The sequence below is a fragment of the Pseudomonas sp. NPDC089408 genome (assembly GCF_044749445.1).
Lineage (GTDB): Bacteria > Pseudomonadota > Gammaproteobacteria > Pseudomonadales > Pseudomonadaceae > Aquipseudomonas.
In genome coordinates this window covers 1-57,132 of the sequence record NZ_JBIVHY010000015.1, presented here as the reverse complement: position 1 = coordinate 57,132, position 57,132 = coordinate 1, and the positions used below count along the sequence as shown (strand labels likewise).

At 63.6% G+C, this 57,132-nt stretch carries 45 protein-coding genes, 4 tRNA genes and 1 pseudogene (1 of these 50 only partly in view); 27 read left to right on the top strand and 23 right to left on the bottom strand.

All coding sequences use genetic code 11. From position 1 onward, the window contains the following. Positions 1–954, bottom strand: the 5' portion of a protein-coding gene (locus ACIP02_RS21280; protein ID WP_400620170.1) for an NAD(P)H-quinone oxidoreductase. It extends 9 nt beyond the left edge of the window; 954 of the gene's 963 nt are visible here — the first part of the coding sequence; it begins with the start codon at positions 952–954; its stop codon lies off the left edge, out of view. A 144-nt stretch (positions 955–1,098) separates the two neighbouring features. On the opposite strand from ACIP02_RS21280, the gene ACIP02_RS21275 reads away from it, so the two are divergent. Next, positions 1,099–3,180, top strand: coding sequence for a carboxy terminal-processing peptidase (locus tag ACIP02_RS21275; RefSeq protein WP_400620167.1), 2,082 nt, complete (start codon positions 1,099–1,101; stop codon positions 3,178–3,180). 374 nt (positions 3,181–3,554) lie between these two features. On the opposite strand, the gene ACIP02_RS21270 is transcribed toward ACIP02_RS21275, so the two are convergent. The 4 genes from ACIP02_RS21270 to ACIP02_RS21255 all read right to left on the bottom strand — a co-directional run bounded on the left by ACIP02_RS21270 (position 3,555) and on the right by ACIP02_RS21255 (position 5,851). Next, positions 3,555–3,923 carry a hypothetical protein gene (locus tag ACIP02_RS21270; RefSeq protein ID WP_013971408.1) on the bottom strand — a complete coding sequence of 123 codons (369 nt, stop codon included), beginning with the start codon at positions 3,921–3,923 and terminating at the stop codon, positions 3,555–3,557. Further along, positions 3,920–4,258: a multiprotein-bridging factor 1 family protein gene (locus ACIP02_RS21265; RefSeq protein WP_400620163.1), complete on the bottom strand. Its 339-nt coding sequence runs from the start codon at positions 4,256–4,258 to the stop codon at positions 3,920–3,922. The genes ACIP02_RS21270 and ACIP02_RS21265 overlap by 4 nt, the downstream gene beginning before the upstream one ends. Positions 4,259–4,369: 111 nt before the next feature. Beyond that, positions 4,370–4,810 carry a YkvA family protein gene (locus tag ACIP02_RS21260; protein WP_400620160.1) on the bottom strand — a complete coding sequence of 147 codons (441 nt, stop codon included), beginning with the start codon at positions 4,808–4,810 and terminating at the stop codon, positions 4,370–4,372. A 288-nt stretch (positions 4,811–5,098) separates the two neighbouring features. Further along, positions 5,099–5,851, bottom strand: a complete 753-nt coding sequence (locus ACIP02_RS21255) for an FKBP-type peptidyl-prolyl cis-trans isomerase (protein ID WP_201205990.1) — start codon at positions 5,849–5,851, stop codon at positions 5,099–5,101. A gap of 270 nt (positions 5,852–6,121) precedes the next feature. Between ACIP02_RS21255 and ACIP02_RS21250 the strand changes: the two genes are divergently transcribed. The 11 genes from ACIP02_RS21250 to ACIP02_RS21200 all read left to right on the top strand — a co-directional run bounded on the left by ACIP02_RS21250 (position 6,122) and on the right by ACIP02_RS21200 (position 17,674). Then, complete coding sequence (locus ACIP02_RS21250; RefSeq protein ID WP_400620157.1) at positions 6,122–6,859, top strand: helix-turn-helix domain-containing protein; 738 nt, start codon at positions 6,122–6,124, stop codon at positions 6,857–6,859. 200 nt (positions 6,860–7,059) lie between these two features. Further along, on the top strand, positions 7,060–8,133 hold the full coding sequence (locus tag ACIP02_RS21245; RefSeq protein ID WP_400620154.1) for an SDR family oxidoreductase: 1,074 nt from the start codon (positions 7,060–7,062) through the stop codon (positions 8,131–8,133). A 4-nt stretch (positions 8,134–8,137) separates the two neighbouring features. After that, positions 8,138–9,394: an aspartate aminotransferase family protein gene (locus ACIP02_RS21240; protein ID WP_400620151.1), complete on the top strand. Its 1,257-nt coding sequence runs from the start codon at positions 8,138–8,140 to the stop codon at positions 9,392–9,394. Positions 9,395–9,403: 9 nt separating this feature from the next. Beyond that, on the top strand, positions 9,404–9,847 hold the full coding sequence (locus ACIP02_RS21235; protein ID WP_400620148.1) for a type II toxin-antitoxin system RatA family toxin: 444 nt from the start codon (positions 9,404–9,406) through the stop codon (positions 9,845–9,847). A 4-nt stretch (positions 9,848–9,851) separates the two neighbouring features. Next, entirely contained in the window at positions 9,852–10,997 is a 1,146-nt protein-coding gene (locus tag ACIP02_RS21230; protein WP_400620145.1) for an acyl-CoA dehydrogenase, read from the top strand. Further along, on the top strand, positions 10,994–11,821 hold the full coding sequence (locus ACIP02_RS21225) for an SDR family NAD(P)-dependent oxidoreductase (protein ID WP_400620142.1): 828 nt from the start codon (positions 10,994–10,996) through the stop codon (positions 11,819–11,821). Before ACIP02_RS21230 ends, ACIP02_RS21225 begins: the two co-directional genes overlap by 4 nt. 10 nt (positions 11,822–11,831) lie before the next feature. Beyond that, complete coding sequence (locus ACIP02_RS21220) at positions 11,832–12,803, top strand: fatty acid desaturase (protein WP_400620139.1); 972 nt, start codon at positions 11,832–11,834, stop codon at positions 12,801–12,803. A 41-nt stretch (positions 12,804–12,844) separates the two neighbouring features. Next, positions 12,845–13,645, top strand: coding sequence for a DUF3050 domain-containing protein (locus tag ACIP02_RS21215; RefSeq protein ID WP_400620136.1), 801 nt, complete (start codon positions 12,845–12,847; stop codon positions 13,643–13,645). 80 nt (positions 13,646–13,725) lie between these two features. Then, positions 13,726–14,790, top strand: coding sequence for an HlyD family secretion protein (locus ACIP02_RS21210; RefSeq protein ID WP_400620134.1), 1,065 nt, complete (start codon positions 13,726–13,728; stop codon positions 14,788–14,790). After that, a complete protein-coding gene (locus tag ACIP02_RS21205; protein WP_400620131.1) occupies positions 14,787–16,358 on the top strand; it encodes a DHA2 family efflux MFS transporter permease subunit in 1,572 nt (523 codons plus the stop codon). Before ACIP02_RS21210 ends, ACIP02_RS21205 begins: the two co-directional genes overlap by 4 nt. Beyond that, positions 16,328–17,674: a TolC family outer membrane protein gene (locus ACIP02_RS21200; RefSeq protein ID WP_400620128.1), complete on the top strand. Its 1,347-nt coding sequence runs from the start codon at positions 16,328–16,330 to the stop codon at positions 17,672–17,674. Before ACIP02_RS21205 ends, ACIP02_RS21200 begins: the two co-directional genes overlap by 31 nt. Here the strand turns inward: ACIP02_RS21200 and pcaQ are convergent. Beyond that, positions 17,665–18,597, bottom strand: coding sequence for a pca operon transcription factor PcaQ (pcaQ, locus tag ACIP02_RS21195; RefSeq protein WP_400620125.1), 933 nt, complete (start codon positions 18,595–18,597; stop codon positions 17,665–17,667). The two genes, ACIP02_RS21200 and pcaQ, sit on opposite strands and share 10 nt — an antisense overlap. 10 nt (positions 18,598–18,607) lie before the next feature. Then, positions 18,608–19,537 carry a helix-turn-helix transcriptional regulator gene (locus ACIP02_RS21190; protein WP_400620122.1) on the bottom strand — a complete coding sequence of 310 codons (930 nt, stop codon included), beginning with the start codon at positions 19,535–19,537 and terminating at the stop codon, positions 18,608–18,610. Between the two features lie 416 nt (positions 19,538–19,953). Between ACIP02_RS21190 and ACIP02_RS21185 the strand changes: the two genes are divergently transcribed. The 4 genes from ACIP02_RS21185 to ACIP02_RS21170 all read left to right on the top strand — a co-directional run bounded on the left by ACIP02_RS21185 (position 19,954) and on the right by ACIP02_RS21170 (position 24,009). After that, complete coding sequence (locus ACIP02_RS21185) at positions 19,954–21,294, top strand: MFS transporter (protein ID WP_400620119.1); 1,341 nt, start codon at positions 19,954–19,956, stop codon at positions 21,292–21,294. A 220-nt stretch (positions 21,295–21,514) separates the two neighbouring features. Then, a complete protein-coding gene (locus tag ACIP02_RS21180) occupies positions 21,515–22,225 on the top strand; it encodes a fumarylacetoacetate hydrolase family protein (protein ID WP_400620118.1) in 711 nt (236 codons plus the stop codon). A gap of 18 nt (positions 22,226–22,243) precedes the next feature. Beyond that, a complete protein-coding gene (locus tag ACIP02_RS21175; protein WP_400620115.1) occupies positions 22,244–23,002 on the top strand; it encodes an SDR family oxidoreductase in 759 nt (252 codons plus the stop codon). Between the two features lie 56 nt (positions 23,003–23,058). Then, positions 23,059–24,009: a 2-hydroxyacid dehydrogenase gene (locus ACIP02_RS21170; protein WP_400620113.1), complete on the top strand. Its 951-nt coding sequence runs from the start codon at positions 23,059–23,061 to the stop codon at positions 24,007–24,009. Between the two features lie 160 nt (positions 24,010–24,169). Here the strand turns inward: ACIP02_RS21170 and ACIP02_RS21165 are convergent, their stop codons facing one another. The 4 genes from ACIP02_RS21165 to ACIP02_RS21150 form a co-directional block, all read right to left on the bottom strand. Continuing rightward, positions 24,170–25,126, bottom strand: a complete 957-nt coding sequence (locus ACIP02_RS21165; RefSeq protein ID WP_400620111.1) for an RHS repeat-associated core domain-containing protein — start codon at positions 25,124–25,126, stop codon at positions 24,170–24,172. 412 nt (positions 25,127–25,538) lie between these two features. Further along, a complete protein-coding gene (nirD, locus tag ACIP02_RS21160; RefSeq protein WP_400620108.1) occupies positions 25,539–25,901 on the bottom strand; it encodes a nitrite reductase small subunit NirD in 363 nt (120 codons plus the stop codon). Next, complete coding sequence (nirB, locus tag ACIP02_RS21155) at positions 25,901–28,453, bottom strand: nitrite reductase large subunit NirB (RefSeq protein WP_400620105.1); 2,553 nt, start codon at positions 28,451–28,453, stop codon at positions 25,901–25,903. The genes nirD and nirB overlap by 1 nt, the downstream gene beginning before the upstream one ends. Positions 28,454–28,746: 293 nt before the next feature. Beyond that, entirely contained in the window at positions 28,747–32,772 is a 4,026-nt protein-coding gene (locus ACIP02_RS21150) for a molybdopterin-dependent oxidoreductase (RefSeq protein ID WP_400620102.1), read from the bottom strand. 338 nt (positions 32,773–33,110) lie between these two features. Between ACIP02_RS21150 and map the strand changes: the two are divergent. Beyond that, a pseudogene (gene map, locus ACIP02_RS21145) lies at positions 33,111–33,886 on the top strand (type I methionyl aminopeptidase). A gap of 219 nt (positions 33,887–34,105) precedes the next feature. Here the strand turns inward: map and ACIP02_RS21140 are convergent. The 4 genes from ACIP02_RS21140 to ACIP02_RS21125 all read right to left on the bottom strand — a co-directional run bounded on the left by ACIP02_RS21140 (position 34,106) and on the right by ACIP02_RS21125 (position 34,607). Next, positions 34,106–34,182 (bottom strand) — tRNA-Asp (locus tag ACIP02_RS21140). Between the two features lie 13 nt (positions 34,183–34,195). After that, positions 34,196–34,271, bottom strand: a tRNA-Val gene (locus ACIP02_RS21135). 170 nt (positions 34,272–34,441) lie between these two features. Next, positions 34,442–34,518, bottom strand: a tRNA-Asp gene (locus tag ACIP02_RS21130). Between the two features lie 13 nt (positions 34,519–34,531). After that, positions 34,532–34,607 (bottom strand) — tRNA-Val (locus tag ACIP02_RS21125). Positions 34,608–34,823: 216 nt separating this feature from the next. Here ACIP02_RS21125 and rdgC point away from each other — a divergent pair. From rdgC to sugE, 3 genes are all read left to right on the top strand, one after another. Next, on the top strand, positions 34,824–35,744 hold the full coding sequence (gene rdgC, locus ACIP02_RS21120; protein ID WP_201206984.1) for a recombination-associated protein RdgC: 921 nt from the start codon (positions 34,824–34,826) through the stop codon (positions 35,742–35,744). A gap of 185 nt (positions 35,745–35,929) precedes the next feature. After that, positions 35,930–36,895 (top strand): bile acid:sodium symporter family protein, encoded by a 966-nt coding sequence (locus ACIP02_RS21115; RefSeq protein WP_400620099.1) that lies wholly within the window; start codon positions 35,930–35,932, stop codon positions 36,893–36,895. Positions 36,896–37,124: 229 nt separating this feature from the next. After that, positions 37,125–37,442, top strand: a complete 318-nt coding sequence (gene sugE, locus ACIP02_RS21110) for a quaternary ammonium compound efflux SMR transporter SugE (RefSeq protein ID WP_201206982.1) — start codon at positions 37,125–37,127, stop codon at positions 37,440–37,442. A 9-nt stretch (positions 37,443–37,451) separates the two neighbouring features. Here the strand turns inward: sugE and ACIP02_RS21105 are convergent, their stop codons facing one another. Then, on the bottom strand, positions 37,452–39,329 hold the full coding sequence (locus tag ACIP02_RS21105; RefSeq protein ID WP_400620096.1) for an MFS transporter: 1,878 nt from the start codon (positions 39,327–39,329) through the stop codon (positions 37,452–37,454). A 188-nt stretch (positions 39,330–39,517) separates the two neighbouring features. Between ACIP02_RS21105 and bglX the strand changes: the two genes are divergently transcribed. Further along, positions 39,518–41,788, top strand: coding sequence for a beta-glucosidase BglX (gene bglX, locus ACIP02_RS21100; RefSeq protein ID WP_400620307.1), 2,271 nt, complete (start codon positions 39,518–39,520; stop codon positions 41,786–41,788). Between the two features lie 180 nt (positions 41,789–41,968). On the opposite strand, the gene ACIP02_RS21095 is transcribed toward bglX, so the two are convergent. The 3 genes from ACIP02_RS21095 to ACIP02_RS21085 form a co-directional block, all read right to left on the bottom strand. Beyond that, on the bottom strand, positions 41,969–42,802 hold the full coding sequence (locus ACIP02_RS21095; RefSeq protein ID WP_400620093.1) for an amidohydrolase family protein: 834 nt from the start codon (positions 42,800–42,802) through the stop codon (positions 41,969–41,971). A gap of 24 nt (positions 42,803–42,826) precedes the next feature. Next, the gene (locus ACIP02_RS21090; protein ID WP_400620090.1) at positions 42,827–44,101 is read right to left on the bottom strand and encodes an MFS transporter; all 1,275 of its coding nucleotides are present in this window, start codon (positions 44,099–44,101) and stop codon (positions 42,827–42,829) included. Between the two features lie 132 nt (positions 44,102–44,233). Then, positions 44,234–44,965 carry a GntR family transcriptional regulator gene (locus ACIP02_RS21085; RefSeq protein WP_400620088.1) on the bottom strand — a complete coding sequence of 244 codons (732 nt, stop codon included), beginning with the start codon at positions 44,963–44,965 and terminating at the stop codon, positions 44,234–44,236. A gap of 265 nt (positions 44,966–45,230) precedes the next feature. Between ACIP02_RS21085 and ACIP02_RS21080 the strand changes: the two genes are divergently transcribed. Together ACIP02_RS21080 and ACIP02_RS21075 are read left to right on the top strand one after the other, a co-directional pair. After that, a complete protein-coding gene (locus tag ACIP02_RS21080; RefSeq protein ID WP_400620085.1) occupies positions 45,231–46,406 on the top strand; it encodes an MFS transporter in 1,176 nt (391 codons plus the stop codon). 216 nt (positions 46,407–46,622) lie between these two features. Continuing rightward, on the top strand, positions 46,623–50,099 hold the full coding sequence (locus tag ACIP02_RS21075) for a NahK/ErcS family hybrid sensor histidine kinase/response regulator (RefSeq protein ID WP_400620082.1): 3,477 nt from the start codon (positions 46,623–46,625) through the stop codon (positions 50,097–50,099). Here the strand turns inward: ACIP02_RS21075 and rmuC are convergent. Both rmuC and ACIP02_RS21065 read right to left on the bottom strand, forming a co-directional pair. Continuing rightward, entirely contained in the window at positions 50,071–51,444 is a 1,374-nt protein-coding gene (gene rmuC / locus ACIP02_RS21070; protein ID WP_400620304.1) for a DNA recombination protein RmuC, read from the bottom strand. The genes ACIP02_RS21075 and rmuC overlap by 29 nt on opposite strands. A 489-nt stretch (positions 51,445–51,933) precedes the next feature. Beyond that, the gene (locus tag ACIP02_RS21065) at positions 51,934–52,353 is read right to left on the bottom strand and encodes a tetratricopeptide repeat protein (protein ID WP_400620079.1); all 420 of its coding nucleotides are present in this window, start codon (positions 52,351–52,353) and stop codon (positions 51,934–51,936) included. A gap of 950 nt (positions 52,354–53,303) precedes the next feature. Here ACIP02_RS21065 and ACIP02_RS21060 point away from each other — a divergent pair. The 3 genes from ACIP02_RS21060 to ACIP02_RS21050 all read left to right on the top strand — a co-directional run bounded on the left by ACIP02_RS21060 (position 53,304) and on the right by ACIP02_RS21050 (position 55,673). Continuing rightward, the gene (locus ACIP02_RS21060; protein WP_201206973.1) at positions 53,304–53,528 is read left to right on the top strand and encodes a hypothetical protein; all 225 of its coding nucleotides are present in this window, start codon (positions 53,304–53,306) and stop codon (positions 53,526–53,528) included. Positions 53,529–53,777: 249 nt separating this feature from the next. Beyond that, entirely contained in the window at positions 53,778–54,260 is a 483-nt protein-coding gene (locus ACIP02_RS21055) for a hypothetical protein (protein ID WP_400620076.1), read from the top strand. Positions 54,261–54,407: 147 nt separating this feature from the next. Continuing rightward, the gene (locus ACIP02_RS21050; protein WP_400620073.1) at positions 54,408–55,673 is read left to right on the top strand and encodes an OmpP1/FadL family transporter; all 1,266 of its coding nucleotides are present in this window, start codon (positions 54,408–54,410) and stop codon (positions 55,671–55,673) included. A gap of 43 nt (positions 55,674–55,716) precedes the next feature. Here ACIP02_RS21050 and ACIP02_RS21045 read toward each other — a convergent pair whose 3' ends face one another. Continuing rightward, complete coding sequence (locus tag ACIP02_RS21045) at positions 55,717–56,646, bottom strand: LysR family transcriptional regulator (RefSeq protein ID WP_400620070.1); 930 nt, start codon at positions 56,644–56,646, stop codon at positions 55,717–55,719. A 116-nt stretch (positions 56,647–56,762) separates the two neighbouring features. Here ACIP02_RS21045 and ACIP02_RS21040 point away from each other — a divergent pair, with 116 nt between their 5' ends. Next, on the top strand, positions 56,763–57,023 hold the full coding sequence (locus ACIP02_RS21040; protein WP_400620068.1) for a DUF2798 domain-containing protein: 261 nt from the start codon (positions 56,763–56,765) through the stop codon (positions 57,021–57,023). On the opposite strand, the gene ACIP02_RS21035 is transcribed toward ACIP02_RS21040, so the two are convergent. Further along, on the bottom strand, positions 56,930–57,132 hold a 203-nt coding region (locus tag ACIP02_RS21035; protein WP_400620065.1), incomplete at its 5' end, for a hypothetical protein. The genes ACIP02_RS21040 and ACIP02_RS21035 overlap by 94 nt on opposite strands.

The following is a 57,132-nucleotide window of genomic DNA, read 5'->3' as shown; positions in this document are numbered from 1 at the left end:
GCTTGGGTCAATCACCATCACCAGCTTGCCGGACACCTGGTTGGTCTCCAGCTCGGCATACGCCGCCTGGGCAAACTCCACCGGGTAGGTATCGACCAACTGCGGTGACAAGCGCCCTTCGGCAAACAGCGGCCACACCTGCTGCTGCAACTCGCGCAGCAGTTCGGCCTTGAAGCTGTCATCGCGGTTACGCAATGTCGAGCCGGTAATCTCCAGGCGCTTGCCCAGCACCTGTGCCAGGTCCAGCTCGAACTTGCGCCCGCCCATCAGGCCGATGATCACCCAGCGCCCGTCACGGGCCAGCAGCTTGAGGTTGAGCTCGCCATAACTGGCACCCACCGGGTCGAGGATCACGTCGAACGGCCCGAAGCCTTCCAGCGCGTCCAGGTTCTGGTTACGCACCACGCCACCAGCGGCCCCCAGCGCCTCGCAATAGGCCAGGCGGTCCGCCGAGCCAACGCTGACCCACACCGGGCTGCCAAACGCCTTGCACAGTTGAATGGCCGCCGAACCCACACCACTGGCCCCTGCGTGTACCAGCACCTTCTCGCCGGCCTTCAGCGCACCCAGCTGGAAGATGTTCAGCCAGGCGGTGGCATACACCTCCGGCAGTGCGGCGGCCTCATGCAGGCTCAGGCCCTCGGGTACCGGCAGCACGTGGCGAGCATCGACCACCACTTCCTCGGCCATGGCGCCGCTGGCCAGCAGCGCACACACGCGGTCACCCACGCGCCAGTCGGCACCGGCACCCACCTCGGCAACCACCCCGGAACACTCCAGGCCCATGTACGGGCTGGCACCTGGCGGTGGTGGGTACAAACCTTTCATCTGCAGCAGATCGGCGCGGTTCAGCCCCGCTGCAGCCACGCGAATGCGCACTTGGCCCGCGTCACAGGCCGGGTGTTCGGCCTCGACCCAGGCCACATGTCCGTCAACGCCTTGCAATGCCTTCACAGTGCCTCCATAGTTGAATCATATGACCGAGCCTGGGCAAGCACGTGCCCAGGCTTTTTGCAGTATGCGCCCGGCTCTCTTGGAACCGGCGAACGGAATAGACGGCCTACTATGCGTGATCAAATGCCCCCACGTAAAATCAGCATGAAGCATTTCCTCCCAAGCACCGCCCTGGCCCTGATGGTTGGCCTGGGTAGCCTCACGCTCGGCGGCAATGCGGCGGCCGCCAACAAATGGGACAGCCTGCAGCCGGACCGCGACGAGATCGTCGCCAGCCTCAACGTGGTGGAATTGCTCAAGCGCCATCATTACAGCAAGCCGCCTCTGGATGACGCCCGTTCGGTCATCATCTACGACAGCTACATCAAGCTGCTGGACCCGGCGCGCAGCTACTTCACCGCGGCCGACATTGCCGAGTTCGACAAATGGAAAACGCAATTCGACGATTTCCTCAAGAGCGGCAACCTCGACCCGGGCTTCACCATCTACAAACGCTACCTGGACCGCGTCAAGCAACGCCTGGACTTCGCCTTGGCCGAGCTGAACAAGGGCGTCGACAAGATCGACTTCACCACCAAGGAAACCTTGCTGATCGACCGCAAGGACGCACCGTGGCTGAAGAGCCAGGCCGAACTCGACGACCTGTGGCGCAAGCGCGTGAAAGACGAAGTCCTGCGCCAGAAGATCGCCGGCAAGGAACCCAAGCAGATCCAGGAAACCCTGACCAAGCGCTACAAGAACCAGCTGGCGCGCCTGGACCAGACCCGTGCTGAGGATATCTTCCAGGCCTACATCAACACCTTCGCCCAGTCCTACGACCCGCACACCAACTACCTGTCGCCGGACAACGCAGAAAACTTCGACATCAACATGAGCCTGTCGCTGGAAGGCATCGGCGCCGTGCTGCAAAGCGACAACGACCAGGTCAAGATCGTGCGCCTCGTGCCGGCAGGCCCGGCAGCCAAGACCAAGCAGGTGGCCCCGGCCGACAAGATCATCGGCGTGGCCCAGGGCAACAAGGAAATGGTCGACGTGGTCGGCTGGCGCCTGGACGAAGTGGTCAAGCTGATCCGAGGCCCGAAAGGCTCCGTGGTGCGCCTGGAGATCATCCCGGCCAGCAACGCGCCTAGCGACCAGACCAGCAAGATCGTCTCGATCACCCGAGAAGCGGTGAAGCTGGAAGAGCAGGCAGCGAAGAAGTCGGTACTCAAGCTCAAGCAGGACGGGCGTGACTACAAGCTGGGCATCATCGAGATCCCGGCCTTCTACCTCGACTTCAAGGCCTACCGCGCGGGCGACCCGGAGTACAAGAGCACCACGCGTGACGTGAAGAAACTGCTCACCGAACTGCAAAAAGAAAAAGTCGACGGCGTGGTCATCGACTTGCGCAACAACGGTGGCGGCTCGCTGCAGGAAGCCACCGAACTGACCAGCCTGTTCATCGAGAAAGGCCCGACCGTGCTGGTGCGTAACAGCGACGGCCGTGTCGACGTGCTGGAAGATGAAAACCCCGGCGCCTTCTACAAGGGCCCGCTGGCGTTGCTGGTCAACCGGTTGTCAGCCTCGGCTTCGGAGATTTTCGCCGGTGCCATGCAGGACTACCACCGCGCGCTGATCATCGGCGGCCAGACCTTCGGCAAAGGCACCGTGCAGACCATCCAGCCGCTTAACCATGGCGAGCTGAAGCTGACCCTGGCCAAGTTCTACCGGGTTTCCGGGCAGAGCACCCAGCACCAGGGCGTGTTGCCGGACATCGACTACCCGTCGATCATCGACACCAAGGAAATCGGCGAGAGCGCACTGCCAGAAGCCATGCCGTGGGACACCATTCGCCCGGTGGTCAAGCCGGCGGCCGACCCGTTCAAACCGTTCCTGGCCCAGCTCAAGGCGCAGCATGAAGCACGCAGCGACAAGGATGCCGAGTTCACCTACATCCGCGACCGCCTGGCCCTGACCCAGAAGTTGATGAACGAGAAAACTGTCAGCCTCAACGAGCAGGACCGTCGCGCCCGTCACGACGATATCGAGGCCAAGCAGCTGGCACTGGAAAACATCCGCCGCAAGGCCAAGGGTGAAGAGCCGCTGAAAGAGCTTAAGAAGGAAGACGAAGACACGCTGCCGGCCGAGGATGAAAACACCAAGCCGGAAGACGACGCTTACCTGTCGGAGACCGGTCGCATCCTGATCGACTACCTCAGTGCCAGCACCAAGGTGGCTAAGAAGTAAGGCGTTGCGGCAATGATGGCAGATTAATGTGAAAACATTCATCGCGCTGTCGTGAAATATGGGGGCCGGGCATGCAGATGCCCGGCCTTTTCATTTTCAGGAATTCGTCATGACCGTTGCCGAACCGCTCATGCGTTGCCTATGCCGGCCATTCGCGGGTAAACCCGCTCCTACACAGGCAACACAGCCCTTGAGCCTTGCGCGGTCCCTTGTAGGAGCGGCCTTGCCGGGGCGCCGGACCGGTCGGATGGGGCGCGAAGCGGCCCCGGCAATTTTGCATGATGCGCAAATCCTAGGGCAGCTGCGCGCCCCATCCGACCGGTCCGGCGCCCCGGCAAGGCCGCTCCTACAGGGGATCTCGACTGGGCTGGCAATCAGGCCGTTTCGGGATAGCTGTACTCGAACACCCGCACCACTTCGGAAGCATGCCACGACGCCGCCTCCATGCCATCCACCGGCCCGGAGAAGCGCCCAAGGCGCTCTACGCATTCGAAAAAGCCGGTACGCGGCAAACGGCTGGCGCCTTGGCTGATGACCAGCGAGCTGCGCAAGGGCTGCTCGGCACGGGCATCCAGCACTGCCAGGTATTCCAGCGCGGCGGTCAGCGTCTGCATGGCTGGGCTGGGCAGTTGCAAGCGCTCGATCAGCGCGCGGTAAGTCAGCAAGTGGCGTTGACGACGGGCCAGGTCAAGCTCGCCCAGCAGGTTATCCCAATGCTGACGGCTGATCCTGACCTGGCTCATGATGGCTCGCTCCAGCCTGCCACCCCCAAGTGCCAGGCCAGTGCACGGCGGATAGCTGCATCCGGCTGGCGCTCGCCCGACTCGATCATGGCCAGGTACGCCGGGCTTACCCCGACATTGCGCGCCAACTGCTCAGGGGCGATGCCCTTGGCCTGGCGGATCTGTGCAACTTCACTGAACGCCGGCAACGGCGCAGCAACAGCAGCTGTGGCCTGTTCGCTGACACCGGCCTCGGCCGGTGCCTGCCCTGCGGCCTTGAGCAGCGCCTGGTATTGCTCCCAGGGAACGACGGCGTACTCGGGCTGACCGTCCCGGCTGATAACCTGAATACCCATTACAAACCCCTTTAAATAGGATTACAGCATGTAATCCGTAGGCATAACCCTTATGCCAATTATATTACCAACTCCGGGGTCTGTGCAGTTGCGGTGCGGTACTGGCCGGTTTCACCGCGTATTGCGTTCCAGGCGCAGCGCTTCCGGGGTGGCTGGCAAGCGCTCGACCACGCGCAGCCGCTCGGGTGCCTGGCTGTCGCGCCAGGCCTTGAAGCGCGCCAGTTCATCGGCCACGGTCTTCAGTACCCAGCCCAGTACCGCGACGTCATCCAGAAAGCCCACACCCAGCAGCCAGTCGGGGATGGCATCGATGGGGCTGACGAAATACAGCAGGCCAGCCACGATGGTGACCAGGGCTTTGGGGCTGATGGCGCGGTACTCGCCACGCCACCAGGCCAGGCACAACGACTGCAGCAGCTTCACGTCTTCACGCAGTTGGCCGATACGCGGGCCTTTGCGCGCCACGGCAAACAGCAAGGCCGGCAACCGGCCGCGGCTGAGCAGGCGCTCTGCCAAGGGCAGGAAACGGGCGAAATTCCAGGGTGCGCTCATGGAGCCTCCGAGAGGGAAAAGGTTATCCACATTTATTGTGGATAACCTTGTGAACAGGGCGAAGTTTCTGACCCCGGGTGCCTGCCAGGCAAGGGCCCCGGTCAGATCGGGCGTTTTTTACACAGTCGTTTCATACGGTGGCTACCTGCACCGCAAACGATTTGCGTCAGAAGCTTCCTACTTCTTCACGCTGCATTTCCTCGGACAGTATCAGCAGTTGCAGGTTCGTCCAATCGCCACAAACGAAAACGCCCCGTGAGGACGGGGCGTTTTCGACAACCTGCCAGATTACTTGGCAGGGGCTTCGGCAGGGGCTTCAGCCTCAGGCTCGGCGCCTTGCAGCTGGGCCGGGTCCTTGATGGCGATCAGTTCCAGGTCGAACACCAGTACCGAGTTGGCCGGGATCAGCGGGCTTGGGCTTTGCGCGCCGTAGGCCAGTTCAGCCGGGATGAACAGCTTGTACTTTTCGCCAACGTGCATCAGCTGCAGGCCTTCGACCCAGCCCGGGATGACGCCGCTGACCGGCAGGTCGATCGGGCTGCCGCGCTCGACGGAGCTGTCGAATACCTTGCCATCGATCAGCTTGCCTTCGTAGTGGACAGTGACCACATCGGTCGGCTTGGGCTGCGGGCCGTCGGCCTTCTTGACCACTTCGTACTGCAGGCCCGAAGCGGTGGTGACAACACCCGGCTTCTTGGCGTTTTCTTCAAGGAACTTCTTGCCGGCAGAAGCCGCTTCTTCGCTGGCCTTGGCCAGGCGCTCTTCTGCGCGTTTCTGCAAGGCGGTGAAGGCCTCTACCAGCTCTTCGTCCTTGATGCGCTGTTCTTTCTTGCCAACGGCGTCTTCGATGCCGAGGGCGACTGCTTTCGAATCAAGGTCTTCCATGCCTTCCTGAGCCAGGCTCTTGCCCATGTTCAGGCCGATTCCGTAGGAGGCTTTCTGCGCCGGAGTCTTCAGCTCGGGGCTGCTGGCCTGTTGATCACAGCCAGCCAGTACCAGGCCAACCAGGGCAACCGCAGCCGCCAAACGATGCTGTTTCATGTGATTTCCTTGTTCATGCGCCATAAGGGCAATCAGGGTAGAAGCCGCGAGCTTATCAGGCGTTCCCAACCCATGGCTACCGGCATAAGAGCCAGCAAACGGGGATTAGTTCCACAGCCTTGCGCGCGGCAGAAAAGCCTTAATGAGTGCAAAAGATCATTCGTTACGCTTTGTATCGACCAAGATATACCATAACGCTATCATCTGCCGCTTTCAGGATACTGGCGCGATAGCGGCCAGGCTATCTAGAACAGGCTTTCGGGATGCACAATGAGATGGGATGGAGCAGTCACCTTCGGTGATTACTGGCTGGGCTACACCGGCAATACCGACCAGACTGCTGCCCATGCCCATGTCGCCATCCAGCTGTGCATCGGCCTGCGCTACGACATCACGGTGGAGTTCGGCAAGCAGGTGCTCACCGCGCCTGGGGTATTGATCGGGCCTTCCGTCGACCACCGTTCACTGCCCAACCCGGACCGCGTCGCCTTTCTCTACTGCTACCCGGATGCCCCCCTTGGCCGCGCACTGAAAGCCTTGCTCGACGACAGTGGCAAAGCCGCTGTCAGCCAGGACATCGTCGACTGCGTGCGCCATGCCGCCAATTTCCACGAGGTGGTGGCAGCGCTGGAACTCAAGCTGGTCCCCCCCGAAAGCTTCGACCCCCGCCTGTCCAATGCCCTGAACCTGCTGCGCCAGGACTGGGCCGGTATCGGCGCGGTATCGCGTGCTGCCAGCGCGGTGGGCCTGTCCAGCCCGCGCCTGCGTTTTTTTGCTACGCGGCAGATGGGCGTGCCGCTGTCGCAGTGGATCATCTGGCGCAAACTTGAACGTGCCTGCCACGCCCTTGCCCACGATGCCAGCCTCAGCGATGCCGCCATGGCCGGCGGTTTCGCTGACCAGGCCCACCTCACCCGCATGATGCGCCGCATGGTCGGCATGTCGCCCAGCCGCGTCGCCATGGTGCTGCGCAATACAAGCGATTCATTCAAGAATCCGCAGTTCTAAATCGCCATCATCCCCTCCAGCCCGCGCCAACCGGGGTCTCCACCACCAGGCGCAGGGCCACTTGCCGGCCGCCTTTTACCCAGGGCACACAGGTCGGCTTTTTTAATCGTTCCGGTCCTTGGCCCCCTTGCGGCTGCCAGGCAGACGAGCGCCATGGCACACGCCACTTCATCAACCTAGCGAGCAAGGAGTGCTAGCCCATGTCAGGACCCTCACGGCTGACCGTTTTCCTTACCGGCGGCGCCGGCGTACTGGGCGATACCCTGATCGACCAACTGGCCGACCGTTACCACCTGGTCTGCCTGACCCGTCGCAGCAGCATCCGCCACCCTGGGGTCGAAACCCTGCGCGGTGACATCTGCCAACCGAACCTGGGCCTGTCCAGCGCGGACTACCTGGCGCTGACCAAGCGGGTCGACTGGGTCATCCACTGCGCGGCCATCACCCGCCTGGATGGCCACGCCGAAGCGGTGTTCTCGGTCAACTACCAAGGCACCGAGCAGGTGCTGGCGTTTGTCCGCGACGCCGACGTACCGCTGTACCACATCAGCACCGCCTTCACCCACCCGTGCGACTACCACCCCGGGGTAATGCCTTCGACCCCGTACGAAGTGGTCAAGCGCCAGGCCGAAAGCCTGGTGCGCGATGCCGGCGTACCGGTGTCGATCTTCCGCCCGTCAATCATCATTGGCGACAGCCACAGCGGCCACATGCCCATGCTGCAGGGCTTTCACCTGACCATGGGGCTGATGATGTCGGGCTACCTGCCGATCATCCCGTGCCCGGAAGACGGGCGGGTCGATGTGATCGCCCGCGACGTGGCGGCGGCTGGCATTGCCAGCGCACTGGACCAGCGCCTGATCGGCGACGACTACTTCCTCAGCAACGGCCCTCAGGCGCTGGACATTCGCACCCTGCTCGACCTGATGTGCGTGGAAATGCACGACCAGGGCAAGCCCTTCCAGCGGCCGCGCTGCATGAACCCCGACATCTATGAACGCCTGGTGCGCCCGGTGTTCTTGCCGGCCCTGGAAGAGAACATCCGCGCCGCCCTCGGCCGCGCCACCCAACTGTGCCGCTACGCCAGCCTGCTGCAGCCGCTGCCCAGCTCGCTGGAGCAACTGTTGCCGGCCCAGCGCCTGGCCATGCGTTCGCCGCGCCAGGAACTGGCCCTGACCCTGGCGCGGTTGTCGCCCAAGCTTTCGGCCATGCAACGCATGCTGAAGATTCCGGCAGCGGGTGAAAGCCGTGGCGAACTGGCCATGGAGGCCTGAGACGATGAACAGCTTCACTCCCTTGCCCGAAGGGCTCGACGCCGAGCGCGTGCGCACGCAGTACCGTGACCATGTCAATGCCGGCTATGCCCGCCTGGCATCGATGATGAACCTGCCGATCGAGGTGGCTGGCGAAGGCGTCTACCTGTTCGACATGGACGGCAACCGCTACCTCGATGCCGGTGGTTACGGCGTGTTCCTGCTCGGCCATGCGCACCCGCAGGTGGTCGAACAGGTCAGCCGCCAGCTGCACAGCCACCCGATGGCCAGCAAGCTGATGCTCAACCCGTTCCAGGCCCAGGCCGCCGCCGCCTTGGCTGCGCTGTGCCCTGCCCCGCTGCAGTACGTGTACTTCTGCAACTCCGGCACCGAAGCCACCGAGGCCGCCCTGAAGCTGGCCTGGCTGAACGGCTGCCAGCAGGTGATCTCGACCTTGGGTGGCTACCACGGCAAGACCCTTGGCGCGCTGGCGGTGACCGGGCGCGACCTGTATCGCTCGCCGTTCGACGACCGCCTGGGCCACAGCCACTTTGTGCCATTCGGTGATATTGAAGCGCTGCGCCAGCAGTTGCAGGCGCAGCCCGAACGCGCCTGCGTGATCCTTGAACCGGTGCAGGCCGAAGCCGGGGTGATCGTGCCTGCGGCTGGCTACCTGCAGCAGGTGCGGGCGCTGTGCGACCAGTACGGCGCGGTACTGATTGCCGATGAAATCCAGTCGGGCATGGGCCGCACCGGGCGCTGGTGGGCCTGCGACCACGAGGGCGTGGTGCCAGACATTCTGCTGGTGGGCAAAAGCCTGTCCGGTGGCTGCGTGCCAGTCAGCGCCATGGTCTGCACGCCCGACATGCAGGCGCCCCTCAATCGCAACCCGCTGATGCACACCACCACCTTTGGCGCCAACCCGCTGGCCATGGCGGCGGTAATGGCGACCCTGCAGGTGATGCAGCGCGAACAACTGGTGACGCGCGCCGCCGCCTTGGGGCAACGCTTGCAACTGGGCCTGCACAACGTACTGCGCCAGCACCCGCGCGGCGCCGAAGTACAGCTGCGCTGCGCCGGCCTGTTGCTGGGCCTGGAGTTCGCCGATGCCGGCTTGGCGGCAAACATGGTCATGCACCTGATCGACCAACGCATCGTGGTCAACCATTCGCTCAACGATCACCGGGTTATCCGCCTGACGCCGCCGGCCCTGTACAGCGACAGCGACGTTGAATGGCTGCTCGGCGGTTTCGCGCGCGCCCTTGCCCGAACCTTTGAATAGGACACCGAAATGAAAGAAGTCAGCCTGAACGCCCATGTTCCCAGCCAAAGTGCCCAACAGGTCTACGCCGCCATCAGCAACTTCAGCGTCTACCCGCAGTTGTGCGAGTCGGTGCGCAACATCGAGATCGAAGCGATCCATGAGCACGAGGTGCTGAGCAACTGGGAGGTGAACTTCCACAGCGGCATTCTCAAGTGGCAGGAACGTGACGTGTTCGACCCGGCCAACCTGCATATCCACTTCCGCCAGACCGCGGGCGACATCGACCATTTTTCCGGCTCGTGGCAAGTCAGCGAAACCGCCGAAGGCGCCAGCATCGCCTTCCGCTCCTGTTTCGACCTGGGCCTGCCGATGCTGGCCGACATGCTCGACCCGGTCGCTCGCCAGGCGATCCGCGACAACATCAGCGCCATCATTCATGGCCTGTTCCCGAACAGCCAGATCAAGGATTGATGCCATGCCCCTGTCACTCCTGCACAACGCCCGGCAAACCTTGCAACGCTTTGCCCCGGACTTTGCCAAGCTGCTGACCGAGCTGCCGTTCGAACAGCGCGAAGCCGCGGGCAGCCCGGTGGTGGACTGGTTCAAACATACCGGCCCGGTGGCCTTGCTGGTGCCCAAGGCCGGTGGCGGCCTGGGTGCCAACGCCCGCGAAGCGCTGCACGTGCAACTGGCCCTGGGTGCCTTGTCGCCTTCGCTGGCCGTGGCCAGCACCATGCACCAGTTTTCCGTGGCCAGCCTGGTCGCAGTCGCCAACAACGGCGCAGGCGCCGAAGGCCTGCTGTTGTCGGCCATCGCCCAGCAACGCCTGCTGCTGGCCTCGGGCTTCGCCGAAGGCGTGCCCGGTGGCGGCATCCTCGATGCCGGCATGGAAGCCGTGCAACTGGCCGACGGCGTACGCCTGAGCGGCAGCAAGCAACCGTGCAGCCTGAGCAGTTCGATGGACCTGCTGACGGCAAGCTACAGCCGCGCCAGTGAGCACGGCGAAGAACTGATGATCGCGCTGATCCCCGCGACCGCCCCCGGCATCAGCCACCACCCGTTCTGGGGCAACAGTGCCCTGGCCGCGGCGCAAAGCCTGGAGCTGCGCCTGGACGATGTCTACGTCAGCGACAAGATGATTTTCTCCGCCGGGCTGAAATCACAGCTGGGCGACGTGCAGACCATCGGGTTCATCTGGTTCGAGCTGCTGATCAGCGCCAGCTACCTGGGGGCCTGCATGGGCCTGGTGGAATGGGCCATCGAAGAGCGCCGCTGGAGCGACCAGCAGCGGGTGCAACTGGCCTGCCAGGCGCAACTGTGCCTGAGCGCGCTGGAGGGCCTGGCCTACGAAGTCGATCAGTTGCAAGGCAACGCCGACGACTTGCTGGCACGCCTGCTGCTGACCCGCTACGGCATCGAACAGCAACTGGCCAGCGCCTCCGACCTGGCCCACCAGATGCTCGGTGGCCTGGCGTTCATCCGCTCGAACCTGGGCTGCGACTGGCTGGCCAGTACCCGTGGCCTGCAGTTCCACCCGCCCGGCCGCTTCAGCATGACGGCCAACCTCGACCGCTACCTGCAAGGCGCCACCTTCAGCATCGCCAATGGAGTCACCCTTTGAAACTGCTCAACAAGATTGTCGTCATTACCGGCGCGGCACGCGGCCTGGGCCTGGAAACCGCGCGCAAGCTCAAGCGCCAAGGGGCAACCGTGATCGGCATTGACCGGCTTGAACCGCACACGGCCCTGAACTTCGATGCCTACTACCTGCTCGACCTGTGCGACCGCGAGCGCCTGGATGAAGCCGCCACCTCGATCCTTGAACGTTTCGGCGACATCGACATCCTGGTCAACAACGCCGGGGTGCTGACCCTGGAACGGGGCGAAACCGGGGTAAACGATGACGTGCGCCGCGCCCTGGAAGTCAACCTGCTGGCACCCTGGCAGTTGACCTCGCGGTTTTTGCCGGCACTGCTGCGCAAGCGTGGCAAGGTGGTCAACGTGTCTTCGCTGTTTGCCCTGGTCAACGCGCCCTACGTCGCCGCCTATGCCACCAGCAAGCGGGCCATGAGCGCCTATTCGGATGTGCTGCGCATGCAGTACCCAGGCCAACTGGACGTGGTCACGGTGTTCCCCGGCTTCATCGACACTGCCATTCACGACCCGGCCGAACGGGTCGGGCTGTCGGTCAAGCGCCTGGTCAGCTTCAAGCGCGGCGAGCGTGTGCTGCTGTCGCTGGAAGAAAAACTCGACGACGCCAGCAATGGCCTGATGCGCGCCTGCACCCAGCATGGCCTGCGCAACCGCGGGCTGACCTTCCTCGGCAGCGTGGCCATGTACACCGCGCGCTGGCTGCCGAGCCTGGTCGATGCCTTTATCAGCCTGCGCCTGCGCAGCCTGAGCAAGGCCGGCCAGCTGGCGCTCAAGCCCGAACTGATCGACTGAGGCCGGGCCGATGACGCAACTGGCACTGGACAAGCCCACGCTACGCCCGGCACGCAGCCTGCTCACGCCGTCGGCGCTGGAAACCACCCTGGTGGTCGGCTATGCGTTGCTGCTGTTCGCGGCACCGCTGGCGTTGCTGGTGGCCACCCTCGAGTGGGCACCGCAGGCATGGCCGCTGTTGCTGCCGCTGTTACTGCTGGCCGGCTACGGCCTGTTCCTGCAGGGCATCCTCGGCCACGAGGGCTTCCACTTCAACCTCAGCGACAACCGCCTGTACAGCTGCCTGCTGGCGGTGCTGCTGAGCTCGATGCTGACGGGCTTCTGTGTCACCGGCTACTTCGTCGACCACTGGCAGCACCATCGCTACAACGGCGGCCCCAAGGACCCGGACTGGCGCCTGCTGCGGCGCTACCGCCTGGCGCTGAGCCGGCTGCTGCTGTCGCGCCTGCATGCCACCGCCTGGTACTTGCTGCAAACCGTGCGCCTGGCATTGCCCGGCGCCAAGGTCAACGGCGCGCTGCCGCTGCCGGATGGGCAGATCCGCTTGCTGGCCAGGGTCAACCTGGCCTGCCAGCTGCTGTGGCCGGTCGTGTGGCTGCTGCTGGCGGCGAAATGGCCGCTGCTGCTGCCGGCCGTGGCCGGGTGCTTGCTGCTGGCGCTGTTGATATCGGCCCTCAACGCCTATCAGGAGCATGCCTTCGACACCAGCGTGGCGATGCCGGTGGCGCGCTCGCGCACCGCCCGCCTCAGTACCCTGCTGCACTTGGGCTCCAACTACCACCTGGAGCACCACCTGTACCCGCGGGTGCCGTGCTGGCGCCTGCCGCGCCTGCACCGGCAACTGCTCGCCAGCGGTTGGTACGAAGGCCGCCAGGCGCTGCTCGAACCGCGTTTTTTCGGCGCCTTGCGCTACTGCAAGGCACGTTTCCCCTATGCCGGCGCCTGGCAAACGATGCCACCGCCAGGCAGCCCCGGGCAGTGATTCACACCCGGTGAGCAACCCCCACACTCAAGGAACCGAGTATGTCTTTTGACGTAGATGAACTGATTGAAAACGAACGCCGCACCCTGCTGGCACACCCGCTGTTCGCCCGTATCAGCACCCTGGATGATGTGCGCCTGCTGATGGAGAACCATGTCTTTGCCGTGTGGGACTTCATGACCCTGCTCAAGCGCATCCAGCGCGACCTGACCTGTGTCAGCCTGCCCTGGCTGCCGCCGCGGCACATCATTGCCGCGCGGTTGATCAACGAGATCGTCACCGGCGAGGAAACCGATGAGCACCCTGACGGCGGCTTCATCAGCCACCTCGACCTGTACCTCAGCGCCATGGATGAGATCGGCGCCGATACCGGCCCGTTCCGCCAGTTCCAGGCGCTGCTGCAAGCCGGCGTGCCACTGGCCCAGGCGTTGACCAATGTCGACATCCCGCTGCCGGCCAAGGTGTTCGTCAGCAAGACCCTGGACGTGGCCCTGCACGGCTCTACCGAGCAGGTGCTGGCGTACTTCTTCTTCGGCCGCGAAGACATCATCCCCGACATGTTCGGCGGCCTGCTGCAGCGCTGGGCCATCGATGAAGCCAGCGTGCCGATGCTCACCTACTACCTCAAGCGCCACATCGAGATGGACGGCGACGACCACGGCCCGGCAGCCAAACGCATCATTGCCGAAATCGTCAGCGAACCGGCGCAACAGCAGGCCCTGGCGAAAAGCGCCGGCGACGCGCTGGTCGCCCGCACGGTGCTGTGGGATGGCGTGCTGGAGCAGTTGCACCAGCGTGTTGCGGCTAACGCACAGGCCACCTTCGCCGCAGCCGCAGGCTAAGCATTAGCCCTTGCCTGCGCGCACCTGAGGCGCAGGCAAAGGGGTGATGGCCCACAACGACAAGGATGAGAGCGTGTGACATGACGAAAGGCAAGTACGCCAAGTTGGCAGTTTCGGTGCTGGTCATTGCAGGCCTGGCAGTGCTGGGGTTGCAACGCTGGCAATACGCACGGCAGTACGTCAGCACCGACAACGCCGAAGTGGAAGGTGTGATCATCCCTATCCGCGCCCGCCTGAGCGGCGTGGTGGTGCAGGTGCCGGTGCACGAAAACACGCGCGTGAACCAGGGCGACTTGCTGTTCCAGGTGCGTGAGGACGAATACCAGCAACGGGTCGAACAGGCCAGGGCCAATTACCTGGGCGCGCTGGTGGCCACCGGCCAGGGCGGCATGCCCGGCCTGATGGACAGCCAGGTGCGCAGCGCGGCCGCACGCAGCCAGGCGGCGCAGGCCACCATCGGCCAGCTGGTGGCCAACGTAGAACAGGCCCGCAGCGACTACCAGCGCACCCAGCGCCTGGCCGAGCAAGGGGTGGTCAGCACCCAGGACCTGGAAGCCGCGCAGGCCCGTTTCAATGCCCTCAACCACCAGTTGCAGGCGGCCCGCGACAACTCCACGGCGGCCCGCGAAGGCACCCTGGCCAACCAGGCAGCACTGAAGGTTGAAGAGTACCGGATCAAGGCTGCCGAATCGGCCCTGGCCCTGGCCCGCATCGAACTGCAGGACACCCGCCAGGGTTCACCCCGGGACGGGGTGATCGTGCACAAGGATGTGCAACCCGGGCAGTTCGTGGTGGCCGGGCAGAAGCTGCTGAGCCTGGTCAGCACCGAGCGCATGTGGGTGGTGGCCAATTTCAAGGAAACCCAGATCGGCCGGGTACGTGTCGGCCAACCGGCGCGGATCAGCGTCGATGCCTTCCCCGGGCAACAGTTCGACGGCGTGGTGCACAGCCTGGTGCCGGCCACCGGCGCGCGCTTCTCGCTGCTGCCGCAGGAAAACGCCACCGGTAACTTCACCAAGGTGGTGCAGCGCATTCAGGCACGCATCGAGTTCCGCGAACTACCCACGGCCATGCAGCAGGCGCTTAGCCAGGGCATGAGCGTGTTCGTCGAGGTCGATACCCGCGACAGCGGGCAAACCCTATGAGGTCGCCGTGGCTGGTGGCCATGACGGTCACCCTGATCTCGATGATGGAGCTGCTCGACGTGACCATCGTCAACGTCGCCATCCCCAGCCTGATGGGCAGCTTTGGCGCGTCGGTGGACGAAATCTCCTGGGTCTCGACCGGTTATATCGTCGCCAACGTGGTGATCCTGCCGGCCAGCGGCTGGCTGTCGGCCTGGTTTGGCAGGCGCCGTTACTACCTGGTGTCGTCGGCGCTGTTCGTGCTGGCCTCGCTGGGTTGCGCGCTGTCGCAAGAACTGTGGCAGATGGTGTTCTGGCGGGTCATCCAGGGCCTGGCCGGGGGCGGCTTGCTGGGTATTTCGCAAGCGATCATCTACGACGTGTTCCCCAAGGAAAAGGTCAGCGCCGGCATGGCCCTTTATGGCGTCGGGGTGATGATGGGGCCGACCCTTGGCCCGTCGGTGGGGGGCTACCTGATCGATGAATTTTCCTGGCACTGGATCTTCCTGATCAACCTGCCGATTGGTGCGCTGGCCCTGCTGCTGGCATGGCTGTGCGTGGACGACTCGGCCAACGAACGGCGCCCGCAAAGCATCGATTACCTGGGCTTCGTGCTGCTTGCCGTGGGTGTCGGCAGCTTGCAGATCTTGCTGGAGCGTGGCGAACACTGGGACTGGCTGGAGTCGGACCTGAGCCTGCTGTGCCTGGCCCTGGCGCTGCTGGGCCTGCTGGGCTTCTGCTACTGGGAGCGGCGGGTGGCCAACCCGATCGTCAACCTGGCGCTGTTCAACAACCGCGAATTCCTGCTCGGTTCGGTGTGTGCCTTCTGCGTCGGTTTCGGCTTGTACAGCACACTGTTCATGGTGCCACTGCTGCTGCAGACACTGCTGGAGCAAAGCGCCTATCAAAGCGGCCTGGTGATTTTCCCCGGGGCCCTGGCCAGCGCGGTCAGCACCCTGGTGATCGGCAAGCTGTCGCAGGAAAACCGCATCGATGAGCGTTACTTCATTTGCGTGGGCATTCTGGTTTACGGCTACGCCATGTACCTGCACACCCAGTTCACCCTGCAAAGCAACCCCGACACCCTGTACTGGCCGCTGATCATCCGTGGTTTCGGCCTGGGCATGATCTTTGTGCCACTGACCAACCTGGCCATGCGCCAACTGCCGGTACAGCTGATTTCGGTCGGCTCCGGCGTGCTCAACCTGATGCGCCAGCTGGGGGGCAGCGTCGGTATTGCCATCGCCGCCACCTTGCTCACGCGGTTCTCCTGGGCGCGCTACCGCCAGCTGGCCGAGCATGTCGACGAAAACCGCCTGCTCGCCAGCGGCTGGGACCTGGCCAACCTTGACCCGCGGCGGCTCTCCACCGACCTGCTCGGCGCCGACCAGGCCAATGCCGTGCTGGCCTTCATCCAGGCCCGGGAACAGGCCCAAATGCTCGGTTTCAGCATGCTCTTCGGCCTGCTCGGCGCAGTGATGCTGATTGGCGTGCCGATGGTGCTGCTGATGCGCAACCCCCGCCAACCCAAGCCCTCACTTGCAAAGGAGTCCGTGACGTGTTCGGACAATGCACACCCATCCGCCTAGCGTTGCTGGTGCTGAGCCTGGTTTGCGCCAGCCCGGCCCAGGCCCGCGACCTGTACCAGACCTACCAGCAGGCCCTGGGGCATGACATGGCCTATGCCGCGGCCGAGCAACGCCAACTGGCAGCGGCGCAAAAGGCCCCGCAAGGGCTGGCCAGACTATTGCCGCACCTGTCGCTGGAAAGCGGCGCGGCGTGGGTCGACCGCGAACACAGCGGCGCGGCCACGCGCAACCGTGACAACTCCAATGCCTACGCGCTGGTGCTGATCCAGCCGCTGCTGCGCTGGCAGAACGTAATCGGCCATGAACAGGGCAAGGCCTTGGCCACCGCCGGCGAAATCGACCTGCTCGCCGCGCGCCAGGACCTGATGCTGCGCGTGGCCGACGCCTACTTCGAGCTGTTGCTGGCCGAAGACCAGTTGGCCACCAGCCGCCAGCAGGTACAAACCCTCGGCCAGCAACTGGACAAGGCGCAGCGCTTTCGCCGCGAAGGCTCGGGCACCGAGAACGAGGTGCAACGCATCCAGGCCCGTTACGACCTGGCCCAGGCCGAGCAGATTGCCGCCGGCAATGCCTTGCGCCTCAACCAGCAGGCCCTCGCCCGACTGACCGGCAGCACCCCGGGTGAACTGGCCAGGCTGGACGATCAGGTGGCCTTCAGTGGCCCGCAACCGGCCCGCCTGGATGCCTGGACTGACCAGGCGCGCCTGCACAACCTGAAGGTACAGGCCGCCGAGGTCCGCCGACTGATCGCCGGGCAGGAAGTGGACAAGCAGCAGGCCGGCCACCTGCCCACCCTCGACCTGGTGGCCGCGCATGGCCGCTTTGCCTCGGTCGGTGGCAGCCTGTATGACGTGACCGTGCCCGAAGAGAAGTACACCCAGACGGTGGTGGGCGTGCAGCTCAGCGTGCCGTTGTATGCCGGCGGTGGCACCCAGAGCCGCACCCGCGAGGCCCGCGCCCTGCAGGGTGCTGCCGAGGATGAACTGGAAGATGCCCGGCGCGAGGCCGACTTCATGGCGCGCCAGGCCTACCTCAACCTGACGGGCGGCATCAGCCAGTACCAGGCCCTGCAACAGGCCCTGCGCTCCAGCCAGAGTGACCTGCGCATGACCACGCATGCCTTCGAGGCCGGGGCGCGCATCAGCAACGACGTGCTGGACGCCGAACAGCAGCTGACCCGTACCCGCCTGCAACTGGCCCGCCAGCGCTACGCCATCCTGCAGGCCCAGTTACGCCTGATGGCGGCCAGCGGCAGCCTCAGCGACGACAACCTCAAGGCCCTTAGTGCCCTGCTCACCGCGCGGGTTCAAGGGTAGGCGCCTTCGCGGTACTGCCCGGCCACCTCGCGCAGCACTTCGCACACCCACTGCCCCGGCAGGCTCTGCGGCAAGGCGGCATTGCGGCAGATGCCGACCGAGCCGCCGGGCTCGCGCACGCCGAGGTCCAGCTCGACCAGCTCGCCACGGCGCAAGTCGAGCAGTACCGCATCACGCGGCGCCACCCACAGGCCGTCGCTGTTCAACAGGTAGCGCCGGCTCAGCGCCAGCGACAGGGTTTCCAGGCGCTGCGCGGGCATCTGGATGCCGCACTGCACGAACAGGCTGTCGGCGTGCTGGCGGATGGTGGTGCCGGCTGGCGGCAACACCAATGGGTAGCGCCCGACTTGGGCACGTTCTACCGGGGTACTGGCCAGCAGCGGATGCCCCGGGCGTACCACCAGGCTCATCGACTCGCTGTACAGGTGCTCGAATGACAGGCCCTGGATCTGCGGGCTGTCGGTCATGCGCCCGACCACCAGCTCCAGCTCGCCCAGGTGCAGCTGGCCGAGCAATTGCGCGCTGACCCCGGTGACCACGCTGATCACCAGCGCTTCATGGCGCTGGTGCAGGCGGCACAACACCTCGGGCATGAGCAGGCCTTCGACCGTGGACAACACGCCAATACGCACCTGCGACGGCGCCCGCGCCTCGCCACGCAGGCTGCTGACGCCATCGCGCAGGGCCTGCACGCTGGGCCCGGCGTAACGCATGAAACGCGTGCCGGCCGGGGTCAGCTCGACGCCCTGGCGGGTGCGCACGAACAGCCGCGTTTCCAGCAGGTCTTCGAGTTCCTTGAGGGTTTTGGAGATGGCCGGCTGGCTGATGGCGAGCACGTCGGCAGCCCTGGCCAGGCTGCCCTGCCGGGCAATCTCCAGGAAGCACAGCAGGTGGCGGTACTTGATGCGGGTGTCGAGGTTCATGCCGGCAAGCTTACCGCATCGCCACCTGCGGCGTATCCGGGTCGCGTTGCTGGCGGCGGAACTGCCCGGGTGGCAGGCCGTGGATCTGGCGAAAACGCCGGGAGAAGTAGGCTTCGTCGGCAAAGCCACACAGCCGCGCCACCTCGCCCACCGGGCGACTGCCGTTGAGCAGGTAGTTGCGTGCGGCGTGCATGCGCCGCTCCAGCACCAGTTCGCTGAAGGTTTTGCCGATTTCCTTGCGCAGCCAGTGGGTCAGGTAGGTGGGCGACAGGTAGGTGGCGGCGGCAACCTTCTGCAGGTTCAGGTCGGGGTCGTCGATATGCCGGCGCAGGTATTCGCTCATGCGGCCCAGCGCAGCGCGGCGGCTGAGTTGCGCGGCATTGCTGTCGGCCAGTTCGCGCAGCGGCTCGGCATACAGGCCGCAGACCTGGCCGATCAGTTGCAGCAACAGGCCCTTGAGGATTTCGCGGGTGCCGAAGCGGCGGTTGGCATCCAGTGCACGCATGCGGTCCAGGACTTGCCGCAGTTCGGCAAAGTCGGCCTCGCCCAGGCAGAAGTCGAGATGCTCCTGAAAGCGGAACGGCGACAGCTCTGGCGCCTGCAGGATCGACACCTCTTCCAGGTCCATCGGGTCGCAGGCCAGGTGCGGCAGCAGGAACGTCTGCGAGAAGTTGATCACCACGAAGTCGCTGTCGAGCGGGTGCGGGATCACATGTACCCGGTGCGGCAGGATGAAGGCCAGGGTATTGCGCCTGAACGGGCGCTGTACGCTGCCGATGTGTTGCACCGTGTCGCCGCCGAGGTTGACCTGGATCTGGAAGTACTCGTGGCGATGCGGCGCCGTTTCGGCGGGGCGGCCGCGCTGGTCGCGGATGTAGAAGTCCATCAGCTCGCTGCGCTGCTGCATGACGTAGGTCGGGACCTCGCGCTTTGGGGGCATTGGGCTGGCTCCTGGCTGTAGGTAGGAGGTTGCCTGTGCGGGCCCTTTCGCGGGTGAACCCGCTCCTACAAGGTCCGCGCAGCATTTGAGGGCTGCGCTGTACTTGTAGGAGCGGGTTTTACCCGCGAAGAGGCCGGAACAGGCAATACAAGTTGTACGATGTCCAAACTCATCAAATTAAACCTGTCTGCAAAAACCCGCGCAACCCTGAACGCCCACAGCCCGCTAAAAATGCGACATCCAACAGAAATCCTAGCCAAAACCCCGCCTTCCGTTTTTTTGGACAGTTCAGCCCTCCCCCGCCTCCAGTGAAAAAAACGGTCTAAAACCACCGTTGCATTCAAAACGTTGTACGACCACCTTAGTAAAGGGACTGCAGCCCAACCTCTACCAACAACAACAAACGAGGTCGACTCATGTCGAGCACGCCTACCCCCCGCGCCGCGTCGTCGTACGCGCTGGACGCGGCCCCTGCCCAGCGCCTGCCCACCCGCCGCCGCTGGTTCATGCTGTCGCTGCTGCTGGTGGCGACCATCATCAACTACGTCGACCGGGTGAACATTTCCATCGCCGCGCCGTTCATGGCCAAGGACCTTGGCCTGGACAAGGTCGAGATGGGCCTGATCTTCTCCGCCTTCGCCTGGACCTACGCCCTGGCCCTGGTGCCGGCAGGCTTCATCGCCGACCGCTTCGGCTCGCGCCTGACCTACGGCGTGTCGCTGATCAGCTGGTCGGCGGTGACCGTGGCCCAGGGCCTGGCCAGCGGCTTTGCCTCGCTGTTCGGCCTGCGCCTGGCGGTCGGCGCCATGGAGGCCCCGGCCTTCCCGGCCAACAGCCGCGCCGTCACCGTGTGGTTCCCCGCCCGCGAGCGCGGCATGGCCAGCAGCATCTACGTGTGCGGCCAGTACCTGGGCACTGCGTTGTTCACCGGCGCCCTGCTGTGGCTGGCGACCACCTACGACTGGCGGCACGTGTTCTACAGCACCGGCCTGGTCGGCATCGTGTTCGGCGTGGTGTGGCTGTTCCTGTACCGCGACCCGCTGAACTGCAAGAAGGTCAGCAAGGAAGAACTGGCCTACATCGAGAACGGCGGTGGCCTGGTCAAGAGCAGCCAGGAACGCACCCGTTTCGACTGGCGCCAAGTCGCCGAGCTGTTCCGCTACCGCCAGGTCTGGGCGATCTGCCTGGGCAAGTTTGCCAGCACCTCGGCGCTGTACTTCTTCCTGACCTGGTTCCCCACCTACCTGATCGAAGAGCGCCAGCTGACGTTGATCAAGGTCGGCATCTTCGCGGTCATGCCGTTCATTGGGGCCACGGTCGGCATCCTGCTGGCGGGCATCGTCTCCGACCTGCTGATCCGCAAGGGCTACTCGCTATCGTTCGCCCGCAAGCTGCCGCTGGTGGTCGGCTCGATGCTGGGCATGTCGATCGTGCTGGTGAACTTCACCGACTCCAACGTGCTGTGCATCGCCGTCCTCACCCTGGCGTTCTTCGCCCAGGGGATTGCTTCGTCGTCATGGGCAGCGGTGTCGGAAGTGGCGCCCAAGGAGCTGATCGGTTTGACAGGCGGGGTCACCAGCCTGGCTGCGAACATTGGCGGCATCGTCACGCCGATCGTGATTGGCGCGATCGTGCATGCCAGCGGTTCGTTCGCCATGGCGTTCTGGTTCATTGGCGGGGTGGCGTTGATGGGGACGCTTTCGTATTCGCTGCTGCTTGGGAAGTTGTATCGCATTGAGCTGAAGACGTTTGCCTGAACCTAGAGGTGTGGTGGCTATGCTGGCCTCTTCGCGGCTGAAGCCGCTCCTACAGGGATAGCGTCAACCCCGAGGGCAACACCGCCCCTTGTAGGAGCGGCTTTAGCCGCGAAGAGGCCGGCACAGGTTACTTGGATAGTCCAACCCAACCCCGCTTTCGTCCAACTTTACCGGCCAGCCTGTGACATACGCTGGCCACTCCCGCACGGAGGATCCACCCATGACTTACCTGTTCAACCCGCCGGCCATTGTCAGCCTGCCGATCCGCGGCAGCGATGCGCGCTTTCCGGTCGGCCGGGTGTTCTGCCTGGGCCGCAACTACCCATGGCCGGAAACCTACGGCCCGGCGCCACAGGAGCCGGTGTTCTTCATGAAACCGGCAAGCAATGTGGTCGAGGCAGCGGGCGAGCTGCCCTTCCCGCCGCAGACCGACGAGTTCTGCCACGAAATCGAGCTGGTCGCGGCCATCGCCAAGGGCGGTGCCGACATCGCCCCGGAGCATGCCCTGGAACACGTGTTCGGCTTTGCCGCCGGCCTGGACATGACCCGTCGCGATCACCAGCGCAAGGCCAAGGCCGAGGGCCTGCCGTGGGAAGCGGCCAAGGTGTTCGAGGCCTCGGCACCCATGACTGCCATCGTCCCCGCCAGCGAATGCGCCTGGCCGCTGGATGCGGCGCTGTGGCTGCAGGTCAATGGCCAGGAGCGCCAGCGCGCCCACATCAGCCAGCAGACCTGGGCACTGGCCGAAGTCATCAGCCGGCTGTCCCGCCAGCTACCGCTGCGCCCGGGTGACCTGATCATGACCGGCAGCCCGCCCGGCGTGGCGCCGCTGAACCCGGGCGACACGATCCACGCCGGCATCGACGGTATCGGCGAACTGCACCTGCGCGTTGGCCCCCGCCCTGCCGGGCAAGCCGCCAACGCTGCCTGATTACCCTGGAGTGACGAAATGAAGCAGAACAAGAAAATCGCCCTGGTCACCGGCGCCGGCAGCGGCATCGGCCGCGCCGTTGCCCTCGCCCTGCTGGAAGACGGCTTCAGCCTGGTGCTCGCCGGGCGCCGCCTCGAACCCCTGCAAGCAGTCGTCGAACAGGCGCAGGCAGCGGGCGGCGAAGCCATGGCCGTACCCACTGACGTGCGCGATGAACAAAGCGTCGCGCAGCTGTTCGCCACCATCGAAGAAGTGCACGGCCGCCTGGACGTGATCTTCAACAATGCCGGCATCAATGCCCCCGCCGTACCGGTCGACGAGTTGCCGCTGGAAAGCTGGCGCAACGTCATCGCCACCAACGTCGACGGGGTGTTCTTGTGCGCCCGTGCGGCCTTCGGCCTGATGCGCCGCCAGCAGCCGCAAGGCGGGCGGATCATCAACAACGGCTCGATCTCCGCGCATACCCCGCGCCCGTTCACCGCGCCCTACACCGCCAGCAAGCATGCAGTACTGGGCCTGACCAAGGCGCTGGCGCTGGATGGCCGCCCTTACCACATCGTCTGCAGCCAGGTGGACATCGGCAACGCCCTGACCGAGCTGTCCGAACGCATGACCCGTGGTGTGCGCCAGGCCAATGGCGATATCGCCGCCGAGCCGATGCTCGACGTTCGCCATGTGGCCGACGCGGTGCGCTACATCGCCGCGCTGCCGCTGGACGCCAACGTACTGAACATGACCGTGATGGCCAGCAACATGCCGTTCGTTGGCCGTGGCTGAACCTTGTCTTCGATGAACCTTGTCTTCGATGAGCCCTGTTCCTGATGGAGTGACCGATGAAACCAGAAGTCCTGCAACTTAGCCCGATCCTCATCCCGCAGATCCGTGAGCGCCTTGAACAGTTGTTCACCGTACACCGCTACTACGAACAGGCTGACAAGGAAGCCTATGTCAGCCAGCATGCTGACAATATTCGCGGCGTGATCACCGGTGGCCACACCGGTATCAGCCAGGCACTGATGGCGCGCCTGCCGAACCTGGAAGTGATCGCGGTCAATGGTGTCGGCACCGACGCGATCGACCTGGCCTACGCCCGCGACCGCGGCATCCAGGTAACAGCGACCATCGGCGCCCTTACCGAAGACGTTGCCGACCTTGCCATCGGCCTGCTGATTGGCTTGTGCCGGGGTATCTGCACCGGTGACCGTTTCGTACGCGCCGGCCGTTGGGCCACCAGTGCCACACCGCTGGCACCGTTGCCACTGGCGCGTCAGGTGTCGGGCATGCGCGTGGGCATCGTCGGCATGGGCCGGGTCGGCCGTGCGGTGGCGCAGCGGGCGGCCGCATTTGGTTGCCCGATTCGCTATACCGACCTGCAGGCGCTGGATGTGCCTTATGGGTTCGAGGCCGACCTGCTGCAGTTGGCCAGGGACAGCGATGCGCTGATCCTTGCGGCAGCGGCCGACAAGGGTGAGGCGCTGATCAATCGCGACGTGCTGCGGGCGTTGGGCAGCGAGGCTTACCTGATCAACATCGCGCGCGGCAAGCTGGTGGATGAGCCCGCCTTGATCGCGGCGTTGCAGGCTGGCGAGATCGCTGGCGCGGCGCTGGATGTGTTTGCCGATGAACCGCGCGCGCCCGAGGCGTTGTTCGAGCGTGAGGATGTGGTGCTGCAGCCGCACCGCGCCAGTGCCACAGTGCAGACCCGCACGCGCATGGGCGAGATGGTGGTGGCCAGCCTGGTGGATGTGTTTGCCGGGCGTACGCCTCAGGGGTTGGTGATCTAATCAGCTCGTTCCGGCGCTTTCGCGGCGTCGAACCGCCGCGAAAGCGCCGGAACAGGCAATAATGATAGAGAGGCTTCAGGTTAATGCCAGTCAGTCAAGCAATTTGGGGCCGCGTTGCGGCCCCAGTAGCTTTAACTGACTGGCATTAGGCTTCAGGTAATCATTGCCTCAGCTTGGTGGCCAAATCTTTTGGCTCATCCGATAGTTTCCGTGCCGCTACTGCCGGTTTGACCGTGACAGGCGCATAGGCGAACCGTGCGTAATCGGAATCATCAGCAGCCATCGTCTTGATCAGCTTGACCCAGTAATTGTCCATGCTGCCATTGATCATGGCCGGCCGATTATCATCCGTCCACAAACTGCCCTGATAGCCTGTCGAGGGCGCCTGAGTAATGTTGGCCATGTCTTGAATAAAAGAGGGTGTGCCGTTGGCAGAGTTACATGCCAGGATATGCGTTTCCTGCCCGTTCATGGCGTAGCCATGTTTTTGCAAGGTTTGCACAACTGTACGAGCCGGATGGTTGACCCGCTGACTTCCGATTCTGCCGGCAACACCATGAGCGCCGATGTTCAAAACCCGCGTTCCAGACGCATCCTGAGAAAAGAAAACCCGCATACCTTCGATCACTTTGATGGGCCCCCTGTAATAGAAACCCCCACCTTTTCCAGCGTTTGGTGAATGACCGCTGGGGTCGCTCAAGTTGACAGGATCGCCTTTGACAAAGGCGTAAGCATTCAACCCGCCTTTGCCAAACGGTGATTGGTTATCGGCGCTGTAAAAGCGCATCAACACAGGGCTGTAGGTACGGTAACCATTCCCTAGAGGGTAGCACTGCATCAACCTGTCGCAACGCTCACCTTTGAAGCCAATATCCTTGACCGGCCGAGGTGCAGCCAGTCCGTAAACAGTAAAACACCGATGAGCGCAAGCCGCACTTTCAATTTCAGACAGCACCGAACCTTGTGCATCGCTGCCGATAATTCTGGTTAAACCGGTTGATAGGCGAATGGCTGATAGCCCCGTTTCAAAGCGCATGCAGGAGAGACAATCATCCGCGCTGACAAGTGTTGAAAAACCCTTGCGTCCATAGAAATACTTTCGGGTTGTTGAACTCATTGTTAACACGATGCCAGTAACCTTTATTCTCTGCACTACTGCCTATCATGCACACACCATCAAGACAAATGTACTGGCAGATATAACAGTTGCAACAAGGCCTGTACCCACCACTCGCGGGTCAGCCTGCACTGACAAGGGCCACAGTTCAAAAACAGCGGATATCATTGCGCGGCAACTGCCCTACATAAATCCTCTGGCCTGCGCGGCCCATTGTAGGAGCTGGCTTGTCGTGGCGACGAACCGCTACGATGGGCCGCAAAGCGGCCCCGGGGTTGCAGCGACATTGCAGAAATTGTCGGGGCTGCTTTGCAGCCCATCGCGACGCAAGGCCGCTCCTACAAGGGTACGCGATCCCCTGTAGGAGCGGCCTTGTGTCGCGAAAGGGGCGCGAAGCGCCCCCAGCGATTGATCAGGCTACAGCCAGTTCCACCGCCCCCCCATTCAACCGCACCGGCCACACCCGCAACCGCTGCCCGCCATCCTCCAGGCATTCCCCGCTCTGCAAGCTGAAGTGCTGCTTGTACAACGGCGCCGCCACCACCAGCTCACCTTGCACACTCCCCACCAGGCCACGGCCGATGATGTTGGCGCCGGAGCGTGGGTCGCGGTTGTCCACCGCGTACAGCGTTTGGGCTTGCCCAGGTAGGTAGAACAGCGCCACCTGCGCACCGTCGAGCCACACCACCACACCAGAATCGGCCACCAGGTCTTGCACTTGGCATACCGCCTGCCAGTTTTCGCGGGTTTTCACAGCAGCATTGGACAGGTTCATCAGACAGCCTCCTCGACAGTAGGGATCAGGTGCAACGGCGCCGCTGGCCGGCGTTGTTCACGTTCGCGCACGAAATGCACATCCGGGTCGGCACGATGGTCGTTGACGAAGGTTCGGAAGCGCTTGAGCTTTTCCGGGTCGTTGAGGGCGTTGGCCCATTCGCATTCGTACTGCTCGACCACATGCTGCATCTGCGCTTCCAGCTCGGCGGCCAGGCCCAGGCTGTCGTCGATGACCACCTGCTTCAGGTAGTCCAGCCCGCCTTCCAGGTTCTCGCGCCACACCGACGTGCGCTGCAGCTTGTCGGCGGTGCGGATGTAGAACATCAGCACGCGGTCGATCAGGCGTACCAGGGTTTCGTCGTCAAGGTCGGTAGCGAACAGTTCGGCATGCCGTGGGCGCATGCCGCCGTTGCCGCACACGTACAGGTTCCAGCCCTTGTCGGTGGCGATCACGCCAATGTCCTTGCTCTGTGCCTCTGCGCACTCACGGGTGCAGCCCGACACGGCGAACTTGAGCTTGTGCGGGCTGCGCAGGCCTTTGTAGCGGTCTTCCAGGCGCAGGGCCATGGCGACGCTGTCCTGCACGCCGTAACGGCACCAGGTGCTGCCCACGCACGACTTCACCGTGCGGGTCGACTTGCCGTAGGCGTGGCCGGTCTCGAAACCGGCGTCAATCAGTTCGCCCCAGATCAGCGGCAGTTCGTGCAGCTGGGCGCCGAACAGGTCAATGCGCTGGCCACCGGTGATCTTGGTGTACAGGTCGTACTTCTTGGCCACCTGGCCGATGACGATGAGCTTGTCGGGGGTGATTTCACCGCCGGGGATGCGCGGCACCACCGAGTAGGTGCCGTTCTTCTGCATGTTGGCCATGAAGGTGTCATTGGTGTCCTGCAGTGGCACCAGCGCCGGGTCCATGATCGGCTGGTTCCAGCACGAAGCGAGAATGTTGCCCACTGCCGGCTTGCAGATGTCACAGCCGGTGTGGCCTTTGCCATGGCGTTCGAGCAGCTCGCTGAAGGTACGGATGCCCTCTACCCGCACCAGGCCATACAGCTCCTGCCGGGTGTAGACGAAGTGCTCGCACAGGCTCTTGTCCACCGCCACGCCACGGGCAGTCAGCGCGTGTTCGAAGACTTGCTTGAGCAGGGCCGCGCAACCCCCGCAGCCGGTCGCGGCCTTGGTGCAGCCCTTGACCGCCGCGAGGTCGCTGCAACCGCTGTCGATGGCGGCGCACACCGCGCCCTTGCTGACGTTGTGGCAGGAGCAGATGGTCGCGCTGTCGGGCAACGCATCGGCGCCCAGGGCCGGCGCGCCACCGCCTTGCGGCAGGATCAGCGCGGCCGGGTCGGCCGGCAGGGCGATGCCGTTCTGGGCGTACTGCAGCAGGGTGTCGTAGTAGCTGTTATCGCCGACCAGCACCGCACCGAGCACGTGCTTGCCGCTGGCATCCACCACCAGGCGGCGATAAGCGCTGTTGGCTTCGTCGATGAAGCGGTAGCTGCGCGCCCCCGGGGTGGCACCATGAGCATCGCCGATCGAACCGACATCCACGCCCAGCAGCTTGAGCTTGGTCGACATGTCGGCGCCAGTAAACGCCACTGCCGCCTCGCCCATCAACAACGCCGCTAGGTTGCGCGCCATGCTGTAGCCCGGGGCGACCAGGCCGAACACGCTGCCGTTCCACGACGCACATTCGCCGATGGCGAAGATGCGCGGGTCGCTGCTGCGGCAGTGGTTGTCGATGACCACGCCACCGCGTGCGGCAACCTCCAGGCCGCAGGCACGGCCCAGCGCATCCTGCGGGCGGATACCGGCGGAGAACACGATCAGGTCGGTTTCCAGGTACTCGCCGCCGTCGAAGTTCATGCGGTAGCGGTAGGCCTCACCTGCGCTGATCGACTGGGTGGCGCGCGACAGGTGTACACCCACGCCAAGGGCCTCGATCTGCGCCTTGAGCGCGGCACCGCCCTCGCCGTCCAACTGGACCGGCATCAGCCGTGGCGCAAACTCGACAACATGGGCTTCCAGGCCCAGCGACTTCAGCGCATTGGCGGCTTCCAGGCCGAGCAGGCCCCCCCCGACCACCACGCCACGGCGCGCCTCGGTGGCGGCAGCGCGAATGCCGTCGAGGTCATCGAGGGTGCGGTAGACCAGGCGAGCATTGCCGCTGGAGCCTTCGATCGGCGGTACGAAGGGGTAGGAGCCGGTGGCCAGCACCAGCTGGTCGTAGCCGTAGCGGCCTTCGGCAGTGACCACCTCGCAGCGCTCGCGGTCGATTTCCAGCACCGCTTCGCCCAGGTGCAGGTGCACCCCGTGGGTGTTGTAGAAATCGTGCTCGCACAGGGCCAGGGTTTCGGCACAGCTGCCGCCGAAGTACTCGGACAAGTGCACACGGTCGTAGGCGCGCTGGCGCTCTTCGCCGAAGACCCGCACCTCGAACTGCTGCAGGGCGCCGCGGCTGACCAGTTGTTCGACACAATGGTGGCCAACCATGCCGTTGCCGATAATGACCAGTCGCTCTCGTTGCACGCTGCTCACTGTTGCCTTCATAAGCCGATCCTCGATCAAAAAAAAAGCGCCTGGAGCCGAAGCTCCAGGCGCCTTTGCCTGTATTCATCACGGTAGGGGGCCCGGGTTGATCGCCGTTGATCAGTGGGCTTTGTTGTATCTGGGTAAAGCAGGGAGTGTGCCAATCAGGTTGCCTGTGCTGGCCTCTTCGCGGGTGAACCCGCTCCTACACGGTTTGTGGGGCTATGAAGACCTGTGTAGGAGCGGGTTTACCCGCGAAGAGGCCGGCACAGCCATGCACATTCACGGTGCACTCATCCCCATCCTGGAGCACATCAATACACATCCCGCCGATAACGCTTGGCCTTGCCCAAATTATCGACATAAGCCGCAGCCGCCGCTGCATCCATCCCGCCATGCTCGGCCACAATCCTCCGCAGCGCCGCATCCACATCCTTGGCCATGCGCTGGGCATCGCCACACACATAGAAGTACGCCCCCGCCTCCAGCCACTGCCACAGCTGCGCGCCCTGTTCAAGCATGCGCTGCTGAACATAAATCTTCTCGGCCTGGTCACGCGAAAACGCCGTGTCCAGGCGCAAGTGCCCTGCTGCTTGCCAGGCCTGCAATTGCTCCCGGTAATAGAAATCGCTGGCCGCATACTGCTCGCCAAAGAACAGCCAGTTACGCCCTTTCGCCCCTCGCGCCTCTCGCTCTTCGAGGAACGCGCGGAACGGCGCAATGCCGGTTCCAGGGCCGACCATGATCACCGGCACGCTGTCGTCCTCCGGCAAGCGGAAGTGCTTGGACACCTGCGGGAAGATCGCCACCTTACGCGCCTGCGCACGGTCGGCCAAAAAGCTTGAGCACACGCCTTTGCGTTCGCCATAGCGCACCGTCGAAACAGTCAGGTGCACCTGCTGCGGGTGCGCCAGCGGGCTGGAGCTGATTGAATAAAGACGCGGCTGCAACGGTTTGAGTAACGCCAGCCAACTGGCCAGTGGCAACTGTTGGGGGAAGGCGCGCAGCACATCGGCCAGCTGCCGGCCCCACAGCCAGTCCTGCAGCTGGGCCTTGCACTCGGGCTGCAGCAAACGCTGCAGCTCGGGTGCAGAGTAGGCGAATGCCTGCAGTTGCTGTGGGGTGACCCTGGCAATTTCCAGATGGCTTTGCAGGGCCTCGGCCAGTGGCATGGCGGGCAGGCCTTTCAGCTCGACCATGGCCTGGCCATCGAGCTGCATCAGCACCAGCAGTTCATCGACCAGGGCCGGGCAATTGCTCGGCCACACACCCAGGGCATCACCGGCGCAATAGGTGAAGCCGCTGCCGCTCAGGTCGAACACCAGTTGCCGGGTTTCCTTGCTGGCGCCGGGGCCGTTGAGCAGGCGGTTTTCCAGCAGGCGGGCAGCCCAGGGTTGCTGCTTGCTGTAGGCCACCCTGGGTGCCGGCTCGCTGACCGGCTGCGGCGCAGCGTTGCTGCCCAGGGCCGGCAACAACGCCTCGAGCCAGCCGGCGAAGGCCTCGTCGAAGTCCGGCTCACAGTCCACCCGTTGCAGCAGGCGGCGCCCACCCAGCTCGGCCAGGCGCTGGTCGAGCTTGCGGCCAAAGCCGCAAAACTGGTCGTAACTGGAGTCGCCCAGGGCCAGCACGGCGTACGGCAGTTCGGCGCAATGGGCGCCCTGCTCGCCGTGCAAGGCCTGCCAGAAACTCGCCGCGCTGTCGGGCGCATCGCCATCGCCAAAGGTGCTGGCGATCAGTAGCACGCTGGCGGCGCCCTGAAGCTGCTGCGGGCTGACCGCCTCCATGCCGTTCAGCTGCACCTGCAGGCCTGCGCTGCGCAGGCGCTCGGCACAGCGTTCGGCCAGCCGCTCGCCGTTGCCGGTCTGCGAGGCCCACAGCACCTGATGCCGCGGCGCCGCCTGGGCGGTGACCGGTAATGCCGCCGGTTGCGCAAACAGCCCGGCCAGCAGGCCATCGACGAACAAGCGGCGGCTGGCTGCCAGCGGCGCACTGGCCGGCAGGCTGGGCACGCCTTCGGCGCGGGCCTGGTCCAGGCCCAGCAGAAAGCCTTGCAGGTAGTGGCGTTCCTCTTCGGCCAGCACCGGAGCTGGCAGGGCGTCCAGGCCAAGCAGACGGGACAGGGTGGCGGTCGGCATGCGGGCAGGCTCCGAAGTGGCAGGGTTCAGCTCAAGGGTGTCGATGCGTTCGCCGGCGACCCGCTCCAGGGCCACGGCGCAGTGCTTGAATGCAGGCTGCAGCGACAGCGGGTCGACCGCGTCGCAGGTCACGGCATTGATTGCCAGTTGCTCGCCGATCAGGTCGTTCCAGTGAAACGGTGCAAAGCAGTGACCGGGCATCACCCGGTCGCTGATACGGGCGGGCAACACGGCCTGGCCGCGACGTGAGCGAATGGCCACCTGATCCTTTTCGGCAATGCCCAGCCGGGCGGCATCTTCAGGGTGGATCTCGACGAAGGGGCCGGGTTCCAGCTTGTTCAACGCCGGCACCTTGCCGGTCTTGGTCAAGGTGTGCCACTGGTGCTGCACACGGCCAGTGTTGAGCACCAGGGGGTAGTCGTCATCCGGCAACTCTGGTGCCGGCAACCAGGGCCGGGCGAAGAAGCGCGCCTTGCCGCTGGCAGTCGGGAAGGCCAACGGCGGGCGCTCACCGTAGGCATCGAGCAGCAGCGCCTGGCTGCTGCCGTCATTGAGGTAGCGCAGCGGGCTGCGGTCGTGTTCGCGACCCGGCGCGCTGGGCCACTGCCGGGGTTGCTGGCGCAGCTCGGCATAGCCGATGCCGCGCAGGTCGTAGCCGGTTGCCGGGTTGTGGAAGCGGCGGATTTCTTCGTACACCGCTTCGGCGTCGGGGTAGTCGAAAGCATCGGCGTAACCCATGGCACACGCCACGCGGGCGATGATCTGCCAATCCGGCAGGCTCTGCCCCGGCGGCTCGACAGCACGCGGCATCAGGGTCAGGTTGCGTTCGCTGTTGATCATCACGCCCTCGCCTTCGGCCCATAGCGCGGCGGGCAGCAGGATGTCGGCGTAGCGGTTGGTTTCGGTGTCGAGGAAGGCGTCCTGGGTAATCACCAGCTCGGCCTGGCGCAGCCCGTCGATCACTTGCTGGCGGTTGGCGACACTGGCCACCGGGTTGCTGCAGATGATCCAGCAGGCTTTCACCTCGCCGGTCTTCATCTGTTCGAACAGCGCCACTGTACCCTCGCCGCCTTCGCTGCGCAGGCTGCCGGGTGCCAACTGCCACTGCTGCTCGACAAATGCGCGGTCTTGCGCCACCAGTGCCGAGCGCTGGCCTGGCAGGCCCGGGCCCATGTAACCCATCTCGCGGCCGCCCATGGCATTGGGCTGGCCGGTCAGCGAGAACGGCCCGCTGCCGGGGCGGCAGATGGCGCCGGTGGCCAGGTGCAGGTTGCAGATTGCGTTGCTGTGCCAGGTGCCGTGGATGCTCTGGTTCAGGCCCATGGTCCAGCAGCTCATCCAGTTATTGGCGCTACCGATCCACTGCGCCGCCTGGATGATGTCGGCCTCGGCCAACCCGGTAATGGCGGCCACACGCTCAGGGGTGTAGTCGTCGAGCAAGGCGGACAGTTCGGCCCAGCCTTCGGTGTGGCGCGCAATGAAGTCGGGGTGGGTGTGGCCGTTACGCTGCAGCAGGTGCAACAGGCCGTTGAGCAAAGCCATATCACTGCCCGGGCGCACCTGCAGGAACAGGTCGGCCTTGTCGGCGGTGGCGCTGCGCCGTGGGTCGACGACGATCAGCCTGGCGCCGGCCTTGACCCGGTCGAGCAGGCGCAGGAACAGGATCGGGTGGCAGTCGGCCATGTTGGCGCCGATCACCAGGAACACGTCGGCGTGCTCGAAGTCCTGGTAGCTGCCGGGCGGGCCGTCGGCGCCGAGCGACAGCTTGTAGCCGCTGCCAGCGCTGGCCATGCACAGCCGCGAGTTGGACTCGATGTGGCGAGTGCGGATAAACCCTTTGGCCAGCTTGTTGGCCAGGTACTGGGCTTCCAGCGACATCTGCCCCGACACGTACAGCGCCACGGCATCGGGGCCGTGCTGGTCGATGATGGCGCGCAGGCGAGCAGCGCTGACGGCGATGGCCTGGTCGATGCTGGTGCGCACCGGTTGCTGGCTGCGTTGCTGGCGCACATAGGCATCTTCCATGCGCCCGGCGGCCGTCAGGGGCACATGTGCGGTGAGGCCTTTGGTGCACAGGCGACCGAAGTTGCTGGGGTGCTGCTTGTCGCCGCTGATCTTGCCGACCTTGCCATCGGCAACGCTCATGACGATGCCGCAACCGACGCCGCAGTAGGGGCAAACGCTGCGCACTTCGCTGATGGCCATGGGCGGGCTCCTGTGGAAAACGCAAAAAGGCGCCGGCTGCCCCGGCTTGCTGAAGCAAGCGGGGCAACACGGCGCCTTTGTCGTGAGGTTTTGTGGGCTGTCGACGTTGATGGCCCGGGATAGCGGTGAATCAGCAATTTATGGGCCAGCTGTACCGGCCCTTTCGCGGGTGAGCCCGCTCCTACAGGGATATCACAAGGCCTGCGGGCGACGCTGTCCTGTAGGAGCGGGTTCACCCGCGAAGAGGCCGGCACAGGCAGCGCACCATGCGGTGGCAACCTCACACCCCCAGGCGCTATGCTGGGGCACATTCCAGCATGAGCAACCGCCCTCCCCCCATGTCCCAGGTGATCCTCAAGACCCCCGCCCAACTCGACCTGATGCGCCGCGCCGGCCAACTGCTGGCCCAGGTGTTTGCCGACCTCGACAGCTTCATCCGCCCGGGCGTGACCACAATGCAGATCAACGACCGCGCCGAGGCGTTCATTGTCGAAACGCTCAAGGCACGGCCAGCGAGCAAGGGCCAGTACGGTTTCCCCTACTCGCTCAATACCTCGGTGACCATGTGGTCTGCCACGGCATGCCCAAGGCCGACGAAGTGTTGAAGGAAGGCTCGATCGTCAACGTCGATATCACCCTGGAACAGGGGGGCTACATTGCCGACTCGTCGAAGATGTACAGCATCGGACAGATCAGCGATGAAGCCCGGCGCCTGGTCGAAACCACCTATGACGCGCTGTGGAAAGGCATCGAGCAGGTGCGCCCTGGCGCAACGCTGGGTGATATCGGCCATGCCGTACAGGCCCATGCCGAGGCGGCGGGCTACAGCGTGGTGCGCGAATACTGCGGGCATGGCATTGGCCAGCAGATGCATGAAGGGCCGGAGGTGCTGCACATTGGCCAGCGTGGCATGGGCATGAAGCTGAAGCCGGGCATGGTGTTTACCATCGAACCGATGATCAACCAGGGTGGGCGTGGTACCCGCGAATTGAAGGATGGCTGGACGGTGATTACCCGGGACCACAGCTTGTCAGCGCAATGGGAGCATACGGTGGCGGTGATTGAGGATGGGTTTGAGGTGTTGACGTTGCGGGAAGAGGAGCTTCGCCGCTGAGATTGCCGGGGGCGCTTTGCGCCCCTTTCGCGACGCAAGGCCGCTCCTACAGGAGACCGCGTCACTGCCTGAGAGCGGCCTTGCGTCGCGATGGGCCGCAAAGCGGCCCCAAGATCCCACAGGCAATGAAACCTTGCAGAACGCACAAACAAAAAAAGCGACCCTAAGGTCGCTTTCTCTGTTACTTCCGGGTGTTCAGTAGGCCCTGGAAGTGGAATATGGCGCAGCGGACGGGACTCGAACCCGCGACCCCCGGCGTGACAGGCCGGTATTCTAACCGACTGAACTACCGCTGCGCTATACATCGAGTGGTGGGTGATGACGGGATCGAACCGCCGACCCTCTGCTTGTAAGGCAGATGCTCTCCCGGCTGAGCTAATCACCCATGTCTCTCGGTGTGGCGCGCATTCTACGGGCGACTTGGCGCTCTGGCAAGCACTTATCGAAGATTTTTTACATTTAAATCAGCCCGTAAATCTCAGGCACAAAAAAAGCGACCCTAAGGTCGCTTTCTCTGTTACTTCCGGGTGTTCAGTGGGCCCTGGAAGTGGAATATGGCGCAGCGGACGGGACTCGAACCCGCGACCCCCGGCGTGACAGGCCGGTATTCTAACCGACTGAACTACCGCTGCGCTATACATCGAGTGGTGGGTGATGACGGGATCGAACCGCCGACCCTCTGCTTGTAAGGCAGATGCTCTCCCGGCTGAGCTAATCACCCTTCGTCTCGGTGTGGCGCGCATTCTACGGACGGCCCTACACCCTGGCAAGCACTTTTTAAACTTTTTTCAAAAAAAACCTCAGGCCTTTCAAAGACCTAGCGGTGCCGGGCATTTTCTTCACGCATATCCGGCTGCTGGCCCTCTGACAGGGTTGGCCTGAGAGCACTGCTCGGAGAATAATGCCCGCCTTATGCATTAAGGAGAGATTGCCCCTCATGTGGTTCAAGAACCTGCTGACCTACCGCCTGACCCAGGATGTACCGTTCGAGCCTGAAGCGCTGGAAGCCGCCCTGGCCAGCAAGCCGGCCCGCCCCTGCGCCAGCCAGGAGCTGACCACCTATGGTTTCGTCGCGCCGTTCGGCAAAGGCGAAGACGCTCCCCTGGTGCATGTCAGCGGCGAGTACCTGCTGATTGCCGCACGTAAAGAAGAACGCATCCTGCCGAGCAGCGTGGTCAACGATGCGGTCAAGGAAAAGGTCGAAGAGATCGAGACCGAGCAGATGCGCAAGGTCTATAAAAAGGAACGCGACCAGATCAAGGACGAGATCATCCAGGCCTTCCTGCCACGCGCGTTCATCCGCCGCTCGATGATCTTCGCCGCCATCGCCCCGCGCCAGGGCGTGATCCTGGTCAACTCGGCCAGCGCCAAGCGTGCCGAAGACCTGCTGTCGACCCTGCGTGAAGTGATGGGCTCGCTGCCAGTACGCCCGGCCACCGTTAAAATTGCCCCGGTTGCCACCATGACCGACTGGGTCAAGTCGCAACAGGCCGCCGAAGGCTTCTATGTACTGGACGAGTGTGAACTGCGCGACACCGCCGAAGATGGCGGCATCGTGCGTTGCAAGCGCCAGGACCTGACCAGCGAGGAAATCCAGCTGCACCTGAGCACTGGCAAGGTGGTCACCCAGCTGGCCCTGGCCTGGCAGGACAAGCTGTCGTTCATCCTTGACGACAAGATGGTGATCAAGCGCCTGAAGTTCGAAGAGCTGCTGCAGGAGCAAGCCGAGCAGGATGGTGGTGATGAGGCTGCGCAGCAGTTTGACGCCAGCTTCCAGCTGATGATGATGACCTTTGCCGAGTTCCTGCCGGTGTTGTTCGAGGCGCTGGGTGGCGAGGAGATTCCGCAAGGGGTCTGAGTGATATGAAATGCCGGTGCTGGCCTGGGAGATTTCCTGAGACAGTACCGGCCTCTTCGCGGGTGAACCCGCTCCTACAGGATCACCACAGGCCTGAATATGGTGGAGTCCCTGTAGGAGCGGGTTCACCCGCGAAGAGGCCCTTGAAATTCACAAAGCTATAAATAGAAAAGGAATTGCCCCCCATGCGTGCCCTCGCCGCCCTCAGCCGCTTCGTCGGCAATACCTTCGCCCTGTGGGTGCTGGTATTCGCCGTGCTGGCCTTCCTGCAACCGCAATGGTTCATTGCCCTCAAGGTCGCCATCGTGCCGCTGCTGGGGCTGGTGATGTTCGGCATGGGGCTCACCCTCAAGCTCGACGACTTCGCCGCCCTCGCCCGCCAGCCGTGGCGGGTGATGCTGGGGGTGGTTGCGCACTTCGTGATCATGCCGGGCATGGCCTGGCTGCTGTGCCAGCTATTCCACCTGCCGCCGGAAATAGCCGTGGGCGTGATCCTGGTCGGTTGCTGCCCAAGCGGCACGGCGTCGAACGTGATGGTGTGGCTGTCGCGTGGCGACCTGGCACTGGCCGTGGCCATTGCCGCAGTCACTACCCTGCTGGCACCGCTGCTGACCCCGGCGCTGATCTGGTTTCTCGCCTCGGCCTGGTTGCCGGTGTCCTTCATGGACATGTTCTGGTCGATCCTGCAGTTGGTCATGCTGCCGATCGTGCTAGGGGTCGTGGCCCAGCGCCTGCTCGGTGCCCGCGTGCAGGCGGCGGTGCAGGTGCTGCCGCTGGTGTCGGTGGTAAGCATCGTGATGATCGTGTGCGCGGTGGTGGCGGCCAGTCAGGCGAAGATCGCCGAGTCGGGGTTGCTGATCATGGCGGTGGTGATGCTGCACAACACCTTCGGCTATCTGCTGGGGTACCTGACCGGCAAGCTGTGCAAGCTGCCACTGGCCCAGCGCAAGTCGCTGGCGCTGGAGGTGGGCATGCAGAACTCCGGGCTGGGGGCGGCGTTGGCGGCGGCGCATTTTTCGCCGTTGGCGGCGGTGCCGAGCGCGTTGTTCAGCGTGTGGCACAACATTTCCGGGGCGCTGCTGTCGACCTGGTTCCGGCGGATGGGGGAGCCTGGGGGTGAGGCTGAAGGCGGGGAACCGGCCAGGCATTGATGGTGCCTGACCGGGCCTATTCGCGGGTGAACCCGCTCCTACAAGGACCGCACATGTTTCAGCATTGTGCGGTCCCTGTAGGAGCGGGTTCACCCGCGAAAGGGCCGGTACAGGCTTGCCCTGAACCTTCCAGGTGTGCACCATGGTGCCCACTGTGAGGACGGCCTCACGACGCACTGCGTGACCATTCCGGGGACGGCCCCATCATTCGCAACGATGGAGAAGCACCATGTCCTGGATCATCCTGTTCTTCGCCGGCCTGTTCGAGGTTGGCTGGGCCGTCGGCCTGAAATACACCGACGGCTTCAGTAAGCCACTGCCCACCGTACTTACCGTTGCCGCCATGGCCATCAGCCTGGGCCTGCTGGGCCTGGCCATGAAGGAGTTGCCGCTGGGCACCGCCTACGCCATCTGGACCGGCGTTGGCGCCGTGGGCACGGTCATCGCCGGCATCATCCTGTTTGGCGAGTCGATGGCGCTGGTGCGCCTGGCCAGCGTGGCGCTGATCATCATTGGCCTGGTCGGCCTGAAAGTCAGCGCCAGCTAACCCCCGCCTCTAACGCAGGTTACCGCGCAAGCGGCTGACCTGCTCCCGCAAGGCATCTGGCTGCGCCGCCTCCACCGGGATGGCGGCGCCGGCCACGATGGTCACCCGCGACCACAAACGCTTGAAGAAGCCTTTGCCCGGGTCGCGGCTGAAGAAGCTGCCCCACAAGCCCTGCAAGGCCAGCGGAATCACCGGCACCGGGGTTTCTTCGAGGATGCGGTTGACGCCGCCCTTGAACACATCGATTTCGCCATCCCCGGTCAACTTGCCTTCCGGGAAGATGCACACCAGTTCGCCATCGGCCAGGTATTCGGCAATCCGCGCGAACGCCCGCTCGTAGGTGGCCAGGTCTTCGTTGCGCCCGGCAATCGGGATGGCACCGGCCGTGCGAAACACAAAGTTGAGCACCGGCAGGTTGTAGATCTTGTAGTACATGACAAAGCGGATCGGCCGGCGAATGGCCCCGCCCAGCAGCAGCGCGTCGACGAACGAAACGTGGTTGCACACCAGCAACGCCGCGCCTTCGTCAGGGATGCGCTCGAGGTCGCGGTGCTGCACGCGGTACATCGAGTGGCTGAGCAGCCAGATCAGGAAACGCATGGTGAACTCGGGCACGATCCTGAAGATATAGGCGTTGACCGCGATATTGAGCAGCGAAACCACCAGGAACAGCTGCGGGATGCTCAGCTCGGCCAGGCCCAGCAGGACGATGGTGAGCACCGCCGACACCACCATGAACAAGGCATTGAGGATGTTGTTGGCGGCAATCACCCGGGCGCGCTGGTCCTCGGCGGTGCGTGCCTGGATCAAGGCATAGAGTGGCACGATGTAAAAGCCGCCGAACACACCGAGGCCGACGATCGACAGCAAAATCCACCAGGCCTGGCGCATGCCCAGCAGCGCCAGCCAGTCGTGCGGCGCCGCGGCGGCCGGCACATCGCCGGAGTGCCACCACCACAGCAGGCCGAACAGGGTCAGGCCGAACGAGCCGAACGGCACCAGGCCGATTTCCACCTTGCGCCCGCTCAGGCGTTCGCACAGCAACGAGCCCAGCGCAATGCCCACCGAGAACAGCGTCAGCACCAGCGTGACCACGGTGCCGTCACCGTGCAGCCAGTCCTTGGCGTAAGCCGGGATCTGTGTGAGGTAGATGGCGCCGACAAACCAGAACCACGAGTTGCCGACGATCGAACGCGACACCGCCGGCGGCTGGCCCAGGCCCATGCGCAAAATCGCCCACGACTGTTTGAAGATATTCCAGTCCAGCGCCATGTACGGCGCGGCGGCCGCCGCCCGCGGGATCCAGCGGCTGGCCAGGTAGCCGAGCACCGCGGTGCCGACCACGCCGCCGGCCACCACCGTGGCGTAGCTGTCGGCCGACATCATCACCCCGGCGCCGATGGTGCCAGCGAGGATGGCCAGGAAGGTGCCGGTCTCCACCAGCCCGTTGCCACCGACCAGCTCTTCCTCCCGCAAGGCCTGGGGCAGGATCGAGTACTTTACCGGGCCGAACAGCGCCGAGTGCGTGCCCATGCCGAACAGCGCCACCAGCATCAGCGCCAGGTGGTTGGTGATAAAACCCAGTGCGCCGATCGCCATGATGGCGATTTCGGCCAGCTTGATCGCACGGATCAACGCGTCCTTGGCGAACTTCTCGCCAAACTGCCCGCCCAGTGCCGAGAACAGGAAGAACGGCAGGATGAACAGCAAGGCGCACAGGTTGACCCAGATCGACCGGTCACCGTCGCCCAGGCTGAGCTTGAACAGGATCGCCAGAATCAGCGACTGCTTGAACAGGTTGTCGTTGAAGGCACCCAGCGACTGGGTAATGAAGAACGGCAGGAAGCGCCGCTTGCCGAGCAAGGTGAATTGCGAGGAGTGACTCATCGTCCTTGGTCCTGGGTTCAGCCACGAATGGCAGTTGCCTTATTAGATTGCATACGGGCCATGCAAAGCCACATCGTCGAAGTCAACTGACAGAACTACCAGTAGCGAGTTGCATCGTCCAGGCGCCACTGTCCGGGTTCGATCAGCCAAGAGTCAGCACAATGACAAGACGACTCGCCAGAGCGCGCATGTTTACCGTGTGCCGTGCAACTGCGGCCCTGACCGTGTGGCTGATAGCCAACAGCGCCGCTGCCAGCGACGTGCAAGCAGACAAGGACAGGCTGCTCGACAGCCTTGTCGGGCAGATGACCTTGCAGGAAAAGGTCGGCCAGTTGCGCATGGAGTACGCCAGCGCTGGCCCAAATCCACAGGCAAAGCTAGACAGCATTGTCGACGGGCATGTCGGCGCCATGTTCACCTCCCCCGCTGCCAGCCAGGCAAGCCTGCGCGAACTGCAGGAGGCAGCAGCCCAACGCAGCCGCCTGCACATTCCGCTGTTTTTTGCCGGGGATGTCCTGCACGGCCAGCAGACGATATTCCCTATCAGCCTGGGCCAGGCTGCCAGCTGGGACTTGCAGGCGATCGGCAAAAGCGCCCGGATAGCCGCGCGCGAAGCCACCGCCATTGGCCTGGACATGACTTTCGCCCCGATGCTGGACATCAGCCGCGACCCACGCTGGGGCCGGATGTCGGAAGGCTATGGCGAAGACACCTATCTGACGTCGCGCATTGCCGAAGCAGTGATACCGGCATTACAGGGGCCGACATTGGGAGCGAGGGATAGCCTGATGGCCTGCGTCAAACATTTTGCCGGCTACGGCGCGGTGGAAGGCGGTCGCGATTACAACACCACGGACATGAGTGCACGGCGCCTTGTGCAAGACTACCTGCCGCCCTTCAAGGCCGCCGTCGATGCCGGAGCCGGCGCTGTGATGACCGCACTGACCAGCCTCGACGGGGTGCCGGCGACCGCCAACGGCTGGTTACTGCACGACATACTGCGCCAGCAATGGCAGTACAACGGCCTGGTCATCGGTGACCACGGCGCCGTCGAGGAGTTGATCGCCCATGGCGTGGCCGAGGATGGTGAACGGGCCGCACAGGCGGCATTCACTGCCGGCACGCAGATGAGCATGAGAGACCGCTACTTCGCGTACGGCCTACCTCGCCGGGTCACGCTGGGGGAGGTGACAGCGCAGCAACTCGACAGCGCCGTACGCCAGGTGCTGGCTACCAAGTACGAACTTGGCCTCTTCGATGACCCTTATCGCCATCTACAAGGCGCCCCGGCAAACCAAGACCAACGCTTGCACCGCGCCCAGGCCAGGGACATGGCGCGTCGCTCGCTGGTATTGCTGAAAAATCACGATCAGACACTGCCGTTGAGCCGGCATGCACGCATCGCCCTAGTCGGCCCCTTGGCCGACAATGCCGTGGATATTCTTGGCAGTTGGCACGCCAACGGCAAGCCAGACCAGGCAGTGACGTTGCGCCAGGGGCTGCAGAGTGGCCTGGCTGGCAAAGCAACGCTGCTGTATGCAAAAGGGGCAAACATCAGTGACAACCCGCAGGCATTCGCCCTGCTTGCAGACAATCAGGTCAGCTTCGACCCACGCCCAACTGAAACCATGATTGCCGAGGCGGTGACCGTCGCCCGTCAGGCGGATGTGGTGGTAGCGGCGCTGGGCGAGGCCCGCGGCATGTCACACGAGGGCGCCAGCAGGACCGACCTGAACCTGCCGGGGCAGCAACGTGCCCTGCTGCGCGCGCTGAAAGCGACCGGCAAACCCCTGGTGCTGGTGCTGATGAATGGCCGGCCGCTGACCATCGGCGACGAAAGCCAATGGGCCGACGCCGTGCTGGAAACCTGGTTCAGCGGCAGCGAAGGGGGTAATGCCATTGCTGATGTGCTGTTTGGTGAATACAACCCGTCCGGCAAACTGCCGGTGACGTTCCCGCGCAGCGTTGGCCAGATCCCGCTGTACTACAACCATCTCAATACCGGCCGGCCGTTCGATCCGGCAAGGCCATCCGTCTACCGCTCGCGTTACTACGACATCGACGATACGCCGCTCTACCCCTTTGGCTACGGCTTGAGCTACACCGACTTCAGTGTCTCGGCACCACGTTTGTCCAGCGCACGCCTGCAGCCCGGGCAGGCTCTGCAAGTACAGGTAACGGTGCGCAACGAGGGCTTGCGCGCAGGGGAAACCGTCGTGCAACTGTACATTCGCGATCGCAGTGCCTCGGTGAGCCGCCCCGTTAAAGAGCTGAAAGGCTTTGAGAAGCTGGCCCTCGAACCCGGCCAGGAACGTCAGGTGACGGTGCAACTTTCCCCCGCTGCGCTCAGTTTCGTTGACCGAAACTTGCGCTGGGTCAGCGAGCCCGGCTGGTTTGATGTGATGGTCGGGCTGGACTCGCAAACCGTGCAGACGGCCAGCTTTGAGCTGATGCCCTGAAATATTGCGACCAATCAGGTTCGCGAAAACCTGATCCTGTTGCGCTGCCACTTGTGTGCAGGCTGTGATTGCTGCGTGTGCCTGTTCTGGCCTCTTCGCGGCTAAAGCCGCTCCTACAATGGAAACGTAGCCTGTTGTAGGAGCGGCTTTAGCCGCGAAAGGGCCGGAGCAGGCGCTGCATCACTCGAAACCGAACAACGCCCGAGCGGTATCCACCAACAGCGCCTGGCGCAGTTCAGCCGAACAACCCAAGGCTTCGAACTGTTCGACAGCAGTGGCATAACTGACCGCCGTCTCATGCTGGGTGTGCGGCCAGTCGCTGCCCCACAGCAACCGCTCAGCCCCGTAATGTGCCTCCAGCGCACACAGCGCCGAGCGGGCGAATGCCAGGTTTTCCTCAGGCGAGCCCTCCAGCCGATAGATCCCCGACACCTTTACCCACACCTTGCCCTGCCCGCCCAGGGTCAACAGCTCGGCAAACCCGGGCTGCCCCAGCCCACGGCGGGCATCGGGCCGGCCAAAGTGGTCAATGACGATGTCCAGGCCATAAGGTTGCAGCGCCTGCACCAGTGTCGGTATGTCCGCCACCTGCCGATGCAATTCCAGGTGCCAGCCCTGCTCGCCAATACGCTCCAGCAGCGGCCGCCATTCGGCACCGGCCAGTTCGGGCAGCGCCTGGCCCATAAGGTTCAGGCGAACACCCCTTACGCCCAGCCGGGCCATTTCATCCAATGCCTCACGCTCGACGTCGCGCTCCAGCATCACCACCCCGCGCAGCTGCCCCGGCACGGTCTGCAGGGCGCTGAGCAGGTAGCGGTTGTCGGTCCCGAGGAAGCTGGGCTGGACCAGTACGCCATGGCTGAAACCGTGGGCCAGCAGCTGGCCCAGGTAGTCACCCAGTGGCGCATCGTAGCTGGGCGCATAACGTCGTTCGCTGGCCAGGTTCAGCCCACGGCTGAACACGTGGGCATGGCTGTCAATGGCGGTCAGGTGTAATGCAGGAGCGTCAGGCATGGTTCTCATACAAACAAGGTCAGGTTACTTGGCGACCGCGCCGGCCATTTCCGGCGCAGGTGCAGATTCAAGGTTGCGCCCGCGAGTCTCCGGCAGGCACAGGGCAGCGATCACGGCCACGCCATAGGCAATGCCGGCGTCGATGCCGATGGCACTGCCCAGCGACATCGACTCACTCATGTGGCCGACCAGGAACGGGAACACGGCCGACAGCACGCGGCCGAAGTTGTAGCAGAAGCCCACCCCGGCGCCGCGCACTTCAGCGGGGTACAGTTCATTGAAGAACGCCCCCAGGCTGGCCGGGATACCGGCGGCGAAAAAGCCCAGCGGGAAGCCGAGGAACAGCATCTGCGTGTTACTCAGCGGGAAGAACACGTAGGCCTGCACGGTCAGCACGCAGCACAGGGCGAACAACAAGATGTTCTTGCGCCGGCCGATGCGGTCGATCAGCAGGCCGCTGACCACGCAACCGCACCAGAAGGCCAGAATGATCACCGCCAGGTAGCCCCCAGAGTTCAACACCGACAGGTTGCGCTCGGTCTTGAGGAAGGTCGGCAGCCAGGTCATCACGGCGTGGTAACCACCGTGGGCACCCAGGCCAAGCAGGCCGCCGAGCAAGGTCACGCGCAGCAGTTCCGGGCGGAAGATCCCGGCCATGGACTGGAAGAAGCTGATGGGGATGGCGTTTTCTTTCTGCAGGCGCTGGAAGCTGTCTGGCTCGGGCACATTGCGGCGCACCCAGATGATCAGCAGCGACGGCAACAGGCCGACGAAGAACATCACCCGCCAGGCGAACTCCTGCGGCACCAGCGAGTAGATCAGCGTGAACAGCGCCACCGCCAGGCCCCAGCCCACGGCCCAGGCGCTCTGCACCGTGCCCATGACTTTGCCGCGGTATTTCGGGTTGATGGTTTCGGCCATCAGCACTGCACCGGCAGCCCATTCGCCACCGATGCCAAAGCCTTGCATGGCTTTGACGAACAGCAGCGGGTAGAAGCCGGTGACGAACGCCGAGAGAAAGGTAAAGCACGAGAACCAGAGGATCATCCACTGCAAGGTGCGCACGCGGCCGTAGCGGTCGGACAGGGTGCCGCCCAGCCAGCCGCCGATGGCCGAGGTCACCAGAGTAAGGCCACTGATCAAGCCGGCATCGCCCTTGCTCAGGGAGAACGCGGCGATCAGCGCGGGGATGGCCAGGCCGAACATCTGCACTTCCAGCGCATCGAGCGACCAACCGCCGAAGCAGGCCCAGAACGTCTTGCGTTCCCGTGAGGTGATCTGGCGATACCAGCTGAACATGGTTGTTATCCTTGTAGTCGTGTGTGTTACGGCCGGGCGTGCCGAAGTGCTTGGCGCGCTGGCGACCGGGCAGGCGAAGCCACTGCGCCGTGACAGCACGGCGCATACGGGTAAACGGGTGCAGCGGCCGGCTTAGCGGATGTCGATGCGGTAGCGGAAGTGCTGCGCATGGCCGCGCGAGCGGCGCCATTCCAACGGCTTGCCGGCGTAGTCACGGGCCAGGCGCTCGATCACCACTACCGGGCTGTCGGCCGGAAGTTGCAGCAGGCGGCCATGCACGGCGTCAACCGCTTCGGCGGTCAGGGTCTCTTCGGCGTAGGCGACGACCTGGCCGCACAGCTCTTCGTAAATCGGGTACAACAACGGGCCTTTGCTGTTCAACTCCACATCGAGCAGCGGCTGGAAGGTCTGGCGCGGCAGCCAGATTTCTTCGGCCAGCACCGGCTGGGCGCCGAGCAGACGCGTGCGGATGATGCGGATGACGTCGGCTTCAACCGCCAGGCCCAGTGCCGCAGCCACGGCCGATGGCGCGGCGAGCGGCTCGATGGAAAGGATGCGGCTTTCTGGCACCAGGCGCTCGCCGTTGGCGGCTTCGAAGCGGAAGAAGCGGAACAGCGAAGACTGGAACTGCGGGCGGCGGATGAAGGTGCCGCGGCCCTGCTGGCGCTCCAGCACGCCTTCGGCCACCAGCACATCGACAGCCTTGCGCACGGTGCCGACCGACATGTCAAACTCGGTGGCCAGGGCGGCTTCGGTCGGGATCGCCTCGCCTGGGCGCCAGCGGTTGTTGGCGATCTGCTCGACCATGTGGTCGCGCAGCTGTTGGTAGCGGGGCAGTCGAGCATCACCGGTCAATGGGTGCATGGGTCTCGCTCTCGTCTTGTTATATAAACATATATATGAATTTGGCAGAGTATTCCTCTTGGCTGGCGGGCTGTCAATCCTCCGCCGGTCGCCGGGTCGGTGCGATCCCTTGTAGGAGCGGGTTTACCCGCGAACACGGGCGCAGCCCGTGCCAGGCACCGCGCCGCCTGCTTCGCGGGTAAACCCGCTCCTACAAGGGATCGCGCAGGCATTTGAATATTGCTTATGCTTGAACCCGGCAAACCAGAACAACAAGGACGTGGCAATGCTCGCCGCCATCAAACGCTACCCGCACACCGTTCGCCTGCTGCTCACTACCACCTTCATTCTCACCGTCGCCCGCGCCCTTACCCTGCCCTATCTGGTGGTGTACCTGGCCGACAATTTCCAGCTGCCGATCAGCCAGATCGGCCTGCTGATCGGTGGCGCGCTGATCATCGCCTCGCTGCTGAGTTTGTATGGCGGCCACCTGGTCGATACCTTGCGCAACCACACGCTGGTCAGCGCCAGCACCCTGCTGTTCGCCCTGGCCTTCGTCGCGGCGGTCGCCAGTTCATCAGCGCTGCTGTTTTTCCTTTGCCTGGTGCTGATCAACCTGGCCCTGGCAGTGGTCGATATCGCCACCAAGGCAGGCTTCTGTGCGTTGCTGCCGGTGGAGGAGCGCGCCGAGGTGTTCGCCATCAAGTACACCCTCAGTAACGTCGGCTACGCCGCCGGCCCGCTGTTGGGCGTCGCCATGCTGGAGCTGAACGACCACATGCCGTTCATCGCCTCTGCCCTGCTTGGCCTGGCCATGTGCGTGGCCTACTGGCGCTATGGCGACCGTAGCCTGCAGGCTCGTGCGGACAAGCCAGCGGCCGGTTTCAGCCAGGTGGCGCTGGGGCTGGTGCGCGACCGGCGGCTGGTGTGTTTCACCCTGGGCGGGGTGCTGAGCGCGGTGGTGTTCGGCCAGTTTACCGCCTACCTGTCGCAGTACCTGGTGGTTACCAGCAGCCCGGCCGAGGCGGCGCGGCTGGTCGGCTACCTGGTGACCACCAACGCAGTGACGGTGATTGCCCTGCAGTACCTGATTGGCCGGCGCATCAGCCGCCAGCGCCTGATGCCTTGGCTGCTGGCCGGCATGGGCCTGTTCATTGCCGGGTTGCTGGGCTTTGCCATGGCCGGCTCGGTGCTGGCCTGGTGCCTGGCCATGCTGGTGTTCACCCTGGGCGAAATCATCGTGATCCCGGCCGAATACATGTTCATCGACCTGATCGCCCCGGATCACTTGCGCGGGGTGTATTACGGTGCGCAGAACCTGTCCAACCTGGGGGCGGCATTGGGGCCGGTGATGGTGGGGTTTGCCTTGGTGCATGTGTGGCCGGGGGTGATCTTCTACCTGCTGGTGTTGTCGGTGATACTGGCGGGGGTGTTTTATGGGTTTGGTACCCGTAGGGGTTGATGTTGCCTGTGCTGGCCTATTCGCGGGTGAACCCGCTCCTACAACGACATCGTTCCCCTGTAGGAGCGGGTTTACCCGCGAATAGGCCGGTACAGGTTAATGAAGATGCCCCCTGCGACCCCCTGCCACTGCGACCATCGTCGGCGCTGACGAAGCGGCACCTGCGTGCCAGACTGATTGATCGGGACCGCGTTATCTTTTTGCTTCGGAGTCTTCATGTCGTTGTCCAGCGGGCTGATCGCCGTGGTCGCCCTGGCCTATATGGCCGTCATGTTCGCCATCGCCTTCTATGGCGACCGCCGCAGCACGCCGTTGCCGCCGAAGCTGCGTGCCTGGGTGTACAGCCTGTCGCTGGCCGTGTATTGCACCAGCTGGACATTCTTCGGTGCCGTCGGCCAGGCCGCCGAACAGCTGTGGGCGTTCTTGCCGATCTACCTGGGCCCGGTGCTGCTGATGGTCTTCGCGCCCTGGGTGCTGCAGAAGATGGTGCTGATCAGCAAGCAGCAGAACATCACCTCAATCGCCGACTTCATCGCAGCACGTTACGGCAAATCGCAGAGCCTGGCGGTTGTGGTGGCACTGATCTGCCTGGTCGGCGTGTTGCCGTACATCGCCCTGCAGCTCAAGGGTATCGTGCTGGGCGTGAACCTGCTGATCGGCGCCAACGCCGACGCCACCGGCACCCGCGTGCAGGACACCGCGCTGGTGGTATCGCTGGTGCTGGCATTGTTCGCCATCGTCTTCGGCACCCGCAGCCTCGACGTGACCGAACACCACCGCGGCATGGTCCTGGCCATTGCCTTCGAATCGCTGATCAAGCTGCTGGCCTTCCTGGCCGTGGGCATCTTCATCGTGTTCAACCTGTACGACGGCTTCGACGACCTGTTCAGCCAGGCACGCCAGTCGATCCACTTGCAGGACTACTGGCAGGAAACCATCAACTGGCCGTCGATGGTGGTGCAGACCGCCGTGGCGATGATGGCAATCATCTGCCTACCGCGGCAGTTCCATGTCACCGTCGTGGAGAACATCGAACCCCAGGACATGCGCCTGGCGCGCTGGGTATTTCCGATGTACCTGGTGCTGGCGGCACTGTTCGTGGTGCCGATTGCCCTGGCCGGGCAGATGCTGCTGCCGGGTACGGTGATTTCCGACTCGTTCGTCATCAGCCTGCCACTGGCCGAAGCGCACCCGAGCCTGGCCCTGCTGGCGTTCATCGGCGGCGCTTCGGCAGCCACCGGCATGGTCATCGTCGAGGCCGTGGCGCTGTCGACCATGGTTTCCAACGACATGCTGCTGCCGTGGCTGCTGCGCCGCAACAACGCCGAGCGGCCGTTCGAAGCGTTCCGTCACTGGATGCTCTCGGTACGCCGGGTAACCATCGTGGTGATCCTGCTGCTGGCCTATGTCAGCTATCGCCTGCTGGGGTCCACCGCCAGTTTGGCGACCATCGGCCAGATCGCCTTTGCCGCCGTGACCCAGCTGACCCCGGCCATGCTCGGCGCGCTGTACTGGAAGCAGGCCAACCGTCGCGGTGTGTTCGCCGGCCTGGCCGCGGGTATATTCCTGTGGTTCTACACCTTGGTACTGCCGATTGCCGCGCACAGCCTGGGCTGGTCGCTGCAGCTGTTCCCGGGGCTGGCGTGGTTGCACGGCAACCCGCTGGACCTGCCGATCAGCCCGTTGACCCAGGGCGTGGTGCTGTCGCTGGCGGGTAACTTCACCCTGTTTGCCTGGGTTTCGGTACTGTCGCGCACACGGGTTTCCGAGCACTGGCAGGCCGGCCGCTTCATCGGCCAGCAAACCAGTGCCCGGCCCAGCAGCAAGCCACTGCTGGCGGTGCAGATCGATGACCTGCTGACCCTGGCCTCGCGCTTTGTCGGCGAAGAGCGCGCCCGGCAAAGCTTCATTCGCTTTGCCTACCGCCAGGGCAAGGGTTTCAACCCCAACCAGAACGCCGACGGTGACTGGATCGAGCACACCGAACGCCTGCTGGCCGGTGTGCTCGGCACCTCGTCGACCCGCGCCGTGGTCAAGGCCGCCATCGAAGGCCGCGACATGCAGCTGGAAGACGTGGTGCGCATTGCCGACGAGGCCAGCGAGGTGCTGCAGTTCAACCGCGCCCTGCTGCAAGGCGCCATCGAAAACATCAACCAGGGCATCAGCGTGGTTGACCAGAACCTGCACCTGGTAGCCTGGAACCGCCGTTACCTGGAGCTGTTCAACTACCCCGACGGGCTGATCAGCGTCGGCCGGCCGATTGCCGACATTATCCGCTACAACGCCGAACGCGGGCTGTGCGGCCCGGGCGAGGCGCAGGTGCATGTGGCGCGACGCCTGCACTGGATGCGCCAGGGCCGTGCGCACTCTTCCGAGCGCCTGTTCCCCAATGGCCGGGTGATCGAGCTGATCGGCAACCCGATGCCGGGTGGCGGCTTCGTCATGAGCTTTACCGATATCACACCGTTCCGCGAAGCCGAACAGGCCCTGCGTGATGCCAACGAAGGCCTGGAGCAACGGGTGGCCGAGCGTACACACGAGCTGTCGCAGCTGAACCAGGCACTGTCCGAAGCCAAGAGCCAGGCCGAAGCGGTCAGCAAGTCCAAAACCCGCTTCCTGGCTGCAGTCAGCCATGACCTGATGCAACCGCTGAACGCCGCACGGCTGTTCTCTGCCGCCTTGTCGCAGCAGGCCGAAGGCATGAACGAAGAAGCCCAGCAACTGGTACAGCACATGGACAGCTCGCTACGCTCGGCCGAAGAGCTGATCAGCGACCTGCTGGACATCTCGCGCCTGGAAAACGGCAAGATCACCCCGGATGCCAAGCCGTTCGCCCTCAACGAACTGTTCGACACCCTGGGCGCCGAGTTCAAGCTGCTGGCCGCCGAGAAGGGCCTGGAGTTCCGCCTGCGCGGTAGCCGCCTGCGCGTGGACAGCGACATGAAACTGCTGCGCCGGGTGCTGCAAAACTTCCTGACCAATGCCCTGCGCTACGGCAAGAGCCCGATCCTGCTGGGCGCGCGCCGCCAGGGCGAACGCCTGTGGCTGGAAGTATGGGACCGTGGCCCGGGCATCGCCGATGACAAGCTGCAGGTGATCTTCCAGGAGTTCAAGCGCCTGGACAGCCACCAGACCCGCGCCGAGAAAGGCCTGGGCCTGGGCCTGGCGATCGCCGACGGCCTGTGCCGGGTACTTGGCCACCCACTGGAAGTACGCTCGTGGCCGGGCAAGGGCACGGTGTTTCGCGTCAGCGTGCCGATTGCCCGCCAGGCCGCCCCGGCAGCCGCCGCCCCGGTGGAGCAGGCAGGCCAGCCACTGGCCGGTTTACAGGTGCTGTGCGTGGACAACGAAGACAGCATCCTGATCGGCATGAACAGCCTGCTCAGCCGCTGGGGCTGCCAGGTGTGGACTGCGCGCAACCAGGCCGAATGCGAAGCCTTGCTGGGCAAAGGCATGCGCCCGCACCTGGCGCTGGTGGACTATCACTTGGATGACGGCGAGACCGGCACCGGGCTGATGGGTTGGCTACGCGCGCGGCTGGGCGAACCGGTGCCGGGCGTGGTGATCAGTGCCGACGGCAGCAAGGAAACCATCGCCCTGGTCCATGCATCCGGTTTGGATTACCTGGCCAAGCCAGTCAAGCCAGCGGCCCTGCGCGCCCTGCTCAATCGCCATCTGAGCCTGGTTCAGTAACCGCTTCGTCGGGCAGCGCCTCGTCGGACAGCGCCCGCTCCAGCAGGTCGGCGGGCAGGCTCTTGCTGGCACGGGCCCCCAGCAGCTTCAGTTGTTCGCTGCGGCTGACCAGGTTGCCGCGCCCTTCGCACAGCTTGTTGCGCGCCGCAGCGTACGCCTTGTCCACCTGTTGCAGGCGGCTGCCTAGCTCGTCCAGGTCCTGGATGAACAGCACGAACTTGTCGTATAGCCAGCCGGCACGCTCGGCGATTTCGCGGGCGTTCTGGCCCTGGCGTTCCTGCTTCCACAGGCTGTCGATCACCCGCAAGGTGGCCAGCAAGGTGGTGGGGCTGACAATCACGATTTGCCGGTCGAAAGCTTCCTGGAACAGGTTCGGCTCGGCCTGCAGGGCGGCCGAGAAGGCCGCCTCGATGGGCACGAACAGCAGCACGAAATCCAGGCTGTGCAAGCCTTCGAGGCGGTTGTAGTCCTTGCTCGACAGGCCTTTGACATGGCTGCGCAGCGACTGCACGTGCTGCTTGAGCGCAGCCTCATCGTTGCCCGAAACAAACTGTTGGTAGGCAGTGAGGCTGACCTTGGCGTCCACCACCACCTGCTTGTCGCCGGGCAGCATGATCAGTACATCGGGCTGGAAGCGCTCGCCGTCAGCGCTCTTCAGGCTGACCTGGGTCTGGTACTCGCGGCCTTTTTCCAGGCCGGCATGCTCCAGCACCCGCTCAAGAATCAGCTCACCCCAGTTGCCCTGGGTTTTCTGGCCTTTCAAGGCCTGGGTGAGGTTAGTAGCTTCGTCGGACAGGCGCAGGTTCAACTGTTGCAGGCGCTCCAGTTCCTTGCCCAGCGAGAAACGCTCACGGGCTTCCTGCTGGTAGCTCTCCTCGACGCGTTTCTCGAAGGACTGGATACGTTCCTTGAGCGGGTCGAGCAACTGGCCGAGGTGTTGCTGGCTGGTCTGGGCGAAGCGCTGCTCGCGCTCGTCAAAGATCTTGGTGGCCATGTCGGCGAACTGAGCGCGCAGGGTGTCACGGGCTTCCTGCAGGTCTTCCAGGCGCTGCTGATGGCTTTCCTGCTGCTCTCGCAGTTCAGCCTCCAGGCGTGCGGTTTGCGCTTCCAGGCGGCGCAGTTCGGCTTCGCGGTTGGCGCGTTCGAGGCTCCAGGCGTGGGCGGCGTCGCGGGCGTTGTCGCGCTCGATCTGCAGCAGCTCCAGCTCGCGGCCCTGGGCGGCCAACTGGGTCTGCTTGATGGTGTTGGCTTCGCTAAGGTCGCTGACCTCGTCGCGGCTGGCGTCAAGCTGCGCCTGCAGGCCGGCCTGGGCCAGCTGGGCGGCATTGAGGCGCTCTTCGAGCAAAGCCTGCTCGCCTTGCCGTGCGCCCTGGCGGCGCTGCACCTGCATGACCCACCCTAGGCAAGGTAATGCACCTGCCACCAAGCCCAGCAGAATGCTGGCCAGATCCACTGTCATGCTTACCCCGATCGCTCTGATGCAAATTGAGTGCAGCTTATCAGCCTGGTGCTTGCCGCAGCATTTACTTCGCCTGGTAAATCGCGCGCCGCCCGCGCGGCGCTTCGCGGCGCAAGGCCGCTCCCACATCTGTTTCGGGCCAGTTAATCCTGTGCCAGAGGCGCGCGCCCCCTGGTGCATGGCTGGATATCGATGAAGGGCAGTTGTGTCCCCTCGATATGGCATGGAACAAACAAGGCGGACAGCGGAAGCCTCACAGGATGGACTGGCCCGAAACAGATGTGGGAGCGGCCTTGTGCCGCGAAGCGCCGCGCGGGGGCGCTCGATCTCACAGGCGCTGAAAATGTTCAGGCGATCACCTAAGCAACACACCCCTCAACCAGAAAACCACTGCCGCAACAGCCGCCGCGCTTCCTGAGACCCCTGCCCCGCCGCCAGCTCCAGCCAATACCGCGCCTGCTCCGGCTCGCTTTGCTGGCACAACCGCGCATATTCCAGCTGCGCACGCCGGTCCCCGGCACGGGCGGCCTGGCGCAGCAGGTCATGGCCGATGCGCCGGTCGCGGGCATTGCCGCAGTCACGGCATAGCATCTGCCCGAGGCGGCTTTGCGCGACCACTACGCCCTGGCGCGCCGGCTGTTTCAACAGCCGCCCGGCCAAGTGTTTGATCTGGGGCTTGTCACCCAGGCGCGGGCTATCAAGCAGCCACAAGGCCACTTTCAGGGAAAACCGTTTGCCGGGAGGTGCGGGTGTCGAGACAGCGGGGCTGGCGAGGTGTTTACTGCGGAACTTCATGAGCAACAGGTTTGGCAACTCGAAAGGCGCGCCACTCTACTCTTTTTTTTTCGCCCTGACCCGTCGATTTATGGAGGATTGAAAAATAATTTCAATGATCTTTTCTTGACGTTTTCGGGTGCATGACCAACCGGTCTATCGGCGCATAAGGATTGTCGGACAGTTCACCCCGTTGCTGGCACACCCGTACTAGAGCAAGCGCCCGGGACAATCCACAGTTCCTGTGGATAACTCGGTGGACAACCCCCTTACATACCCCGCAAAGCCCCGCGAATTGGGGGCTTCGGTCAAACTGACGATTTTTTCACCAGCTAAGAAAAGTGTTTTTTTTCATTGACTTAACCGTCCAGTCAAGGCATTGGCGAAGCGGGTGTGAGGTGTTGCCAAGCTGTTACAGGCGTTGCCCCGAATGTGAACAAGTGCCCCATCAACCTTCAATTGAGTGCACGAAAAGCGTACATCAGCGTGGATACGGGCCATTTGCCCCCTCTTCCCAGCGGCGCAATTACGCGCCATACTGCGCGGCTCACCTGATCAAACGTAGCGCTTGCCAAGCACCTGCGCTTTTGTTAAGGTGCGCCTCGTTAGTACCAAGCTGAAAGTCAATTCGGGCCAAAACGTCCTTGCAGACCCCGCTCCTCCCAAGAGTCGCGCTGCTGAAACCAGGACCGGCCAATTCGATGATTCACTCGCCAGCCTTGCGCTGTTCAAGCACGAATCACGTGACAGATTGATCAGGATTCCACTCGACGGCCTAGAACCTTGGCCCCGGCGTGCTGCCTGCCCTCTGAAGTACCTACCAGTCAGCCCAAGCGCCCACCTTTGATTGCGCTCTCTCTGGCTGCCCTGTTCCAGTCAGGTTCGTTCGTCCCTTAATAAAGACGTCACTGGAACGTTTCTATCATGCACGGATCATAACCCCCGTGTTTAAAGCAGGAACCTCCAACAATATGCAAACTCATCATAAAATTCAGGCTGCCATTGGCACCCTCTCCCAGGCCTTCTCGCCGTTGAAGTGCCTTATCGTTGCACCACGCAAGGGCAGCTTCAGCTTTACCCTGGTAGACGAACACGGCGTCGCCCGCCACACCGAGCGCCTGTACCCTGAACAGTACAGCCGCAATGAACCGCTGCAGGCGGTGATCGCCCGGACACGCCAGTCGCTCACTGCGTGAGCGGCGAATACCGCGGCATTCAAGCGCTGAATCGTCCCATCGCAAGCCTGCCTGAACGTTCTTGGCATAATTGCCTTAGGGCATATAGCCCGGAATCTCAGGCAGTAATCGATTTAAAAACAGCTCTTTACACCACGATTATCACACTACACTTCAACTCGAGCGGTGCTTGCCGCTTCCGGCGGGCCTGATCATTCACCAGCTGCCAAGCTCCAGCGCCCGTCCGGCCCTTTACTGCTCGAGGGCATCATGGGTATCGCGGCGAATGAATTGTGTCAGTATGTGATCCGACCCACCCTGGTCTACCTGAACCGTCACTGCGCCAGCGCCGAAGCCTTGTTGCTGGGCATTGCCGCCAGCCAGTCGGCACTCGGCTCAGCCCTGCATGACCGACGCGGGCACGGCCTGTACCGTATCGGGGAGCATCGCCACCAGGCGCTATGGGACGATTACCTCGCCCGTGACCCCGACCTCGCCAGCATGATCCGCGGCCTGGCCAGCCAACACGCCTTCCTGGGCGGCCCGCACCTGGAACTCACGGTCAACCTGCGCTACTCCACTGCCATTGCCTGGATGCTCATCGAAGAGCAGGCAACGCCGTTACCGGCCGTTGACGATTTGTTGGCACAGGCACGGATCTGGCGACAGATTTTCAACCCCCAAGGCCGCTTACGCGACTTCACCCATGCCTGGCATGCCTGCATAGATCAGAAATTACCCCAGGCATCTTAAGACACGTCCTACAGCTTTACCGGAAAAAAGGGAATTTTGGTCGGATTGTCCTACAAAAACGCTCTATCTCCTGCGATTGAGGCTATAGCGCGGCGCGTGATTTGTTGGTAGCTTTTCGCCCCGGAGATCCCAAGGAGTTTTCTAATAATGAAAAAAGTAATGCTCAAAACCTCCCTAGCCGTTGCTGTCACCCTGGCATCCAGCCAACTGTTCGCTGCGGGCTTCGCCCTCAACGAGCAAAGCATCAGCAGCATGGGCACAGGTTTCGCGGGACGTTCTTCTTCTGCCGAAGATGCCAGCACCGTGTTCGGCAACCCTGCCGGCATGTCCCGCCTCAAGCGCGAACAAGTCACCGTGGGCGGCGCCGCCGTCATCGCCAAGACCGACATCTCGGGCCCGGGCAGCAACCTCGGGGGGGAAACCGATGGTGACATGGTGCCGTTCGTTGGCGTCCCCATGGGTTACTACGTCAAGCCGATCGACGACCACTGGAGCGTCGGCTTCGGTATCTACGTACCGTTCGGCCTGGTAACCGACTATGGCAGCGATGACGCCGCCCGTTACTGGGGTAAAAAGAGCCACGTTCAGGTCGTCACGTTCCAGCCAACTGTCAGCTATGCCTTCAACGACAAGGTCTCGATCGGTTTCGGTCCAACCATCAACCGCATCGAAGGGGAACTGGGCTCTAGCCTGATCAACCCGTTCACTCCGGGCCGTAATGACGGCGAAGTGAAGATCAAGGGTGACGATACTGCCGTTGGTTACAATATCGGCCTGCTGGTGCAAGCCACCGACCGCACGCGTGTAGGCCTGACCTACCACTCGATGGTCGACTACAAGCTAGAGGGCAAAACCCGCGTCAGCACCCCGCTGATCGGGCCGTTCAACGGCAACAAGTTCGACGCCACGCTGAAGATCAAGACGCCGGAATCGGTTGACCTTTCGGTTACCCATGAACTGGACGACCAGTGGACTTTGTACGCGGGCAGCACCTGGACGCGCTGGAGTCGTCTGGAAAACATCACCGTGCAGAACGATGTCCCGGCACCACTGGCAGGTTCTGCGTTCCAGACCATTACCGAAGAGCAGAACTGGCATGACACCTGGGCACATGCCATTGGTGCGTCGTACAAGGTCAACAAGGAGTGGGTACTGCGTACCGGCTTCACCGTCGACCAGTCGCCGACCAACAACCATGACCGTTCGCCACGCATCCCGACCGGCGACCGCAAGGTCTTCAGCCTGGGTGCCGGCTGGAGCCCGAACGACGACATGACCATCGACGTGGCCTACTCCTACCTGTGGGAAGAGGACACCAAGGTCAATCTGGTCAGCGCGACCAAGGGCAGCTACCAGGCCAAGTACGAGAACAGCGCTCACGGTATTGGTGCGTCGCTCACCTACCGCTTCTGATTCGTACGCGCCCTACCAAAAAACCGCCCTCGTGGCGGTTTTTTCATGCCTGCACCTGCCAGCTGTCCCCGAGGCTTTCGCGTAGATAGTCCATGAACACGCGGGCCTTGGTGGTCATGGCAAAGCGGTCGACCAGGCACAGGTAGATGTCCATCGGTTCGGTCTGGGCGTAAGCCTGGCCGCTGTCGCTGTACTCGAACAGCGGTACCAGTGCGCCAGAAGCAAGGTGCGGCCGCACCATGAACTCGGCCAGGCGGGTGATGCCGCCGTCGTGCAGGGCCATCTGGGTCAGGGCATCGATGTCATCGCTGATGAGCACGCTGCCGAAAACCGGCTCAAATCGCAGCCCGTCACGCATGAACCCCCAACGCAGGAAGCGGCCATCCACCGGGTAGCGGAACACCAGGCAACGGTGATCGCGCAACGCCTCGGGCGTGGTCGGCACGCCGGCGCTTTGCAGGTAGCCGGGTGAGGCACAGCACATGAACGGGATACGGGCGATGTGCCGGGCCAGTAGCTGGTCTTCCAGTTGCGGGGTAATGCGCAGGCTGACGTCGACGTCTTCACGGGCATGGTTGACGCGGCGGTCAGTCGTTACCAACTCTATCGAAAGCAGTGGATAACGGGCGCTGAATGCCGGTATCAATGGCGCCAGGACGTGGCGACCGAAGGCTGAGGTCGAGGCAATGCACAGCCGGCCCTGGGGTTCACTGTCGGGGGTGGTAACGGCCTGCTCGGCCTGGGCCAGGTCGCGCTCGATATGGCTGACGCGCTGGTAGTACTGGGCACCGGCTGGGGTAAGGGCCATGCTGCGGGTGGTACGGCTGAGCAAGCGCACGTGCAGGTGGCTTTCCAGGCGGGCCAGGTTCTGGCTGACTGCAGCCGGGCTGAGGCCGAGGTTTCGGGCGCCGGCGACGATGCTGCCGGCTTCGACCACCTTGATGAAACAGCGGATGGCGTTGAGCAGGTCCATGGGGAGGCTCTTTGGATTCGTAAGGATTTCTTTATAAAGAACTCAATCCTGCTGGTCTACTGCTGCCGTTGAGCGCGTTGTTAACCTGCACCTCCACTGACCCTTCAGGAGTTTGCATGAGTAACCTGTCCCAAACGCGCAGCCGCCGTAAATTACACCCAGGTGCCACGCCTTATGTGTTTGCTTTCTACATGTCGTCGATCATGGCGCTGTTGATGTGCTTCGTGATCACCGCGGCGAATGGCGGGGTGACCCCGGAGTATCTGAGCAATGTGTTGAAGGCTTACCAGTTGGCGATGCCGGTGGCGTTTGTCTGTGTGTTGATGGTGAGGCCGGTGGTGGTGAGGTTGGTAGCGTTTACGGTGCATACGAAGTAACGCCGGTCTCGGCCCTTGATCTTGATCTTGATCTTGATCTTGATCTTGATCTTGATCTTGATCTTGATCTTGATCTTGATCTTGATCTTGATCTTGATCTTGATCTTGA

What these genes read in the sequence shown, in the direction of transcription:
- ACIP02_RS21275 (WP_400620167.1), top strand. Translation starts at nt 1,099, where the DNA reads ATGAAGCATTTCCTCCCAAGCACCGCCCTGGCCCTGATGGTTGGCCTG.
- ACIP02_RS21270 (WP_013971408.1), bottom strand. Translation starts at nt 3,923, where the DNA reads ATGAGCCAGGTCAGGATCAGCCGTCAGCATTGGGATAACCTGCTGGGC.
- ACIP02_RS21265 (WP_400620163.1), bottom strand. Translation starts at nt 4,258, where the DNA reads ATGGGTATTCAGGTTATCAGCCGGGACGGTCAGCCCGAGTACGCCGTC.
- ACIP02_RS21260 (WP_400620160.1), bottom strand. Translation starts at nt 4,810, where the DNA reads ATGAGCGCACCCTGGAATTTCGCCCGTTTCCTGCCCTTGGCAGAGCGC.
- ACIP02_RS21255 (WP_201205990.1), bottom strand. Translation starts at nt 5,851, where the DNA reads ATGAAACAGCATCGTTTGGCGGCTGCGGTTGCCCTGGTTGGCCTGGTA.
- ACIP02_RS21250 (WP_400620157.1), top strand. Translation starts at nt 6,122, where the DNA reads ATGAGATGGGATGGAGCAGTCACCTTCGGTGATTACTGGCTGGGCTAC.
- ACIP02_RS21245 (WP_400620154.1), top strand. Translation starts at nt 7,060, where the DNA reads ATGTCAGGACCCTCACGGCTGACCGTTTTCCTTACCGGCGGCGCCGGC.
- ACIP02_RS21240 (WP_400620151.1), top strand. Translation starts at nt 8,138, where the DNA reads ATGAACAGCTTCACTCCCTTGCCCGAAGGGCTCGACGCCGAGCGCGTG.
- ACIP02_RS21235 (WP_400620148.1), top strand. Translation starts at nt 9,404, where the DNA reads ATGAAAGAAGTCAGCCTGAACGCCCATGTTCCCAGCCAAAGTGCCCAA.
- ACIP02_RS21230 (WP_400620145.1), top strand. Translation starts at nt 9,852, where the DNA reads ATGCCCCTGTCACTCCTGCACAACGCCCGGCAAACCTTGCAACGCTTT.
- ACIP02_RS21220 (WP_400620139.1), top strand. Translation starts at nt 11,832, where the DNA reads ATGACGCAACTGGCACTGGACAAGCCCACGCTACGCCCGGCACGCAGC.
- ACIP02_RS21215 (WP_400620136.1), top strand. Translation starts at nt 12,845, where the DNA reads ATGTCTTTTGACGTAGATGAACTGATTGAAAACGAACGCCGCACCCTG.
- ACIP02_RS21210 (WP_400620134.1), top strand. Translation starts at nt 13,726, where the DNA reads ATGACGAAAGGCAAGTACGCCAAGTTGGCAGTTTCGGTGCTGGTCATT.
- ACIP02_RS21205 (WP_400620131.1), top strand. Translation starts at nt 14,787, where the DNA reads ATGAGGTCGCCGTGGCTGGTGGCCATGACGGTCACCCTGATCTCGATG.
- pcaQ (WP_400620125.1), bottom strand. Translation starts at nt 18,597, where the DNA reads ATGAACCTCGACACCCGCATCAAGTACCGCCACCTGCTGTGCTTCCTG.
- ACIP02_RS21190 (WP_400620122.1), bottom strand. Translation starts at nt 19,537, where the DNA reads ATGCCCCCAAAGCGCGAGGTCCCGACCTACGTCATGCAGCAGCGCAGC.
- ACIP02_RS21185 (WP_400620119.1), top strand. Translation starts at nt 19,954, where the DNA reads ATGTCGAGCACGCCTACCCCCCGCGCCGCGTCGTCGTACGCGCTGGAC.
- ACIP02_RS21180 (WP_400620118.1), top strand. Translation starts at nt 21,515, where the DNA reads ATGACTTACCTGTTCAACCCGCCGGCCATTGTCAGCCTGCCGATCCGC.
- ACIP02_RS21175 (WP_400620115.1), top strand. Translation starts at nt 22,244, where the DNA reads ATGAAGCAGAACAAGAAAATCGCCCTGGTCACCGGCGCCGGCAGCGGC.
- ACIP02_RS21170 (WP_400620113.1), top strand. Translation starts at nt 23,059, where the DNA reads ATGAAACCAGAAGTCCTGCAACTTAGCCCGATCCTCATCCCGCAGATC.
- ACIP02_RS21165 (WP_400620111.1), bottom strand. Translation starts at nt 25,126, where the DNA reads ATGAGTTCAACAACCCGAAAGTATTTCTATGGACGCAAGGGTTTTTCA.
- nirD (WP_400620108.1), bottom strand. Translation starts at nt 25,901, where the DNA reads ATGAACCTGTCCAATGCTGCTGTGAAAACCCGCGAAAACTGGCAGGCG.
- nirB (WP_400620105.1), bottom strand. Translation starts at nt 28,453, where the DNA reads ATGAAGGCAACAGTGAGCAGCGTGCAACGAGAGCGACTGGTCATTATC.
- ACIP02_RS21150 (WP_400620102.1), bottom strand. Translation starts at nt 32,772, where the DNA reads ATGGCCATCAGCGAAGTGCGCAGCGTTTGCCCCTACTGCGGCGTCGGT.
- rdgC (WP_201206984.1), top strand. Translation starts at nt 34,824, where the DNA reads ATGTGGTTCAAGAACCTGCTGACCTACCGCCTGACCCAGGATGTACCG.
- ACIP02_RS21115 (WP_400620099.1), top strand. Translation starts at nt 35,930, where the DNA reads ATGCGTGCCCTCGCCGCCCTCAGCCGCTTCGTCGGCAATACCTTCGCC.
- sugE (WP_201206982.1), top strand. Translation starts at nt 37,125, where the DNA reads ATGTCCTGGATCATCCTGTTCTTCGCCGGCCTGTTCGAGGTTGGCTGG.
- ACIP02_RS21105 (WP_400620096.1), bottom strand. Translation starts at nt 39,329, where the DNA reads ATGAGTCACTCCTCGCAATTCACCTTGCTCGGCAAGCGGCGCTTCCTG.
- bglX (WP_400620307.1), top strand. Translation starts at nt 39,518, where the DNA reads ATGTTTACCGTGTGCCGTGCAACTGCGGCCCTGACCGTGTGGCTGATA.
- ACIP02_RS21095 (WP_400620093.1), bottom strand. Translation starts at nt 42,802, where the DNA reads ATGCCTGACGCTCCTGCATTACACCTGACCGCCATTGACAGCCATGCC.
- ACIP02_RS21090 (WP_400620090.1), bottom strand. Translation starts at nt 44,101, where the DNA reads ATGTTCAGCTGGTATCGCCAGATCACCTCACGGGAACGCAAGACGTTC.
- ACIP02_RS21085 (WP_400620088.1), bottom strand. Translation starts at nt 44,965, where the DNA reads ATGCACCCATTGACCGGTGATGCTCGACTGCCCCGCTACCAACAGCTG.
- ACIP02_RS21080 (WP_400620085.1), top strand. Translation starts at nt 45,231, where the DNA reads ATGCTCGCCGCCATCAAACGCTACCCGCACACCGTTCGCCTGCTGCTC.
- ACIP02_RS21075 (WP_400620082.1), top strand. Translation starts at nt 46,623, where the DNA reads ATGTCGTTGTCCAGCGGGCTGATCGCCGTGGTCGCCCTGGCCTATATG.
- ACIP02_RS21065 (WP_400620079.1), bottom strand. Translation starts at nt 52,353, where the DNA reads ATGAAGTTCCGCAGTAAACACCTCGCCAGCCCCGCTGTCTCGACACCC.
- ACIP02_RS21060 (WP_201206973.1), top strand. Translation starts at nt 53,304, where the DNA reads ATGCAAACTCATCATAAAATTCAGGCTGCCATTGGCACCCTCTCCCAG.
- ACIP02_RS21055 (WP_400620076.1), top strand. Translation starts at nt 53,778, where the DNA reads ATGGGTATCGCGGCGAATGAATTGTGTCAGTATGTGATCCGACCCACC.
- ACIP02_RS21050 (WP_400620073.1), top strand. Translation starts at nt 54,408, where the DNA reads ATGAAAAAAGTAATGCTCAAAACCTCCCTAGCCGTTGCTGTCACCCTG.
- ACIP02_RS21045 (WP_400620070.1), bottom strand. Translation starts at nt 56,646, where the DNA reads ATGGACCTGCTCAACGCCATCCGCTGTTTCATCAAGGTGGTCGAAGCC.
- ACIP02_RS21040 (WP_400620068.1), top strand. Translation starts at nt 56,763, where the DNA reads ATGAGTAACCTGTCCCAAACGCGCAGCCGCCGTAAATTACACCCAGGT.